Raw genomic sequence first — 57671 nt, 5'->3', positions numbered from 1 at the left:
CCGGCGTGATCCAGACCGCCCATGACGCCGGGGTCGTCGTGGTGTCCCTCGGCGACCCGCTGCCCGCGACCGGCACCGGCGGCGACGGGGTGTCCGCCGACTACCGCGTACCGTCGGAGGGCGACGACTCGGACGTCGCGGCGACGGCGGTCGAGGTCGTGCGGTCCCTGCAGCGCGGCGAGAAGCCGGAGACCGATCCCGCGGACGGCGACACGACCGACGCTGAGTAGGCTCACGCGGCGACGAGCACGCGCACAGCGACGAGCACGCGCACAGCGACGAACGGGAACAGGCGATCAGACCGGGCGGTCCGCTCAGCTCCACCACGCCGGGAACGACAGCGTGATCGTCTCCACCAGCGCCTTCCGCGACCGCCGTGGCCCGGCGAGCCAGGCCTCGATCGCCCCGACGAAGCCCTGCGCCACGAACCCCGCGGCGACGTCGTCGAGCAGGTCGGGTCGGTGCGCGGGGTCGAGCTCGCGGATGTGCAGGGCGCTGGACACGGTGAAGTGCTCGACGAGCAGCCGGTGCAGCGAGGCGTCGTTCGGGTCCGGCAGCGCCTTGCCGTAGATGTCGCGGTGCGTGGTCACGTGCTCGACGACGGCGTTGATGCCGCGCCGGGTGATGGCTGCGAGCTCGTCGTCTCCGGCGCCACGGTCGGCGGCGGCTCGGCGCTCGTCGGCGTCGTCCTGCCGGATGCGGTCGAGTTCCGGCGTCAGGACGTCGGCGAGCAGCGATCCGGGTGAGACGGCGTGCGAGTAGAACGTGGCCCGGTTGATGCCGGCGGCACGCGTGACGTCCGCGACGGTGATCTCCGAGACCGGTCGGTCCGCGGCGAGTCGCAGGATCGCCTCGCGCAGCGCTGCAGTGGTGTGCAGGATCCGGGCATCCACCATGACGCCCACCCCCTTCTGATCCGCTTCACCCGGAAGGCCCCCGAGCAGTCCGACGGTACCGCATGGTGCGCGAGCGGCGGGGGGACGGCACGAGCCGCTTCACGCGGGCGGCCGGCACCGGCGGCACCGGGCAGGCACCGGCGACCGTAAGATGGTTCCGCGGACGAATCGATTCGATCGACCCGCGATCACCTCCGCCCCCTCATCGTCGAAGGACTCCTGTCTCGTGACCGCGCCCGCCACCACCGGTTCGCTCCGGGTCGTCCTGCACCCGGGAGACTCGCTCTCCCGCGGGCAGCGACTCGTCTACGTCTTCGTCCTGGGCGCCCTCACGGCGCTCGGTCCGTTCACGATCGACCTCTACCTGCCGGCGTTCCCGGCGATCAAGGACCAGTTCGGTGTGACCGACGGTGCGGTCCAGCTGACGCTCACCGCGACGACGCTCGGCTTCGCCATCGGGCAGCTCCTGGTCGGCCCGTGGAGCGACAAGGTGGGCCGACGTCTGCCGCTGATCATCGCGACGACGGTGCACATCGCCGCGTCGATCGGCGCCGCGGCCGCGCCGGACATCGAGCTGCTCGCGGTGTTCCGCGTGCTCCAGGGCATGGGCGCCGCAGCCGGTGGTGTCGTCGCGATGGCGACGGTGCGTGACCTGTTCGGCGGCAAGCCGCTGGTGCGGATGCTGTCCCGGCTGGCGATGGTGAACGGTCTCGCGCCGATCCTCGCGCCGCTCATCGGTTCGCAGATGCTGCAGTTCACCAGCTGGCGCGGGATCTTCGTCTTCCTCGCCTGCTACGGCCTGGCCGTGGTCATCGCCTCGATCCTGCTGATCGTCGAGACCCTGCCGCCCGCCCGCCGGCACGAGGCCGGGCACTCCACCATCGGCCAGCGCTACAAGGCGCTGTTCTCCGACCGGATCTTCGTCGGTGTCGCGCTCATCGGCGCGATGGTGTTCAGCGGTCTGTTCTCGTACCTCAGTGCGTCGCCGTTCCTGTTCCAGCAGGTCTACGGTCTCGACGCGCAGCAGTACGGGCTGCTGTTCGCCGTCAACTCCGTCGGGGTCGTCCTCGGCGTGCAGATCTCGTCGCGGCTCGCCCAGCGGGTGGGGCCGCAGTGGATCCTGGCGTGCTCGACCGCGACCCTGCTGCTCGCGTCGCTCGCGATCATCGTCCTCGACCAGCTCGGGGCCGGTCTGGTCGGCGTGCTCGTGCCGCTCTGGTTCTTCATCGCCGCGTGCGGGTTCTCGTTCCCGCTCGTCCAGGTCATCGGTCTCGCCGCCCACGGGAAAGAGGCGGGGACCGCCGCCTCGGTGCTCGGCGCCCTGAACTTCGGCGTCGCGGGGCTCATCTCGCCGGTGGTCGGCTGGCTCGGCATCACGACGGCCACCCCGATGGCGATGGTGATGGCGTCCACCGCCGCCGTCGCGATCCTGATGCTCTGGTTCGTGGTCCGCCCCCGGACGGTCCCCGCGCTGTCGCACTGACGGCCCGGACCGGGCGTCGACGCCGGATCCCACGTCGGCGGGTCCCGCCATCCACCGGCCTGGAGGCGCGGCTCGCGCCCGACACGGAGGCAACCCCTCCGGCCGACCCGGGTGCGCCCACCCCTGCCGCGGCCGTCGGGGCGACCTCGCCGGGCCCGGCGGCGACGGCACCGACCGGCACCGCGCCTCCTGTCCGTGGCGACGCAGGTCCGCTGGGCCCGGTCGCCGATGCGTCAGCGCGCGGTGAGGCCGGCGAACTCGACGGCGAGCAGCCCGCCGACGACCAGCACGACGAGGCCGCCGACGAGCAGGAACGCCGAACGCTGCTCGTACCAGGCGCGGCTCGTCGGGTAGCGCCTGGCGAACGTGCGTGCCGAGACCGGGCGGGACTCCTCGACGACCTGCACACCGAGCGCGTCGACCACCCGGTCGAGTCCGTCGTCGCCCCACACGTCGGCACGGAGCCGGAAGAGGTGGGTGCCGGTCCGGTCGAACGCGACGAGTTCCCGAACGGTCCGGTCGACCGACGAACCGAACGTCGTGGCGAGCACCAGGCTGTGCACGCGGTCGCGGGGGACCCGCCGGTGCGCGGTGAGCACACCGCGGATCGTCAGGCCGTCGTCGTCGATCCCGACGAACGCGGTGTGCAGTCGGACGAACACGATGCCGACGGCCGCGGCCATCGCGACGACGACCCCGGCGAACACGGCCCACGTGCGGAACGGGAACGAGACCCAGACCAGGGCGACGGCGAGCGGCACGGCCGAGAAGGCGATGCTCAGCGCGGTGGAACGGACCAGGGACCGGCGCGGACGGAGGACCGTGTCGAAGACGGCGGGCCGCACGGGTACTGCCGCGGGCACGGTGGTGTCCCCCATGGCGCGTCTCCTCGTCCCCTCGGGTGTTCCGGGCACGCTGATCAGCACGCCCTCCGAGCGACGCCCCTGCCGCCCGATGCACCGCGTCGGCTCGTCCCGGAGCCGTTCGCTCGGCCAGCATAGGCGACCGACGGGTACCGGGGACAGCCCGTTCCACCCCCGACCGGCGTTTCACGGCCAACCGAGGGGGAACAGGGCACGCGCTCGTCCGCAGGGTGGGGGACCACTGCGCCCTGAAGAGCACTGCCCCGTGGAACGACGAAGGACCCGCACCGATCGGTGCGGGTCCTTCGTGGGTGGTCCTGTCCTGCTCGCTGCGGAGAATGGGGGATTCGAACCCCCGAGGGCTTGCACCCAACACGCTTTCCAAGCGTGCGCCATAGGCCACTAGGCGAATTCTCCTGACACCGTCTCGCGACGGCGACACCCAATGGTACAGGTTCTCGGCCGTGCTCACGACCGCGTGTCGTCGGCGCCGGTGCTCCCAGATGTCGTGACATGTGCGGCGACTACCCTGGGCGTCGTGTCGACCCGCATCTACATCACGTCAGCAGAAGGGCACACGGGCAAGAGCACCGTCGCCCTCGGTGTCCTCGAGACCCTCGCCCGGTCCGTCGGCCGCGTCGGCGTGTTCCGGCCCGTCGCCCGCTCGGTCGTCGAACCCGACTACGTGCTCGAGCTGCTGCTGCAGCACACGGCCGTCGGCATCTCGTACGACGACGCGGTCGGCGTCACCTACGACGACGTGCACGCCGACCCCGAGGCGGCGCTCGGCACCATCGTCACCCGGTTCGCGCAGGTCGAGCGGCAGTGCGACGCCGTCGTGGTGCTCGGGTCCGACTACACGGACGTGGGCAGCCCCACCGAGCTGTCCTTCAATGCGAAGGTCGCCGCCAACCTCGGCGCTCCGGTGCTCCTCGTGCTGGGCGGCCGAGACGCCGCCGAGCGTGCGGCCCGCACCCCTGAGGGGATGGCCCAGGTCGCGGACGTCACGACGAGCGAGCTGCGGGCGGCACACGCGCAGCTGTTCGGCGTCGTGGTGAACCGCGCCGACCCGGACGCCCTCGCCGCCATCGTGACGAGCGTCGAGCAGGCCGTGCACGACGACCACCCGGACGTCCCGGTGTGGGCGATCCCCGAGGACCGCGTGCTCGTCGCCCCGACCGTCCGCGCGCTGCTGCAGGCCACCGGCGCCACCCTGGTGCGCGGGGACGACGCACTGCTCGACCGCGAGGCCCTCGGCACCGTCGTCGCGGGCATGAGCATGGAGAACGTCCTGCCCCGCCTGATCGAGGGTGGCATCGTCGTGGTCCCCGGAGACCGCAGCGACGTCCTGATCGCCACCCTGCTCGCCAACCAGTCCGAGACCTTCCCGAGCCTGGCCGGGGTCATCCTGAACGGCGGGTTCGAGATCGCCCCGCAGGTGTCCCGGCTGCTCGAGGGCCTGTCGAGCTCGCTGCCGATCGCGCAGAACGACCTCGGCACCTACGACACCGCCCTCCGGATCACCCAGACCCGTGGCCGCCTCGCCGCGGACTCGCCCCGGAAGGCCGACCTCGCGCTCGCCCTGTTCGAGCAGCACGTCGACGCCGAGGCCCTGCGCGACCGCCTGCAGCTCGCCCCGTCCGGCGTCGTCACCCCGCTGATGTTCGAGCACGGCCTGCTCGACCGCGCCCGCAGCTACGGCAAGCGCATCGTCCTGCCCGAGGGCGAGGACGACCGCATCCTCCGCGCCGCCTCCACCCTGCTGCAGCGCCAGGTCTGCGAGCTCACGATCCTCGGTGACCCGGCTGCGATCCGCACGCGGGCGACCGAGCTCGGCCTCGACCTCGAGGCCGCGCAGCTCGTGTCCCCGTTCGACCCAGAGCTCCGGGAGCGCTTCGCCGAGGAGTACACCCGGCTCCGCGCCCACAAGGGGATGTCGATCGAGCTCGCCCGCGACACCGTCACCGACGTCTCGTACTTCGGCACGATGATGGTGCAGCTCGGGCTCGCCGACGGCATGGTGTCCGGCGCGAAGCACACCACGGCGCACACGATCCGGCCGTCGTTCGAGATCATCAAGACCCGTCCGGACACCTCGATCGTGTCGAGCGTGTTCCTGATGGCGCTCGCCGACCGCGTGCTCGTCTACGGGGACTGCGCGGTGATCCCGGACCCGACGAGCGAGCAGCTCGCCGACATCGCCATCTCGTCCGCCGAGACCGCGACCCAGTTCGGCATCGCCCCCCGCGTCGCGATGCTCAGCTACTCCACCGGCGACAGCGGCTCCGGCGCCGACGTCGACAAGGTGCGCGCCGGCACCGCGTTCGTGCGGGAACGCCGGCCCGACCTGCTCGTCGAGGGCCCGATTCAGTACGACGCCGCAGCCGACCCCACGGTCGCGTCGACCAAGATGCCGGACTCCCCGGTCGCCGGCCGCGCGACGGTGTTCATCTTCCCGGACCTCAACACCGGCAACAACACGTACAAGGCCGTGCAGCGCTCGGCCGGCGCCGTGGCGATCGGCCCGGTCCTGCAGGGCCTGCGCAAGCCGATCAACGACCTGTCGCGCGGCGCCCTGGTGGGCGACATCGTGAACACCGTCGCGATCACCGCGATCCAGGCCGGCACCGCGACCGACGCGGCCTGACCGCCCGACCCGCACCGCGCCTCCAGGCCCGACAGAAAGTGACCACCCCGTGACCGCAGCCCTCGTCGTCAACTCCGGCTCGAGTTCGTTCAAGTACCAGCTCATCGAACTCGAGGACGAGCGCACGCTCGCCTCCGGGCTCGTCGAGCGCATCGGCGAATCCGCCGGGGCCTGGAAGCACACCAACGCGCTGACGGGGGAGTCGTCGTCGAACGACGCCGCTTCGGTGCCCGACCACGCGGCCGGGTTCCAGGCGATGATCGACGCGTTCGCGAAGGTCGGCCCGTCCTTCGACGAGCACCCGCCAGCCGTCGTCGGCCACCGCGTCGTGCACGGCGGCACCACCTTCGACCACGCAACGGTCGTCACGGACCAGGTCGAGCAGCAGATCGAGGACCTCAACAGCCTCGCGCCACTGCACAACCCGGCGAACCTCGAGGGCATCCGCGCCGCGAAGCAGGTCTTCTCGGACGTCCCGCACGTCGCCGTGTTCGACACCGCGTTCCACCAGACCATGCCGCCGCACGCGTACACGTACGCGATCCCCGCCGACCTGGCCGCCGAGTACGGGATCCGCCGCTACGGCATGCACGGCACCAGCCACAAGTACGTCTCCGAGCAGGCCGCGGAGTTCCTCGACCGGCCGCTCGCCGAGCTCAAGACGATCGTGCTGCACCTGGGCAACGGGGCCTCGGTCGCGGCGATCGACGGCGGCAGGTCGATCGAGACCTCGATGGGGCTCACGCCGCTCGAGGGGCTCGTCATGGGCACCCGCTCCGGAGACCTCGACCCCGCGGTGCTCATCCACCTGCACCGCGAGGCCGGGATGACCTTCGACGAGCTCGACACCATGCTCAACAAGCGGTCCGGCCTGCTCGGCCTGACCGGCAACGGCGACATGCGCGACGTGCAGGACGCCGCCACCAAGGGCGACGAGCAGGCGGAGGCGGCGCTCGCCGTGTACCGCCACCGCATCCGTCGCTACGTGGGCGCCTACACGGCACAGCTCGGCGGGCTCGACGCGGTCGTGTTCACCGCGGGGGTCGGCGAGAACAACGCACTGCTGCGGCGGCGCGTGCTCGCGGGGCTCGAGCACCTGGGCATCGAGGTCGATCCGGACCGCAACGAGCTGGCGTCGCGGGATGCCCGCCGCATCTCCACGGACGGTTCACGGGTCGCGGTGCTCGTCATCCCGACGAACGAGGAGCTCGAGATCGCCCGGCAGTCGGCTGCGGTCGCGCTCTGACGCGTGCCGCCGCGTCGCGGCGGCACGGTGCGGTGTTCGTCGGCTGGTGAAGGGCTGGCTGCTGGGTGCGCGCTTGCAGCGGGGCACGGGGCGCGGAAGCCCGCACGGGGTGAGCAGGTGCGCACGGTGCGGCCGGGAGGCGCGGTGCGGGCTGGCACCGCGCCTCCCGGCCGCCCGTGGGCCGCGTCCACCGCACGGTGCGGGCCGCGCGGACCGGTCAGGTGAGCGCGTCCAGCGCCGCCGGGATCGGGGTGTCGCCGCTGGTGACCTCGAACTGCACGCCGACCGCGGCGTCGTCGAGCAGGGCGTGCAGGACGACGGTCGCGACGTCAGCGCGGGGGATCGAGCCGCGCGGCACCGTCCGGCCGACGTGGACGGTGCCCTGCGGCGGCGTGTCGAGCAGGCCGCCGGGACGCACGATCGTCCAACGGAGTCGTCGTGCCCGCAGGTTCGCGTCCGCCTCGGCCTTCGCCCGCAGGTAGACCTGGAACACCGCGGCGTCGTCCTGCGCGGGCACCACCGCGAGCTCGGGGTCGTAGGTGTCGGCCGCCATCGCGGAGATCATCACGTAGCGCTCGATGCCGGCACGCTCGGCGGCGTCGGCGAGCAGGATCGCGCCGTCACGGTCGACGGTGAGCTTCCCTTCGGCGCCGCTGTTCGGCCCGGCACCAGCGGCGAACACCACGGCGTCCACACCGCGAAGGCGGAGCGCCAGGTCGTCGTCGCCGAGCTGCTCCAGGTCGGCGACGATCGCACGCGCCCCCTGTTGCTCGACGTCGGCCACGTGCGCGGGGTTGCGGACGATCGCGACGGCGTCGTGGCCGGCGTCGGTGATCTGGCGGGCGAGGAGCAGGGCGATCTGGCCGTGTCCTCCGGCGATGGCGATCTTCATGTGTTCGAGTCTGCCCGTCGCGTCCGGTAGACTTCTCGGCGGCTCCTCACGTGACGCCATCCAGGCCAACTCCCCCAGGGCGGAAACGCAGCAAGGGTAACCGGGCTCTGGCGGGTGCGTGAGGAGTCTTCTTCGTTTCCGGAGGGTAACCGGGGCTGCGCTGATCTCGTGCGCGGGTGCGTGGGGAGTGTTCTTCGTTTCACGGCCCTGCTCGTCTCCGAGTGTGCTCCCCGGTGACGCCCCCCCGTTCGGGAGGGCCAGCGCACTTTTTCGGCGGCACGCGCGGACATGAACCTGATCGTGTGTAAAGATCTGCCTCAGGAATCCCCAACCAGGGTTCCGACCCTCCACCGCCTCACCAGCGGAGGAGCCTCCACCGCCTCACCAGCGGTGGATTCCGAGGATCAGGTGGCGGGCGCGCCCGCCAGGAAAAGAGACACGCATGCGCAGGCACGCGTCGCTGCCCGGTACCCCCGTACCCTCCGCAGCGGACGAACGGACACGACGGATCACCCGCGCCGACGGCCGAGCTCGAGGACGAGCGACGGACGGTCGGCGGCTCCTCCTGCGCGGCGGCGTCGTCGCCACGGTGACGGCGCTCATCGCCGCCACCGTGGCGATCCAACCCGCTGCGGCCGCCCAGACCGACGTCGCCGAGGCCGAGGGGCTGCTGCTCAGCGGCTCCGGCATCGTCAACGCCGACGCGGTCGCCCAGCTCGGGGGCGCGTACTCCGCGCGGGGCGCGAGCTCCGGCGGCGGCACCACGAACCAGCCGCTCAACCTGACGGCGCTCAACGCGGTCGGGGTGAACCTCGGCAACGACGTCAACCTGCTCGGCCCGAACGGCATCCTGACCCTCGGCGTCGACGGTCAGTACGCCACGACCTCGGCCACCGGAGCGACCGCGTCGTCGGGGCTCCTGACGAACGACGGCGGCATCGGGGTCGGCACGGGGTCCGGCACCGGTGCGGCGACGGTCAACCTCAACCCGCTGTTCTCGCGTGTCGGCGCCGACACCACGCTGCTGTCGAACGCGCAGCTGCGGGTCGGGGCCCTGGCCTCCCGGATCCAGGCGACGCGGGGCACCACGGTCGGGACGGCGACCGATTACCGGATCGCCGGTGCGGACCTGAACCTGACGAGCCCGGCGGTCGCCGGCCTCAGTACGGCGCTCCGGAACGACCTGCGCACCTTCTCGGGGACGGTGAACTCCGCGGTCGGTGCCGACGGCGCGCTGTCCGGTACCACCACGGCGCTGACGAGCGAGCTCCAGCGGCTCCTCCGCACGACGAGCCTCGGACTCGTGAACCTCAACGGCACGACGGTCACCGCGACCGTCGACCTGAACCTCGACGACACCCTGACCCGTGTGCTGCAGCAGCCGCTCACGGACGGTGCGGTGACGATCACGCCGTCGACCGGCGCGATCACGGTCGACCTCGACCGGCTCACCACGCTGAACGGTCAACCCGCGAACACGTCGGTGCTGACCGAGGCGGCCGTGAGCTCGATCAACCGGAGCATCACGACGATCCTCGGCACGCAGCTGCCGACGGCACTGCAGACCGCGGTCGTGAACACGATCAACTCGACCGCCGTGCGGGTGAACGTCACCGCGAACGTCAACCTCGCGGGCATCCCGCTCACCGCACTGGCCCTCCGGGCGGACACCACGCTCGGCGCCCTCGCCGGCACGTCGCCCGCCACCGCCACGGTGACGGCGACGGGCGGGCCCCTCGGCCTGAACGTGCTCGGCACCCTGCTCGCCCCGGCGGTCAACACCGTCGTCATCCCGGCGCTGCAGACCGTCGTGCGTCCCCTCGTGACGGGCACGGCCCTGACGAACCTCGGCTCGACGCTGACGGCGACGACCTCGGCCGTCTCCACCCTGCTGAGCCCCGTCGTGCTGCTGCTCCGTCAGGTCGTCGACCTCACCGTGAACGCGCAGGACACCACCGGCTTCCGCGACCCCCGCGGGTACGACACCGGATCGCGGAGCGTGCACGCCCTGCGGCTCTCCGTGCTCCCCGGGGTGAACGTCGCCACCGTGGACCTCGCCACCTCGACCGTGCGCGCCACGGCCTTCGCGGCTCCGACCATCACGGCGCCCACGGCCGGACAGCAGTTCACCGTGCCGTCGGCGACCTCGACCCGCAGCGTCGTCGTGAGCGGGGCCGGGGAGCCCGGCGCCACCGTGGCCGTGAGCCTCGGCGGGGACCGGACCGGCACCGCGACCGTCGCTGCCGACGGGACCTGGACGACGACCATCGCCGACGTCCCCACCGGTGCGTACACCGCGACCGCGACCCAGACGGTCGGCGGCACCGCGGCCGGCTCCGCGACGCAGGACTTCTCCGTCGTCGCCCAGCGCGCACTGACGATCACCACCCCCACAGCCGGTCAGACCTTCACCACCACGGGGGAGACCGCTCCGGTCACCCTGACGGGCACCGCGACGGCGAACGCGCGCATCAGCGTCGACCTGGGCGGCGGCGTGACCGCGACGGGCACGGCCGATGACGCCGGCGCCTGGAGCGTCACCGTCCCCGAGGTCCCGGTCGGCGAGCAGACGGCGAGCGTCACGCAGACCGTCGGCGACACGACCTCGGCACCCGTGACCCGGTCCTTCCGGGTCGTGGCCGCCGCCGGCCTGACCGTCGACACCCCCACGGCGGACCAGGACTTCCCGCTCGCCGGCGACACCCGGTCCGTCCCGTTCGCAGGCAGCGCACAGGCTGGCGCCCGCGTGGACGTCGACCTCGGTGACGGCCTGACCGCCACCACCCGCGCGAACGCCGACGGCACCTGGTCGACCAGCGTCACGGACGTCCCGGCCGGGGAGTACTCGGCCGAGGTCACCCAGACCGTCGGCGGCATCACGAGCGCCCCGGTCACCCGCGACTTCACCGTGACGGCGGCCCCCGCGCTCACCATCGACGAGCCGGCCGACGGCAGCACCATCACCGTCGCGGACGCGGACTCGACCACCCCGGTGACGGTGTCCGGCTCGGCCGCCCCGAACGCCCGGGTCACGGTCGGCATCGGTGGTTCCTTCACCGCCGCGGTCACCGCGGACGAGGACGGCGCCTGGACGACCACGTTCGTGGGGGTCCCGGTCGGCGGCCGCACCGCGACGGCGCGTCAGAGCGTCGACGGCACCACGTCCGGCCCGGTCGAGACCACCTTCACCGTCGAGGCGGGCGACCCGCTCGCGATCACCTCGCCCGACGACGGCGACGTGGTCACCGTCCTCGACGCAGGGACCACCACCGACCTCGACCTGGCCGGCACGGCCGAGGCCGGCGCCGAGGTGTGGGTCTCGCTCGGCGACGGGCTGACCGCCACCACGACGGCCGACGACGACGGCACCTGGACGGTGACCGTCACCGACGTCCCGGTCGGTCGGTACACGATCTCGGCGACGCAGACCGTCGGCGGGACCACCTCGCCGGCCGTCCGCCAGGTCGTCACGGTGCAGTCGGGCGCCCCGCTCGCCGTCACCGCTCCGGCGCAGGACGCCACCGTCACGGTCGCGACCGACGACTCCGTCGTCGACGTCACCGTGCGGGGCACCGCGCAGCCCGGCGCACGCGTCGAGGTCGTCCTGGACGACGGCGACGCGGTGTCCACGACGGCGAACCCGCAGGGCGCCTGGTCGGTGATCCTGTCGGACGTCGGCACCGGCGACCACACCGCGACGGTCACCCAAACCGTCGACGGTGCGACCTCGGCACCGGTCGACCGTGACTTCGCGGTCGAGGCCGGCGACGAGCTCGTCATCGTGGCACCGGGTGATGCCCAGCAGGTGCCCGCCGGCACCGGCGGCGAGGCCAACGTGGTGGTCCGCGGCACCGCGGAGCCCGGCGCGACCGTCGCCGTCACGATCGATGAGGGCGACCCCGTCGAGGTCGTCACGGACACGGCCGGCAACTGGGAGCTCCCGACCACGCAGCTCGGCATCGGTGAGCACACCGTCGAGGCCGTGCAGACCGTGAACGGCACCGACGGCCCGGTGGTCACGCGTGACTTCACCGTGGTCCCCGGCAACGCCATCGTCATCGACACCCCGGCGAGCGGCGCACGCTTCGTCGTGGTCGACGCCGACGCCACCGCGACCGTCCGGATCACCGGCACGGCCGAGCCCGGCGCCGCGGTGACCGTGTCGGTCGGACCCGGCACCCGGTTCACCACCACGGCCGGCGACGACGGTCGGTGGGCGGTCGACGCCACCGGTCTCGCCCCGACCGGCCTGTACACGGCGTCGGCCAGCCAGGAGGTCGAGGACGTCGTGACGAGCGCCGTCCCGATCACCTTCGAGGTCGTCACGGCCAACGCGCTGACGATCACCGGTCCGGACACGGACCCGATCACGGTCGCCGGCCCCGATGTCGAGCGCGACGTCACGGTCACCGGCACCGGCCAGCCCGGCGCCACGGTCACGGCGACCCTCGCCGGCTCCGAGGACCAGGAGACGACGGTCGGTGCCGACGGCACGTGGTCGATCACGTTCCCCGACCTCGGCGTCGACGAGCACCAGGTCACGGTCACCCAGACCCTGGCCGGGACCGTCTCCGACCCGCGCACCTCCGAGCCGGTCGAGCGCACGGTCACGATCGAGGCCGCCGACGCCGTCACGATCACCGCACCGGGGACCGACGTGGTCCTCCTCGTGCCGGATGCCGACGCGACGCGCGACGTCGTCGTCACGGGCTCGGCCGAGCCGGGCGCACCGGTGACGGTGCGACTCGGCGACGACGAGGCGACCACCACCGCGGACGCGGACGGCGACTGGACGGTCACGTTCGGTGGGGTCGGTGTCGGCACCCCGACGCTCGCCGCCAGCCAGACGGTCGGCGGGACCACCGCCTCCAGTCCGGACCAGACCGTCACGGTGCGGGCCGGAACCGCGCTCGCCATCGTGACCCCGGAGGACGGCGACGTCCTGACGGTCGCCGACACGTCCGGCACCGCCGACGTCGAGGTGACCGGTCGCGCCCAGCCCGACGCCGAGGTGACGGTCCGGCTGTCGACCGGTGAGACCGAGACGGTGACCGCGGACGAGGACGGCCGGTGGGAGACCACCTTGCAGGACGTCCCGGTCGGTGACCACCGCGTCACCGCGACGCAGGTCGTCGGCGGGCAGACCTCGACGCCGGTGACGGCGGCGGTGTCGGTCCGTGCCGGAGCCCCGCTCGTCGTTTCCACCCCGCGGGGTGCCACCACCGTGACGGTGGCGGACGACGACGCCACCACCGGGGTCGACTTCGCGGGCAGCGGTGAGCCGGGCGCGACCGTCACGGTCGACCTCGGCGACGGCGGGAGCGCCACGGCGACCGTGGACGAGGACGGCCGCTGGACGACCACGGTCGAGGACGTGCCGACCGGCTCGTTCACGGCCTCGGTCACGCAGGCCGTGAACGGCACCACGAGTGCGGCGGTCGAACGACCGGTGTCCGTGGTCGCCGCTGCGGCCCTGGTCATCCGTGAGCCCGGCGACGACGCCATCACGGTGGCCGACGGTGACGCGACGACGACCGTGACGGTCGCCGGTGACGCCCAGCCCGGCGCCACGGTGACGGTCACCGTCGACGACCGCGACCCCGTCGAGGTCACCGCCGGAGACGACGGCTCGTGGAGCGTCGACGTGCCGGACCTCGGTGTCGGCGAGCACACCGTCGAGGTGACGCAGACCGTGGACGGCTCGACCTCCACCACCCCGGTCGAGACGACGTTCGAGATCGAGGCGGGCGCACCCGTCGTCATCACCGAGCCGACGGCCGACCAGGAGTACACGGTCGCCGACGGGGACGGCACGACGACGGTCGACGTCGCCGGCACCGCCGAGCCGGGCGCGACCATCGTGGTCGACCTGGGCGACGGTCGCACCGAGTCGACCACCGCGGACGACGAGGGCGCGTGGAGCGTCTCGGTCCCCGGTGTGCCGGCCGGCACCACGACCGTCAGCGTCACGCAGCGCATCGACGACACCGAGTCCGCGCCGGTGACGGTGGACGTCCGCGTCCTCGTCGCCGACCCGATCACGATCGCCACCCCGGCGGACGGGACCACGATCCGGGTCGCCCAGCGCGACTCGCTCGCGACCCTCACCGCCGCGGGGGCGGCCGAGCCCGGTGCCGAGGTCCGCGTCACGATCGACGGTGGCGACGCCCGGACCGTGACCGCGACCGACGCCGGCACCTGGAGCGTCGAACTGTCGGACACCGCCGTCGGCGAGCACACGATCCGTGCGACCCAGACGGTCGACGGCTCGACGTCCGCAGCGGTGCGCAGCACCTTCACGGTGGCACCAGGTGCCGCGCTGACGGTCACCGCCCCGGCGGACGACACCACGTTCACCGTGCCGAGCACCGACCCCACCGCGACCGTCCCGGTCGGCGGCGAGGGCCAGCCTGGTGCGACGGTCCGCGTCGTCCTCGACGACGCCGACCCGGTCGTGGTCCGTGTCGGCACCGACGGACGGTGGGAGACCGCCCTCGTCGACGTGTCGGCGGGCGAGCACACGCTCGTCGTCACCCAGGTCGTGAACGGCACGACGTCCGACCCGATCGAGCGCGACGTCACCGTCGTGGTGGCCGCTGCGGACGCGATCGTCGTGACCGCCCCGGCCGACGGCGCCGACATCCGCGTGCTCGGCGGTTCGACCGACGTCCGCGTGACCGGCACCTCGGCACCGAACGCCGCCGTCTCGGTCCGCATCGACGACGGCCCCGCGGTCACCACGACCGCGGACGACGACGGTGCGTGGTCCGTGACGGTGCCGGACGTCGACGAGGGGACCCACACCATCGCCGCCAGCCAGACGGTCGACGGTGCCACCACGGACGCCCCGCAGGTCGGCTTCACCGTGACGGCCGCGACGCCGGTCGTCATCTCGAGCCCGAGCGACGGCCAGGCGTTCCCGACCACGGGGTCGACGACGTCGGTCCCGGTGAGCGGCACCGCCGAGCCCGGCGCGACCGTCACGGTCGACGTCGACGGCCGGACCGCCACGACGACCGCCGGCGACGACGGTTCGTGGACGGTCACGATCGGTGGCGTCCCCCTCGGGGACCACACGGTGTCGGCGACGCAGACGATCGGCGGTCGGACCTCCGACCCGGTGACCGCCGGCGTCACGGTCGTGGCCGCGCAGGAGACGGGCATCGTCATCACGAGCCCCGACCCCGGGCAGCTGATCCGGGCGGACGGCTTCGGTGACACCGGCTCGTTCACGGTGACCGGTCAGGCCACCCCCGGCGCCGCGGTGACGGCGACCCTGTCCACCGGGCAGGTCCGCGCCACCACCGCCGACGACGAGGGTGCGTGGAGCGTCGTGTTCGAGCGCGTCCCCGAGGGGGAGTGGACGATCAGCGCCACGCAGTCAGTGAACGGCACGACCTCGGCGGCGCCGCAGGTGCCGATCGTGGTCGACACCCTGGAGCCGCTTGCGGTCACCTCGCCGACACCGGGTTCGCAGTACATGGCGGACGAGGACGGTGACCACGACCTGATGGTCACGGGCACCGCCGAGCCCGGCGCGACCGTCACCGTGCAGCCGATGGGCCGTGACGCGGTCGCCACGACGGCCGACGAGGACGGCGAGTGGTGGGTCATGGTTGCGCTGCCGGTCGGTGGGCACATGCTGCGCGTCACCCAGTCCGTCGGCGGGTTCACCTCGCAGGCGCAGATGGTCCGCGTCATGGTGATGGACGACGCCGTCGACCCGGAGGAGCCGGGCACGCCCGGTACCCCCGGAACGCCCGGTACTCCCGGAACGCCCGGGACGCCCGGTACCCCCGGTACCCCCGGAGCGCCGGGTGCTCCCGGTCTGCCCGGCACGCCGGGGACCGGCGGCGGCAGCGGGACCGGCATCGGCACCGGCGGTGGCTCCGGGAACGGCTCGGGCACCGGGATCGGTGGCTCCGGCAACGGCACCGGTGACCTCGCCTGGACCGGCGCGGACGTCGTCCCGATCGCCGGCACCGCGGCGGGCCTGGTAGCCCTCGGGTTCCTGCTGCTGGGGCTCTCCCGCCTCGCCGGCGGGTTCCGTCGCCGCACCCGCGGCTGAGTCCGCACCGGCGTCACACACCGCGCCTCCCGCCCGTCGACCAGACGGACGGGAGGCGCGGTGCCGTCCGGGCGCTCGGCCCACCGCCGACGGGTGGTCTGGCCCGGCGGGACGACCTGTGGACGGGCACGCGGGTTGTCGGTCGTGACGGCTACCCTTGTCGCGTGGTCACCGCCCTGTATCGCCGTTACCGGCCCGAGAACTTCGCCGAGCTGATCGGGCAGTCGCAGGTCACCGACCCGCTCCGCACGGCGCTCCGCACGAACCGCGTCAACCACGCCTACCTGTTCAGCGGGCCCCGTGGCTGCGGCAAGACGACCTCGGCCCGCATCCTCGCGCGCTGCCTCAACTGCGCCGAGGGCCCGACCGACACCCCGTGCGGCGTCTGCCCGAGCTGCGTGGAACTCGCCCGCGACGGCAGCGGCTCCCTCGACGTCATCGAGATCGACGCCGCGAGCCACAACGGTGTCGACGACGCGCGTGACCTGCGCGACCGTGCCGTGTTCGCCCCGGCTCGCGACCGCTACAAGATCTTCATCCTCGACGAAGCGCACATGGTGACGCCGCAGGGCTTCAACGCGCTGCTCAAGCTGGTCGAAGAACCGCCGGAGCACGTCAAGTTCATCTTCGCGACGACCGAGCCCGAGAAGGTCATCGGCACCATCCGGTCGCGCACCCACCACTACCCGTTCCGGCTCGTCCCGCCCGCGGTGATGCTCGAGTACATCGAGCAGCTCTGCACGCAGGAGTCCGTGTCGGTGGCTCCCGGTGTCCTGCCCCTGGTGGTGCGTGCCGGCGGCGGATCCGTCCGTGACACCCTGTCGCTGCTCGACCAGCTGATGGCCGGCAGCGAAGACGGTGCGATCGCCTACGAGCGTGCCGTGGCCCTGCTCGGCTACACCGACGCCGCCCTGCTCGACGACGTCGTCGACGCCCTGGCGGTCGCCGACCCGGCGTCCGCGTTCGCCGCGATCGACCGGGTCGTGCAGACCGGACAGGACCCCCGCCGCTTCGTCGAGGACCTGCTCGAGCGCCTGCGCGACCTGATCGTCGTCGCGGCGACGAACGAGAGCGCCGCCGCGGTCCTGCGCGGGGTCTCGCCGGAAGAGCTCGACACCATGAGCCGCCAGGCCGGGGTCTTCGGCGCGACTGGGCTCTCCCGTTCCGCCGACATCGCGAACCGGGCCCTCACCGAGATGACCGGCGCGACCTCGCCCCGGTTGCACCTCGAACTCATGACGGCCCGGATGCTCGTGCCCGAGGCCGACGACACCCAGCGCGGAGCCCTCGCCCGGGTGGAGCGGCTGGAACGTCGTGTCGGTGTGGGCGACGTCGGTGGACACCAGGCCGGCGCCAGCGAGCAGTCCGCTCCCGCCGTCGCGGCCCCCCGTCGTGAGCAGCCGGCGGCCGCGGCTCCCGCAGCTCCTGCTCCCTCCCTCGCCCCGACGCCCGCTCCGGCAGCGGCTCGCACGACGCCCGAGCGTCCCGTCGAGCAGCTCGCCGCGCCGCAGGCCGACTCCGGAACCGTGGCCCGCGACGCCGCAGCGTCGTGGGCAGCGGTCGCTCCGAGCGCTCCCGCAGCGCCCGCGCAGACCTCGACCGGGCCCGCGAAGCCAGAGCCCTCGAAGCCCGCTGCCGAGCCGGTCAGCCCGTCGTCCACCGGTCAGGGCACGACGATCGGTGACGAGCCCGCCGTCCGGACCGTCGGTGCCGTCGGCTTCCAGCAGATGCGCGACTCCTGGCCGCAGATCGTCGAGCACGTGCAGCACGCCAAGCGTTCGGCGTGGTCGGTGGTCGTCACGGCGCAGGTCACCGCGCTGCGCGACGACGTGCTGACGCTGACGTTCCCGAGCCAGCAGGACGTCGCCTCGTTCAAGGAGATGTCCGACCCGTCGGCCAGCGTCAGCGAACTGCTGCGCGCCGCCATCGTGGACGTCCTCGGGCTCCGCGTGAAGTTCGTCGCCCGTGGGCCGGGGCAGCAGCGTCCCCAGCAGCAGCAGCAGTCGGCTCCGGCACAGCAGCCCGCACCGGTCCAGCGTCCGGTGCCCGCTGCCCAGGCGCCCGCCGCCGCCGCGACCCCGGCCCCGGCGCCCGAGCCCGCAGCACCGGAGTCCCCGGCACCGGCATCCGCTGGTGAGCCCGCGCCGACGGCTGCACCTGCCGCGGAGCCGAAGGCCGCGTCGGCAGCACCCGAGCCGAAGGCAGCGCCGGCGCCGACGGCAGCGCCCGCGCCGAAGTCCGCGCCGGAGCCGAAGGCAGCGCCGGCGCCGACGGCAGCGCCGACCGCGTCCGCCCCGCAGCGCGAGCAGGCACCGGCCGAACCGACCCCCGCTCCCTCCGGCGCACCGGTCACGGACTGGGCGGTCGCGACGATCCCCGCCAGCGACCCCACCGCCGACGCCGTCCCGGAATCCGTCGAGCCCAGCTGGGCAGCACCCTTCGGCACCGTGCCGGCGTCCGCGCCGGTCGCCCCTGCCGAGACGAGCACGCCCCAGCCGGCCGAGTCGACACCGTCGGCCGCACCTGCGCGACCGGGCGCTGCCACGGCCGGGCAGCCCGCCCAGCCGACCACTCCGGGGCCGCAGGCGGCGTCCGGAGCGGGAGCCGTGCCTCCCGGCGGTCCGGTCGTGCCGGTCGTGCCGGTCGACGACTACCCGCTCGACGACGAACCGTACGACGACGGCGCCCCGTTCCCCGACCCGGGGATCGGTCGCGGATCCGCGCCCGCAAGCGCAGCAGCCGCGCCGCCGGCAGCCCCGGCGCAGCAGGCCGCACCGCAGCGCGCGGCCCAGCCCGCCGCCGCTCCCGCGCACACCGCACCGCCCGCGCGCCGCGCCCCGGTCGCCGGCCGGTACGGCGAGGCCGTCGTGCGTGAGATCCTCAACGCCCAGTTCATCGAGGAGACCGCTCTCCACCAGGACGGTGCCTGATGTACGACGGGATCGTCCAGGACCTCATCGACGAGTTCGGCCGCCTGCCCGGCATCGGCCCGAAGTCGGCGCAACGCATCGCCTTCCACATCCTGCAGACCGAGTCGTTCGACCCGAGCCGGCTGTCGGAGCTGCTCGCCGACGTCAAGGAGCGTGTGCGCTTCTGCGAGATCTGCGGAAACGTCACCGAGAACGTCCAGTGCAGCATCTGCCGTGACCCGCGACGCTCGCCGGCGACAATCTGCGTGGTGGAAGAAGCGAAGGACGTCGCGGCGATCGAGCGCACGCGCGAGTTCCGTGGCCTGTACCACGTGCTCGGCGGCGCGATCAGCCCGATCGACGGCATCGGTCCGGACGACCTCCGCATCCAGCAGCTCATGACCCGCCTGGCCGACGGCACCGTGGCCGAGGTCATCATCGCGACCGACCCCAACCTCGAGGGAGAGGCGACCGCGACGTACCTCAGCCGGCTGCTCGTCCCGATGGGCATCCGCACCACGCGGCTCGCGTCGGGGCTGCCGGTCGGCGGCGACCTGGAGTACGCCGACGAGGTCACGCTCGGTCGTGCCTTCGAGGGCCGCCGCGTCGTCGGCGGCTGACCACCGCGCAGGATCCTTGCGTGCGGGCCGGCTCGCACGCAACATCCCCGAAACACCGACTACCATTGTGAGACCGCGTGACCTCGCGGTGTCGCCGTCTCCGGGAGTACCAGCCAGTGGCCTTGATCGTGCAGAAGTTCGGTGGTTCATCCGTCGCGGACGCCGAGAGCATCAAGCGCGTGGCGAAGCGGATCGTCGAGACGAAGAAGGCCGGCAACGACGTCGTCGTGGCGGTGTCGGCGATGGGCGACACCACCGACGAACTCGTCGACCTGGCGCACTCCGTCACGCCGATCCCGGCCGGCCGTGAGCTCGACATGCTCCTCACCGCGGGGGAGCGCATCTCGATGGCGCTGCTCGCGATGGCGATCAAGAGCCTCGGCGTCGAAGCGTCGTCCTACACCGGCAGCCAGGCCGGCATGCTCACCGATGCCCAGCACGGCAAGGCCCGCATCGTCGACGTGACCCCGAAGCGCGTGCGCGAAGCGCTCGACTCCGGGCACGTCGCGATCGTCGCCGGGTTCCAGGGCTTCAACCGCACCACCGGCGAGATCACGACGCTCGGCCGCGGCGGTTCGGACACCACCGCCGTCGCCCTCGCCGCAGCACTCGACGCCGACGTCTGTGAGATCTACACCGATGTCGACGGTATCTTCACCGCCGACCCCCGTGTCGTGCCGAAGGCCCGCAAGGTCGACCGCGTCACCAGTGAAGAGATGCTCGAGCTCGCAGCCTCGGGTGCCAAGGTCCTGTACATCCGCGCCGTCGAGTACGCCCGGCGGCACGGCGTCACCCTGCACGTCCGGTCCTCGTTCAACAACAACGAGGGCACCATCGTCTACAACCCTGCCGAGGGGGAAACCGTGGAAGAACCGATCATCACCGGGATCGCCGGAGACCTCTCCGAGGGCAAGATCACCGTCGTGGGGGTCCCGGACCAGCCGGGCAAGGCCGCCGAGATCTTCACCAACGTCGCGCGTGCCGGGGCGAACATCGACATGATCGTCCAGAACGTGTCGGCAGCGTCGACCGGGCGGACAGACATCTCGTTCACCCTGCCGAAGGACCAGGGCCAGACCGTGTTGACGGCGCTCGAGGTCGCGAAGGCCGACATCGGCTACGAGAGCATCCAGTACGACGACCAGATCGGCAAGCTCGCCCTGGTCGGCGCCGGGATGCGCACGAACGCCGGCGTCTCGGCGCAGCTCTTCCGCGCCCTGCACGACGCGTCGATCAACATCGAGATGATCTCCACGTCCGAGATCCGCATCTCGGTCGTGACCCGCGCCGACACCCTGAACGAGGCGATGCGCGTCGTGCACAGCGCGTTCGGCCTCGATGCCGACGCCGAGGCAGTCGTCTACGCCGGCACCGGCCGCTGACGCCCCGCCGACCCGTTGATCCGCTGAACCACCAGGAGCACCGCATGAGCACCCTCACCGTCGCCGTCGTCGGCGCCACCGGCCAGGTCGGCGCCGTGATGCGTCGCCTGCTCGAGGAGCGCGCGTTCCCGGCCGACCGGGTCCGCTTCTTCGCGAGCGCCCGTTCCGCCGGCACGACGCTGCCGTTCCGCGGCGAGCAGATCGTGGTCGAGGACTCAGAGCTCGCCGACCCGTCCGGCATCGACATCGCGCTGTTCTCCGCCGGGGCCACCGCCTCGCGGGCCCTCGCGCCGAAGTTCGCCGCCGCCGGGGCACTCGTCGTCGACAACTCGAGCGCCTGGCGCATGGACCCCGACGTCCCGCTCGTCGTGAGCGAGGTGAACCCGCACGCCATCGACCAGGCGCCGAAGGGCATCATCGCGAACCCGAACTGCACGACGATGGCGATCATGCCGGTGCTCAAGGTGCTCGACACCGAGTCGGGGCTCCGCCGCCTGGTCGCCACGACCTACCAGGCGGTCTCGGGTTCCGGGCTCGCCGGCGTGGAAGAACTGCTGAGCCAGGCGAAGGCCGCGCTCGAGCAGGACACCGCTGCGCTGACGCACGACGGATCAGCCGTGACGCTCCCCGAGCCGGTCAAGTACGTCCGACCGATCGCCTTCGACGTGATCCCGCTCGCCGGCAGCATCGTCGAGGACGGCCTGGGCGAGACCGATGAAGAGAAGAAGCTCCGGAACGAGAGCCGGAAGATCCTCGAGCTCCCCGACCTGCTCGTCGCCGGCACGTGCGTGCGCGTGCCCGTGTTCACCGGGCACTCCATCTCGGTGCACGCCGAGTTCGAGCGCCCCCTGTCGCCCGAGCGTGCGACCGAGATCCTGTCGAACGCCCCCGGTGTCGAGCTCTCCGACGTCCCGACCCCGCTGCAGGCCGCTGGCCAGGACCCCGCGTTCGTCGGCCGGATCCGCGCCGATCAGTCCGCACCCGAGGGTCGTGGCCTGGTGCTGTTCGTCAGCAACGACAACCTCCGCAAGGGCGCCGCGCTCAACGCGGTGCAGATCGCCGAGACGATCGTCGCGCGCCGCTCCGTCGACGCGTAGCGCGCCGAGCGCGACCGACAGACGGACGGGAGGCCCGTGGCGACACCGCCACGGGCCTCCTGTCCGTCTGTCGGGGGACGCCGGTAGGATCGACAGGTGGCAGAGAAGCAGGTGGACCCCATCGACGTCGTCCTCATCGGCGGAGGCATCATGAGTGCCACGCTCGGGGCCATCATCCACAGGCTCGAGCCGACCTGGAAGATCCGCGTGTACGAACGGCTCGGTACCGTGGCGCAGGAGTCCTCGAACCCCTGGAACAACGCCGGCACCGGGCACTCCGCACTGTGCGAGCTGAACTACACGCCGGAACTGCCGGACGGCCGCGTCGACATCGCGAAGGCCGTCACGGTCAACGAGCAGTTCCAGGTCTCCCGGCAGTTCTGGGCGCACCTGGTCGAGACCGGTGTGCTGCCGGAGCCGTCGAACTTCATCAACCCGACCCCGCACATCTCCTTCGTGTGGGGCGAGGCGAACGTCGCCTACATGCGCGCCCGGTACGAGGCCATGCACGACCACCCGCTCTTCGCGGGCATCGAGTTCTCCGACGACCCGACGCAGATCCGACAGTGGGCGCCGGCGCTGATCCCCGGCCGCAAGAAGGACCAGCCGATCGCAGCGACGTACTCGGCCGCCGGCTCGGACGTCGACTTCGGGTCGCTCACCCGGCAGCTCTTCGACCAGCTCGAGATCGACGGCGTCGAGTTCGAGCCCTCGCACCAGGTCACCAACCTGACCCGCTCGAAGGTCTCCGAGGGCTGGGTGCTCAACGTCCGCAACGAGATCGGACGGTCGACCCAGCGGATCGCCGCGAAGTTCGTCTTCGTCGGTGCCGGCGGCGGCGCACTGCACCTGCTGCAGAAGTCCGGTATCCCCGAGATCCGCGGGTACGGCGGCTTCCCGGTGTCGGGGGAGTTCCTGCGCACCGACGACCCCGAGGTGGTGCAGAAGCACTCGGCCAAGGTCTACGGCAAGGCCAGCGTCGGGGCCCCGCCGATGTCGGTGCCGCACCTGGACACCCGCATCGTCGACGGCGGTTCGTCGCTGATGTTCGGCCCGTACGCCGGGTTCAGCCCGAAGTTCCTGAAGCAGGGCTCGGCCCTCGACCTGTTCCGCTCCATCCGGCCGCATAACCTCCGTCCGATGCTGAGCGTCGCGTTCTCGAACTTCGACCTGGTCCGGTACCTGGTCGGCCAGCTCCTCGCGTCGAAGCGCACCAAGTTCGAGGCGCTCCGTGACTTCATGCCGAGCGCCGAGCCGGAGAACTGGCACCGCATCACCGCCGGGCAGCGTGTCCAGGTGATCAAGCCCGACAAGGACAAGGGCGGCGTGCTGCAGTTCGGCACCGAGGTCATCACCGCCGCCGACGGCTCGATCGCCGGCCTGCTCGGGGCGTCGCCGGGCGCCTCGACCGCCGTGCCGATCATGCTCGCGATGCTGCGCCGGTGCTTCCCGGATCGGTGGGACGGCTGGCAGGACGACGTCCGTGCGATGGTACCCACCTACGGGCAGGACCTCGGGGACGACCCGGCTCTGGCCGATGCCACCCTCGAGCGCACGGCGAAGGTGCTCGGCCTGCACCACTGAGACCGCGACGATCCGCTCCGGCTTGCGGTCTGTTCGAACGTGTGTTCGAATGACGGCATGCGGTGGAGTGGACAGGCGATCGATGCCGAGCAGAGCGATGCGCTGCCCGGCATGGAATCGAACAGCGGGTTCGTCCGGAGCGTGACGACGCCCGAGTTCGCCGGGGTGACCTTCCACGAGGTCCTGGCGAAGAGCGCCCTGAACCGGGTGCCGAGCGCGGACGGCTCCGGCACCTACGGCTGGACGATCAACCCCTACCGCGGGTGCAGCCACGCCTGCGTGTACTGCTTCGCCCGCCCCACCCACACCTACCTGGAGTTCGACGGCGGTGCCGACTTCGACCAGCAGATCGTGGTGAAGACGAACGTCGCCGGCGTGCTGGGTCGTGAGCTCGGCAAGCCCTCGTGGGACCGCCACCCGGTGGCGCTCGGCACGAACACCGACCCGTACCAGCGGGCCGAGGGGCGCTACCGGTTAATGCCCGGTGTGATCGAGGCGCTGGCGGAGTCGCGCACCCCGTTCAGCATCCTGACGAAGGGCACCTTGCTGCGGCGTGACCTGCCCCTGCTGGTCGAAGCGGCGAAGGTCGTGTCGGTCGACCTCGCGATGTCGATCGCCGTGTACGACGACCCGCTGCAGCAGTCCGTCGAATCCGGCACACCGACGACGTCCGCGCGGCTCGCGACCGTGCGGGCCATCCGCGACGCGGGGCTCGACTGCTCGGTGTTCCTGATGCCCGTGCTGCCGTACATCACCGACACCCGGGCGCACCTCGACGACGCCGTCGGTCGGGCGACCGCGGCCGGCGCGACGAGCATCACCTACTCGGCGCTGCACCTGCGGCCGGGCGTGAAGCCGTGGTGGTTCGAGTGGCTGGGCCGTGAGCGACCCGATCTGGTGCAGCGGTACCGCGCGATGTACCTCGACAACACGTACGCTCCGAAGGACTACCGACGGTGGCTGTCTGAGCGCATCCGGCCGATCCTGGCGGCGCACGGCGTCGGTCTGGGGCGCGTGGACCCGGCCACGGGGTCGATGGGCTTCTCAGGACCGCGAGCGCTGCCGCCGGGCGTGACAGACGGCCCACCGCAGGAGCAGTCGGTGCCGACGGTCTCGCCGCTGAAGCGCGCGGACCCCGGGTTCGACCGGCGCCTGCTCCGGCCCGCGGTGTCGCAGACGCTCTTCTGAGTGACGCCCGCAGCGGACACCGGGCACCGCACGTTCGGGGGACAGCGAGTGTCCGGGTCGGGCCGCTATCATCGTGCGGGTCGCCGCACGCCTCCGGTTTCGGGGTACACGGCCGCTGCTCCAGTGGTTGGATCGTGGACGGCGCCCCCGCCACCCGGAAAGGTCCACCTCGTGCTCGGCATCCCCACGCACCTCGCACCGCGAGTGAACGCGTGGTCGACCGTGCGAGCCTTCCACGCCGGTGCCATCGGGTCCCTGTTGGCCGCGGCCATCACGCTCGTGCTGTACGGCCTGTCCGAGCCCCGGGTGCAGGTCGTCGGCACCGTGCTGGCGGTCGTCCCGATGCTCGCGATGATCGGCGTGCACGTGCAGTTCGGCACCCGGATCTCGGCGATCGCGTTCCTGGTGGTCGGCGGCGTCTGCGCCTGGTGGTTCGCCGTCGGGGTCCAGCAGCAGGTACCGACCGGCTGGGTGACCTCGTACCTGATGTCCCTCGTCGTGATCCCGCTCATCCTGGTCGGGGGAGCCGGTGCGGTGCCCAGCCGGGTCGTGCTGTGGTCCTTCGTGGGCTTCCTGGCCGGACGACTCGCGACGTGGATCGCCATCGTGCAGGCCGACGACACGCCTCGTCCGCTCATCCTGGCCTGGGTCACCCTGGGCTTCGTGGTCGCGCTCGTGCTCTTCACGACCCGCAGCACGGGGCGCAGCGAACGGGTGCAACCCGAACTCCTGCGCTCCGCGCGCGAAGAACACGTGTCCGCCTACCGCGCCGGGGTCGAGGCCGAGGCGTCCGCGATCCTGCATGACACCGTGCTCAACCACCTCGGCGCGATCACCCTCGCGCCGGACGGCCCGATGGACCCCCACCTGGCCGAGACGGTCGACGCCGACGTCGCGGTGCTCACCGGCAAGGGGTGGCTCGCCCCGGCCACCCGTCCGCGCCCCGGAGCCGCGGCCGAGGCGTTCGGGGTCATGGTCGACGAGCACCGGACGCTCGGGCTGGACGTCACCGTCTCCGGGGACACCTCCGCGCTCGAGCGCCTGGACCAGCGTGCACTGTCGGCGGTCGTCCGGGCCGTCGGCCAGTGCCTGGCCAACGTGCGGAAGCACGCGGGCACCGACGCCGCCGAGGTGAGCGTGTTCGACGACAGCGCGTCCTGCACCGTCATGGTCGTCGACGACGGTCGTGGGTTCGACGAGGACGCCACCGGAGCCGACCGGATGGGCCTCCGCGGTTCGGTGCGTGAGCGGATCGGCCGGGTCGGCGGTGACGTCCAGATCTGGTCGTCACCCGGTTCCGGCACGAGCGTCATGATGACCGTGCCGTACGGACCGGTCACCGGCGCGGTCACCGTGCCGGTGGTCGGCGACGACCGGGGGACCGAGCGATGACGGCGGCCCGGCAGCGCGTCGGGTCCGGATCGGGGTCCCGCCGCACCGCGCAGCAGTACGACCCGCTCGGCGCGATGGGGTCGCGGCCCCTGGCCCTCGTGCTCGGGGCCGGCAGCGTCGTCTGGGCCCTGCTCGTGTCGATCTTCGACCGCGACGTCGTGGGCAGCCCCACGCTCAGCGCCCTCACGGTGCTGCTCGTCGCCGCCTCGGCGGTGGTGGTGCTCGCTGCCTCGAGCCCGTTCCGTGCGCCGTTCCCGCGTTCGGCCTTCGTCGCGCACGTCGGGTTGCTCGGCCTGGCGTCGGTCACGAGCGTCGCGGCGCAGTGGGGGCCGGACCGCACTGCCCTGAACGACTTCATGTCCCTGATCACCGCGACCGGCATCGTCATGGTCGCGCCGTACCGCCCGTGGACCGACCTGACGATCGGCGGGGTCGTCCTGGCCGCGGTGAACGCCGTGACCTGGGGTGCGGGGGCAGCGGAGTTCCCGCACGAGGTGCCGGTCGCCGTCGCGGCGTTCCTGGCCGCGGCCCCGACGCTCGTGCTGACCGCCGCGTCCGCGGTGTTCGCCTGGACCTTCGCGGGGCTCGCCGAACGGGTGCAGATCCGTGCCGGGTCGTACTCGGTCGCACGCGCCGAGCGGGACGGCATCGCGGCGAGCGTGCAGCAGGACCGCTCGACGATCCTGTCCCGCGACGTCGCCCCGTTCTTCGCCGAGCTCCGCACGCGCGACGTCATCACCGACACCGACCGAGCGCGCGCTCGCGCGATCGCCGACGGCATCCGGGCGTCCATGGTCGCCGACGCCGACCGTACCTGGTTCGAGCACGCCGTTCGCGTCGACGGCGGCCAGGCGCCGGTGGTCGACGACCCGGACGGTCTCATCGCGACGCTCGACACCGACCAGCGGGCGGTCGTCCGCACCTTCGTCCGTGCGGCCCTCCGCGCCTCGACCGTCGACCCGGCCGGGTTCCGCGCGACGGTGCGACGAGTCGACGCGATGACGGGCCCGGCGGATCAGGCGGCCCAGGCAGCCCCGCCGTCCCCGGCGGCCCGGCCCGCGCAGGCACCCGCACGCGTGTCCGTCGACATGGAGCTGGCCGTCGCAGACTCCGACATCGGCATCCACCGCACGTTCGACCCCTACTTCGCCGTCCTCCGCGTGACGTTCCCCGACCTCGACGTCGCGGTCCGCCCTTCCGCCCTCGCACTAAGGTTCTCCTATGACCAGCACTGACCCGAACAGGCTCTCGGAGGGGTCGCCGTCCCTCCCGAACCCGGGAGCACGACGTGTGCGGCTGGCCATCCTCGACGACCACGAGGTGCTGCTGGACAGCCTGTCGAGCTGGATCGCGGTGAACGCGTTCGACTTCGACCTGGCCCTGACCGCGCACACCTGGCTCGAGATGGTCCACAGTGACAGCTTCCCGACCGACCTGGTGTTCCTCGACTTCCAGCTCAAGGAGCCGGTCTCCATCGAAGCCCGCGTCCGCACCTGCCGCGCGGCCGGCGCGAAGGTCATCGTGCTCTCGAGCGTCGACAGCCGCGAATCCCGCGACCGTGCCCTGGCCGCCGGTGCCGCGGCGTTCCTGTCGAAGTCGCTCCCGATGCGCGAGGTCATGGACGTCGCCCGCGAGATCATGGGCGTCGCCCGCGAGACCCCGCAGCCCCGCGAATGGCGTCCGCTGCCGACGGGTGCCGCCGCGCACCAGCGGCCGAAGCTCAGCGCCGGTGAAGAAGAGGCGCTGCGGCTCTACGTGTCCGGCTACTCGACCAACGAGGTCGCCGCGCAGATGAACGTGCAGTACGAGACCGCCAAGACCTACCTGCGTCGGGTGCGCGAGAAGTACAGCAAGGTGGGCCGCCCCGCCTCGAAGAAGTCCGACCTCATCCGTCGGGCCGCCGAGGACGGGTTCCTCGCGTAGTGGCGAAGCTCTACTTCCGCTACGGCGCGATGAACAGCGGCAAGAGCACGGGGCTGCTGCAGGCCGCGTACAACTACGAGGAGCGCGGGCACCGGGTGCTGCTCGCCAAGCCCGCGGTGGACACCAAGGGTGACCGGGAGATCGTCTCCCGCCTCGGCGTCACCCGGACCGTCGACATCGTGTTCTCGCCGGACGCCGACGTGCGCCAGGCGGTCACCGCCGCCGGTGCCGTCGACCCCGAGTCGGATCGCCTGGACGGCATGGTGCGGCCGGTCAGCTGCGTGCTCGTCGACGAGGCGCAGTTCCTCACCCCGCGGCAGGTCGACGACCTGCTGCGCATCGCGGTGCTCGACGAGATCCCGGTCATCACCTACGGCATCCGCACGGACTTCCGCACCGAGGCGTTCCCCGGCAGCGCACGCCTGCTCGAGGTCGCACACTCCCTCGAAGAGCTGAAGACCATCTGCCGCTGCGGCCGCAAGGCGGTCTTCAATGCCCGCACGGTCGACGGTCGGTTCGTCTTCGACGGCTCCCAGGTCGCGATCGACGGCGTCGACGTCGCCTACGAGTCGCTCTGCGCCAACTGCTACCTGACGGAGTCCGGCGGTCGCCTCGACGGCGCCTGACCCGTCTACCGGGCGGACACGACAGTCGCTCGGTTCGTCGAGCGGTCACGACACCCCGCTCGGGTTCGCCGTGCGGTCACGTCGCGTCGTCGGTGCGCCTGTCGGGCGACCGGACGCGACCGGTCCGCGAGGTGCGCGCGGCACGTCGTGACCGCTCGGCGTCCGAGACGCGACCGAAGGGCGGCCGGGAGGCGCGGTGCGGCCCCGCCACGGGCCTCCAGTCCGCAGCGCAGTGCGTCCAGGGCGGGCCCCATGCGTCCGCCGAGTGGTCGCGAACTGTCGCTGCCGCGACTTCCGGGCGACGCCCGGTGACCGGGCGGCGGCGGGACGACGGCATGTCCTGACCGGTCGACGTCCCGGTTCCAGGTGGAATGCGGATGCACCAGCGCGCGTTGGTGACCACATGACCGACGACACCCTGCACCTGTCCGTCCTCGACCTGGCCACCCGCGAGTACGGCCAGTCCAACACCGAGGCCCTGCAGGGGTCCATCGACATGGCGGTGCGCGCCGAGCAGCTCGGGTACGAGCGCTTCTGGGTCGCCGAGCACCACGGGATGCCGGGCATCACCTCCTCGGCCCCGGCGGTGCTGCTGAGCGCCGTGGGCGCGGCCACCTCGACCATCCGCATCGGGTCCGGTGGCGTCATGCTGCCCAACCACGCGCCCCTCGTCGTCGCCGAGCAGTTCGGCACCCTCCGCGCCCTGTACGGCGACCGAGTCGACCTCGGGCTCGGGCGCGCTCCCGGCACCGACGGTGCGACGGCGATGGCCCTCCGCCGCACGGACCGACTCGACGTCGACGACTTCCCCGACCGCCTGGCGGACCTGATCGGGTTCTTCACCGGGATGGCGGCGGAGAACCCGCTTGCGAGCATCCGCGCCGTACCGGGCTACGGCGACGTGCCGGAGTTCTGGCTGCTCGGGTCATCCGGCTACAGCGCCCAGGTCGCCGGTGCGCTCGGTATCTCGTTCGCATTCGCGCACCACTTCGCCTCGGACAACACCGAGGCCGCACTCGCGCTGTACCGCGACTCGTTCCGTCCGTCGCGCTTCCGGCAGACACCGAACGCGCTGATCGGCGTGCAGGTCGTCGCCGACGAGGACCCCGCCGTCATCGACGAGCAGAGCGCCCCTGGGATGATCTCCTTCATCCGCATGCGCTCCGGCCGGAAGCCCGAGCCGGTCTCGATGGACGAGGCGCGTGCGTACGAGTTCAACGACCTCGAGCGTCGGTTCATCGCGGCCCGCACCGAGCGTCAGGCCTACGGCAACGCCGAGCAGGTGGCGGACAAGATCAACGCGCTCGTGGCGTCCACCGGGGCGAACGGCGTGATCGTCGCTCCGGGTGCTGCGCAGGCGCGGTACCGGCACCAGGCGCTCGACGTCGTGGCCGGGCTGCACGCCGCCGGCAAGCTCGTACCCGCGGGTGCTGCAGCCTCCGTCTAGTTCGCTTGGTGAGCAGGAATGGTCGGGTGTCCGCTGGGCACTCGACCATTGCTGCTCACGAAGTTCCGCGGCGCCTCAGGTGAGCAGGCCCAGGCGCGTGGCGGCGGCGACCGCCCCGACGCGGGAGCCGACGTCGAGCTTCCGGAACACGTTGTAGACGTGGCGCTTCACCGTGCCGATCGCGAGCTGCAGGTCGGCGGCGATCTCGGCGTTGGTGCGTGCGGCGGCGATGAGTCGCAGGACCTCGAGCTCGCGGTCGCTCAACGGTGAGCCGGCACGGGCCTCGGTCACCAGGTCGACGGGGAACGTGACCGGTGCTGCATCGGCGTGGGCGGCCCGGGCGATCCGGTCGACGAGTTCGCGGCTCGGGGTGTCCTTCGTGACGAAGTCGACCGCGCCGGCGTCGAGCAGGGTCCGGCGCAGCACGGCGTCCCGGTGCATCGTGAGCACCACGACCGCGATGTCCGGCCGGGTGCGGCGGACCGTGGCGATCGTCGTCCGCGCCGGCGGGCCGTCCAGTTCGACGTCGAGCAGCAGGACGTCGATGGCGGCGGCCTCGGGGGAGTCGAGCACCTCCGACGGTCGCTCGCCGTGCGCGATCACGCGGATCGTGGGGACCGCGGCCAGGATGGTGGCGAGCCCTTCGCGGAAGAGCCGGTGGTCGTCGACGATGGCGACGTGGGTGACGGTCACAGGGTGCCCCTCGGGATGGTCAGGCGGACGGTGGTGCCGTGGTCTCGGCTGCCGCGGACGCTCTCGACCTCGAGCCGGGCGCCGATCACCGCGGCACGTTCGCGCATGGTCTGCTGCCCGAGGCGGCCGTCGGCGTCGCTCTCCACGTCGAAGCCCGGTCCGTCATCGGCGACCGTCACCACCAGTGCTGCGCGTGACCAGAGGAAGCGCACCGACGTCGTCGATCCGGGAGCGTGCTTGCTGCGGTTCGTGAGCGCCTCGAGCAGGATCGTCAACGCTTCCTCGGCCTGCCAGTTCGGCAGGGAACCGGAGACACCGGTCGACTCGATGGACAGGAGATCATCGTCGGGGAACAGGTCACGCACGTGCCGTCGGAGCGCGTCGTCGAGCAGGGCATCCCCGACCCGGGCGTGCAGGCTCACTGCGAGGTCCTGCACGTCGCCGAGCGCGCTCCGGAGCAACCGCGCTGCGTCATCGAGCTGATCGGCTCGCTCGTCCGCCGGTGGGTCCGTGAGCAGCACCAGGTCGAGTCGCTGCAACCCGGCCAGGATGCCGTGGGCGACGCGGTCGTGCAGGTCCCGCGCGATCTGCGCGCGGGAGTCCAGGTGGGCCGTGGTGAGGCGCTGGCGCAGCGCCTCCGTGTACGCGACCGCCCCGGCCGGGAACCGGCTCCAGATACCGGCGTGCAGGGCCCTGGTGGCCCGCAGGACCTCGGCGGTGGACGCCGCACCGACCTCGTCGACGAAGACCGGCAGGTAGGCGTCGAACAGCATCTCCGCCGCGAGCATGGCGCCGGCCGGGTGCTGGGCGTGCTCGGCGTGCAGACTGCCGGTCGCCAGGTGATCGGGGTCGAGGAACGAGTGACTCACGACGCTGCCGTCGGTCCCCGCGGCGTAGCGCTCGCGGGCCTCGGCGATCATCGACGAGACGTTCTCGGTCAGGCTCTGCGCCAGCGCCGGGTCGTCCGCGATGTCGGGGAACTCGGCGGCGATCGCGGCGAGCACGGTGGCGAGGGGATGGTCGTTCTGCATGGCGCTTGCGAGCGTAGCGGGAGGGGCTGCTCGCGATGGGGCAGGACCGGCTGACTGGGTCGTGCGACCCATCGGGCGGCCGAGATGCACCCGGGGAAAGCAGAAGGCCCTGGTTCCGGAGAACCAGGGCCTTCTTCGTACTGTCTCAACACAGTGTCGGGGTGACAGGATTTGAACCTGCGACCTCCTCGTCCCGAACGAGGCGCGCTACCAAGCTGCGCCACACCCCGCGGTGTGATCGCTCCGTACCGGAGCAACCAGACAATACTATCCGATGATCGGGGATGCTCACGACCATCCGGCGAACTCCCGGGCGCGTCGGCTCAGGAAGCCCGTGCAGTGAGGGTGACCACGACGGCCTCGGGTCGGCAGGCGAACCGGACGGGCGCATAGATCGAGGTGCCGAGGCCCGCGGAGACCTCGAGCCACGACCAGTGGTTGCGGTGCTCCCACTTGTGCAACCCGCTCGCGTACCGGCGAGGGAGGTCGCTGTTCGTGACGAGCGCGCCGACCCCCGGAACCGCCACCTGACCACCGTGGGTGTGTCCGGCGAAGATGATGTCGGCACCCTGCGTCACGAAGGCATCGAGCACGCGACGGTAGGGCGCGTGCGTGACACCGATCGCGACGGGAGCGGGGCCGTCCTCGTCCTCGGACCACGGCACGTCGCTGCGCATCTCGTCGACGTTGGTGGGGAGCAGGTCGAGGCGGTCCCAGTCGCGGTGCGCGTCCGAGGTGCCGAACAGCTCGAACCGGGAGCCGCGGAGTTCGATCGCGTGCGCCTGGTCGTTCAGGTCGAGCCAGCCGAGCGACTCGAAGAACGCCGTCTGTCGGTCGATGTCGAGACCGACGGGCTCCGCGGCCTTGTGCATCCGGCTCGGCCCGGAGAAGTACTTGAGCGGGTTGCGCGGGGAGGGCCCGAAGAAGTCGTTCGACCCGTAGGCGAACACACCGGGCACCCCGCGGAACGGCTCGAGCGCGTACTCCACGGCAGCGTTCGCGGTCGCGTGGCCGAGGTTGTCCCCGGTGTTCACGATGAAGTCCGGTTCGACCAGGCTCAGGTCGCGCAACCACTGCTGCTTGTCGGCCTGCCACGGGGCCATGTGGATGTCGGAGAGGTGCAGGACGGTGACGTCACGGGAGCCCGGCGGGAGCACCGGGACGGTCTCCCACCGGATCCCGAAGCGACGCCGCTCGACGAGCGAGCCCCACGCTGCCGAAGCAGCCCCGACGGCCGCGCCGGCAGCGAGGACACCGAGTGCGGTGCGACCGCGGGTCACTTGCAGTCCTTGGGCGCCTTGCCGTTCTTGTCGCCGTAGAGCTGGATCGTCACGTTGTCGTTCTTGTTCGCCGTCGCGTTGATCGCCGGCTCGACCGCGGCGACCTTGCAGGTCTTGCCGCCGCCGCCCTTGGCGTAGCTGTCGGCGAGGTTGACGTTCGTGAACCCGGCGTCGTTCAGTGCCGAGCGGGCGTCTCCGAGGGAATCGCCGCCGATCTCCGGGACGGTCGCCTGGGTACCGTCGGAGGTGTAGACGGTGACGCTCGAACCCGAGGACAGGAGCGCGCCCGCTGCCGGGGACGTCGAGGTCACGGAACCGGGGTTCCCCGGGCCTGGGCGTGCTCCGCCGTCGACGTACGTGAACCCAGCGCCGGAGATGGCCGCGCGGGCCTCGTCCGCCGTCTTGCCCTGCAGGTTCGGCAGTGCCTTGGCGTTGCCGCGGAGCGCCGAGCTGTTCGGGTCGGTGAACGGGCCCGCCGGGTAGGTCGCGTTGATCGGGGTCATCGCCTGCTTCCAGACATCCGCACGGACACCGGCGTACGTGCCGTTCACCCCGTTGCTGTAGTGACGGAGGTTGTTCAGCTTGCCGTCCGTGTTGCCCTGCCAGTAGGCAGTCGCGACGCGCGAACTCGCGCCCACGAGCCAGATCTGGTTCGCGGTGTCCGTCGTGCCGGTCTTCGCGAAGAGCTGCGTGCCGTCCGGGGTCTGGGCTCCGCGCGCAGTCCCGCTCGTGATCGTGCCCTTCATCGCGTAGACGGCTGCGTGCGCGACCTCGGGGTCGATCGCCTGCTTGCAGTCCTTCGTCTGGCCGCCGAGCTTCTTGCCGGACGGCGAGGTGATCTCGTCGATGGCGATCGGCTTGCAGTAGATGCCGTTGTTGGACACTGCTGCGTACGCGGCGGCCATCGTCATGGGTGCGATGTCGTTCGTCCCGAGGACTGCCGACGGGTTGTACTGCAGCTCGCCCCCGTCCGCGCGGTGCACACCGAGTGATTCGGCGGTGTCCCGGATGTCACAGAGGTCGAGCTTCTGCGCCATGTTGAGGAATGCCAGGTTGATCGATCCGGCAGTCGCTGCTGCGACCGTGTAGTTGCCGCTCTCACCCGGGCTGTCGTTCTTCGGGTTGTAGTCGCCCGCGTAGACGGGCTGCCCACACGCGGTCCAGCCGGTCGACATGTTCCGCGGCGCGCCACTCACCACCTCGTTGAGACCATGACCGGCCTGCAGCCACGCGAGCAGTGTGAAGAGCTTGTACGTCGAGCCCGTCTGGAATCCGCCGGAGTTGCCGTACTTGTAGTCGACGCTGTAGTTGATGCTCGTCGACGTCGGCGCGGACTTGAGTGACTGGTCGTAGTCCTTGTTCTGCGCCATCGTGATGATGCGTCCCGAACCGGCCTCGATGGAGTTGAGCGTCGCGCCGAGGGCGAGGTTCGTCTCGGCCTTGTTGTCGTACGTGTTGACGAGGCGCTTCTGCTCGGCGTTCAGGTCGATGTTCAGCGACGTCTGGATCTTGTAGCCGCCGTTCCGCCACGCGGTGTCACGTGCCTTCTGCGACGACCCGAGCTGCGACATCTCCTTGACGATCTTGACCGCGTAGTCGCAGAAGAACTGCGAGCCGTCGCCGACCGAGGCGCGGCAGCCCTGCGAGGGCTGCGTCAGGTGCACGTAGTCCGCCGGCTTCGACTGGCGGGCGGAGCGGTACTCGGCCTCGGTGAGGTTCTTCTGGGCGTACATCGAACGGAGCACGACGTTGCGTCGGGCGACGTTGGCGTCGTACTTCTTCGGGCTCGACAGGTTGCGCGCCTCGGGGTACTGCACGATCGCGATGAGCGACGCGGCCTCGGCCGGGGTCAGGTCGGTCGCGCTCTTGTTGTAGTAGTGCTGCGCCGCGGCCTGGACGCCGTAGGTCTGGTCGCCGAAGTAGGCGATGTTCAGGTAGGCGGTGAGGATCTCCTTCTTGGAGTACTTCTTCGCCAGCCCGATCGCGAGCTTCATCTCCTCGAGCTTGCGGGGGATGGTCTGCTCGACGGCCTCGTTGTAGGCCTTGACCTGCTCCTTCTTGGTGGGGAGCTCGAGGGCCTGCTGCATCTTGATGTTGCGAACGAGCTGCATGGTCAGCGTCGACCCACCGCCGGACTCACCGAGGCCGCCCGCGATGCTGCCCACACCGGCACGGATGAGCGAGGTCATGTCGACCCCGCCGTGGTCGTAGAAGCGCTTGTCCTCGCCGTCGATCGCGGCGTTCTTCAGCTGGTCACTGATCTGGTCGAACTTCAGCTCTTCGCGGTTCTGGTCGTAGACCGTCGCGAAGTGCACGGACTTGCCGCCCGAGTACGCGTACAGCTCGTTGCGCTGCGGCAGGTCACCGATCTCGATGTACTCCGGCAGGGACTCGAACACGCCGATCGTGGACGTCGTCGTGACACCGGCGACGGCGATGGCCGGCGTGACGCCGATCGTGACGAGCAGGCCGGCGAGGGCACTGAACCCGACGAATCCGATGAAGGCGCCGACTGCTGAGACGGGCTTGGTCCGCGATGCAGACGTCTTCTGGGCAGACATAGGATGCAGCCTAAACGACACCCCCGACTGAAAGGCTGGCAAGGAACCGCATGACTCGCTGGGAGTACTTCACCACGCCGCTGATGATCCACAACACCACCGCGATCCTCAACAACTACGGGGACGAGGGCTGGGAGCTGGTCCAGATCGTCACCGGGCCTGAGGGCGGTCTCGTCGCCTACCTGAAGCGCCCCAAGGCCGACGCATGAGCGTCTCCGACCGGCTCGCCGAACTCGGCCTGACGATCCCCGCCGTCGCCGCGCCCGTCGCTGCCTACGTGCCCGCCGTCGTGACGGGCCAGTACGTCTACACGGCGGGCCAGCTGCCGTTCGTCGATGGCGCTCTGCCCGTGACCGGCAAGGTCGGCACCGACGTCGACGCCGAGACCGCCGCCGCCCAGGCTCGCGTGGCCGCGCTGAACGCCCTGGCCGCCGTGCAGTCGGTCGCCGGTTCGCTCGACCGCGTGGCCCGTGTCGTCAAGGTCACGGTCTTCGTCGCGTCGGACACGTCGTTCACCGGCCAGCCCGGTGTCGCGAACGGCGCGTCGACCCTGGTCGGCGAGGTCTTCGGCGACGCCGGCGTCCACGCGCGGAGCGCGGTGGGCGTCGCGGTGCTCCCGCTGGACGCGCCGGTCGAGGTCGAGCTGGTGGTGGAGCTCACCGCCTGACGGCAGCGACCGACGGAACGAACGTGAGCAGGGCCTCCAGTCCGAGACGGACAGGAGGCCCTGCTGTTGTTGCCGGGACTACATGAGTTCCGCGATGGTCGCCATGATCGTCGGGTCGGCCAGCGTGGTCGTGTCACCGATGCGGCGGCCCTCGGCCGCGTCGCGGAGCAGCCGCCGCATGATCTTGCCGGAGCGCGTCTTCGGCAGCTCGGGCACGATGACGACCTGGCGCGGCTTCGCGATCGCGCCGATCCGCTTGCCGACCCAGTTGCGGAGCTCCGCGGAGGCGGTCTCGCGGTCGACGTCTGCGGCGGCCTCGGCCGTCAGGATGACGAAGGCGACGACTGCCTGCCCGGTGGTCTCGTCGGCGGCACCGACCACGGCGGCCTCGGCGACGCCCTCGTGGCCGACCAGGGCGGACTCGATCTCGGCGGTCGACAGGCGGTGCCCGGAGACGTTCATGACGTCGTCGACGCGCCCCTGCACCCAGATGTCGCCCTCGCCGTCGAGCCGCGCGCCGTCGCCCGCGAAGTAGCGGCCGGGGAACCGCGACCAGTAGGTCTCGACGAACCGGTCGGGGTCGTTCCAGATCCCGCGGGCCATCGACGGCCACGGCTCGGTGATGGTGAGGTAGCCGCTCTCGCCGGGATCGGCGCGGTTGCCGTCGTCGTCGACGATCTCGGCGACGATGCCCGGCAGTGGGGTCTGCGCGGCGCCGGGCTTCAGCTTCGTGACGCCGGGCAGCGCGGAGATCATGATCGCGCCGGTCTCGGTCTGCCACCACGTGTCGACGATGGGCGTGCGGTCGTGGCCGATGACCTGGCGGTACCACTGCCACGCCTCGGGGTTGATCGGTTCGCCGACGCTGCCGAGCAGGCGGAGGGTCTCGAGGCTGCGGGCCTCGGGGATCTCGCGGCCGGCCTTCATCGCCGCGCGGACCGCCGTGGGCGCGGTGTAGAGGACGGTGACGCCGTACGCGTCGACGAGGTCCCACCAGCGGCCGGGCTTCGGCTCGTCGGGGGTGCCCTCGTAGAGCACCTGGGTGACGCCGTTGGCGAGCGGGCCGTAGACGACGTAGGAGTGGCCGGTGATCCAGCCGATGTCGGCGGTGCACCAGTAGACGTCCTTCTCCGGGTGCATGTCGAAGACGTTCTTGTGCGTGTAGGCCGCCTGGGTCAGGTATCCGCCGGACGTGTGCACGATGCCCTTCGGCTTCCCGGTCGTGCCCGACGTGTACAGGATGAACAGCGGCGTCTCGGCGGGGAACGCCTGCGCCTCGTGGGTCGGCGCGGCCTTCGTGAGCTCGTCGTGCCACCAGAGGTCGCGGTCGTTCCACGCGACGTCGTTGCCACCGCGCTTGACGACCAGGACGTGCTCGACCGTGTCGGTGCCCTCGCCGGTCAGCGCCTCGTCGACGGCGGGCTTGAGCGGTGAGACGGCACCCCGCCGCCACCCGCCGTCCGCGGTGACGACGAGCTTCGCACCGGCGTCCTCGATGCGGGCGCGGAGGCTCTCCGCGCTGAAACCTCCGAAGACGACCGAGTGGACGGCACCGATGCGGGCGACGGCGAGCATCGTGACGACGGCCTCGGGGATGAGCGGCAGGTACACGACCACCCGGTCGCCCTGGCCCACGCCGAGGTCGGTGAGCATGTTCGCGGCGCGCTGCACCTCGGCGGTCAGCTCGGCGTAGGTGATCCGGCGCGTGTCGCCGGGAGCGCCCTCGAAGTGGATCGCGACCCGGTCGCCGTTGCCGGCGCGGACGTGCCGGTCGAGGCAGTTCTCGGCGACGTTGAGGGTGCCGTCAGCGAACCACTTCGCGAACGGGGCGCCCGACCAGTCCAGGGTCTGCGTGAACGGGGTGCGCCAGTCGAGCAGTGAGCGGGACTGCTCGGCCCAGAACGCCTCGCGGTCGGCTGCTGCCGCGTGGTGGAGGTCCTCGCCGGCGACGGCGTCGGCCACGAACTCGGGCGGCGGCGCGAAGGTCGCTCCGTCGTCGCCTCGGGGGTCGGTCTGGGTCGGAGTGGACATCGATGTCCTTTCGCGTCGTTGCGGCCTCTGGTGGCATCCGTCGTGGATTCCTGCGTGCATCCGTCGCCGGTGCCTGCGTGCATCCGGAGACTACCCCTCGGCAGGGTCGGGGCGCGGCACGCCCGGAGGTCGTGTCCGGGGTTGCCCCGGACGGCCGATCATGGGGTACAGTAGTTCTCGCTGGACTCGTTTCCGGCGGCATCGAATCGGATTCCCCCCAATCCCTCGATGTCAAGGCGGCACCTGTTCCCCCCAACCGGTGCCGCCTCTTCTGTTTCCCGGGGTCCGGCTCGAGTGATGGCGGCTCGTCGGGCTCGGCCATGTGCCCCGATCCCCGCAGGGACGCCGGTTGCGTGGACAGACCGGTCCATGCTCGTGCATGCATTCTGCATGTACCTGCGTAGCACTTGCTACGCCCAGTCCTGCTGTGGGGAGCGGGGGCGGCGGGTGGCGCGAGCGGCTTCGGTGTCGCATCATCGACCGGGGTACGGCTTTCCGTATCGGGGTACAAACCGGTCCGTTGGTCCGGTACTCCGACGTTGTCCACAGATGTGGGGACCGTCCGATCGGTGCGGTTGCCGACTGCCTACCGTCGGCGGCATGCCCCTGCACCGTGCTCCTCCCTCGCTCTCGTCCCGCCCGTCGTCACGGTCGTCCGTGCCGTCGCGACCCCGTGCACCGTCTGCACCGTTCCTGCCCGGGTCCGCGCCGCCGGCTCGTCGCCGGGCCGCCGTGGTCGTCGAGTTCGAGGAACTGGCCGCCCTGGTGGCGGACGCTGCCGTGACGGACGTCCTGGTGCTCGGTGGCGTGGGGACGTGGGTCGACCGCGGGACCGGCCTCGAAGCCGTCCAGCCCCGGCTGACCGAGGCACGTGCCCGCGAGCTCGCGACCCGGCTCGTCGCGCTCGGCGGCCGCCACGTCGACGAGACCACCCCGTGCGCGGACGTCCGGCACGGCGACGGCGTCCGGGTCCACGTCGTCCTGGCCCCGGTGTCCGTCGGCGGAACCGCCGTGTCGATCCGACTGCCGCAGGTCCAGTGGCCCTCCCTCGCCGCCCTCGAGCACGGCGGGACCTTCGCGTTCGTCCCACGTTCGATCGTCGAGGACGCCGTCGCCACCCGCCGGAACGTCCTGGTCACCGGGTCGACCGGCAGCGGCAAGACCACCCTGCTCGCGGCGATGCTCGGGAACGTCCCCGTCGACGAGCGCATCGTGACCGTCGAGGACGTCGCCGAGCTCCGGATCGCCCACCCGCACGTCGTCGCGCTCGAAGCACGGCAGGCGAACGCCGAGGGGGTCGGCGCGCTCGGTCTCGACCGCCTCGTGCGAGAGGCGCTGCGGATGCGGCCCGACCGCATCGTGGTCGGGGAGTGCCGCGGCGCCGAGGTCCGCGAACTCCTCTCCGCCCTGAACACCGGGCACGACGGGGGAGCCGGCACGGTGCACGCCAACGGCATCGCCGACGTGGCCGCTCGCCTCGAAGCACTCGGCGCACTCGCCGGCCTCGGTGCCGAGGCGCTCGCCCGGCAGGCCGTGAGCGCCTTCGACCTGGTCCTGCACGTGGAGCGACGAGCCGGACAGCGGCGGCTCGGTGGCGTGGGCACCGTGCGCATCGGCCCGGACGGGAGGCTCGAGGTGCGCCCGGTGGACGGGCTGCGGTGAGACGACCCACACCCGACGGCCCGGCGCGGGTGGCCGGGGTGCTCGACCGGGTGGCGACGCTGGTCGCGGCGGGGGTCCCGCCGCGGCGAGCCTGGCGGCTCGTCGGCGGGCTGCCCGGGGCCGGGGGACCCGCCCAGCAGGACATCGCCGTCGTCCTCCGCGTGGCGGACCGGACGGGAGCGCCCGTCGCGGAGACCCTCCGCGGGCTCGCCGGCGCGCTCCGGCGCGCCGCAGCATCGGATCGGGCGATCCGGGTCGCCCTGGCGGGCCCGCGGACGAGCGCCCGGGTCGTGCTCGCGCTGCCGCTCTTCGGGTTGGGGCTCGGTGCGGCCTGGGGTGCTGGCGCCGTCGAGGTCCTGGTCGGTTCACCGGCCGGTTGGGCGTGCTCGTGCGCCGCGGCGGTCCTCGTCCTCGCCGGACGGCGGTGGACGGCACGTCTGGTCCGTTCCGCGACGCCCGACGGCCGCGTCCCCGGGGTGCTCCTCGACGCCTGGGCCGTGGCGGTCGCCGGAGGCGGGTCGTGGACCACCGCCGGGCGGGCGGTCGCCGCAGCGTCCGCGGGAGCCGTCCCGCCTGCCGGCGACCTGGACCGACTGCGGGAGGTCCTCGACCTCGCCCGGCGGGCCGGGGTCCCCGCGGCGGGGCTGCTCCGCCGCGCCGCCGAGGACGTCCGCGACGAGGCCGCTGCCGACGGGCTCGTGGCGGCGGAACGACTGGCCGTCCGACTGGTGCTGCCGCTCGGGGTCTGCGTCCTGCCGGCGTTCGTGCTCGTCGGGGTGGTGCCCGTGGTGGTGGGGGTCCTCTCCTCCACGGTGGGCGGGCCAGGGTGACCTCTCCACAGATGCCACCGGGACGTCTTCGTCGCCACCGGAACCCGGACAGGCTGATCCCACCGAACAGAAAGGACGGACTCCATGAACACCACGTCGTTCCCCGCCCGCCGCACCCGTCGCGCCATCCGCCGTCGTCGCCCGCGTTCCTTCGTCACCCGGTGGCGGTCCCGACTGCGGGACGACCGGGGATCGGCGACCGCCGAGTACGCGGTCGTCATCCTCGCCGCCGTGGCCTTCGCCGGTGTGCTCGTCGCGGTCATGCGGTCCGGCGAGGTCCAGACCATCCTCACCGACCTCGTCCGTGGCGCGCTCTCGCTGTGAGCGCGGCTCGGTGACGGTCGAGTTCGCGGTGGCGCTCCCCGTGGTGGCGCTCGTGCTGTCCGCCCTCGTCGCGGCGGTGCTCGTCGTCGACGCGCAGGGCCGGCTGCAACTCGCCGCCGCGACCGCCGCTCGGGCGATCGGGCGCGACGACGAGGGCCGGGGTCGGTCCGCCGCCGAGCGGATCGTCCCGGGGGTCTCGGTCGTCGTCCGAGCCGACGGTGACCTGGTGTGCGTCGACGCCACGCGCGGCGGGACCGGTCCCTTCGCGGCGCTGCCACTGACCGCGACGGGGTGCGCCGTGACCCGTGGGGGCTGACGTGTCGCGCCACAGCGACCAACGGGGCTCGGTGACCGTGCTGCTCGTGGCGGTCCTCGGCGTGGGGTTCCTCGTCGGGTCGGCGGCGCTCGCCGCAGCCGGCCACCGCACGCAGGCCCTCCGCGCCCAGGGCGCCGCCGACGCGGCCGCCGTGGGCACCGCGGCGGCCGCCACCGGGCTGGTACCGGGGGAGCCCTGCGCGGTCGCCACCCGGATCGCCACGGCGAACGGGGCCACCCTCGACGCCTGCGAGCTCGTCGCCACCACGGCCCGCGTCCGCGTGGTCGTGGGCACCGGTCCGTTCGTCGTCGACGCACTCGCGGTGGCCGGTCCGGCAGGCGACCCGCCCGAACACTATGTGTATGGTGTGCCTGTCGGCCCGCGGTCACCGATGTCCCGGTCGACCCGGACACGCTCGTGGACAGGGCCGATCAGCACCATCGATCAAGGAGACACGTGCCAGGCACGAAGAAGCTCGTGATCGTCGAGAGCCCTGCGAAGGCGAAGACGATCGCGCAATACCTCGGTGACGGATACGAAGTCCAGGCCTCGGTCGGACACATCCGCGACCTCGTCGAGCCGAAGAACCTGCCGGCCGAGCTCAAGAAGGGCTCCCTCGGCAAGTTCTCGGTGGACGTCGACAACGGCTTCGAGCCGTACTACGTCGTGTCCGACGCCAAGAAGAAGACCGTCTCCGAGCTGAAGCGCGCCCTGAAGGACGCCGACGAGCTCTACCTCGCAACAGATGAAGACCGCGAGGGTGAAGCGATCGCGTGGCACCTGCTGCAGGTCCTGAAGCCGAAGGTCCCCGTCAAGCGGATGGTCTTCCACGAGATCACGAAGGAGGCCATCCAGCGCGCGCAGGAAGCTACCCGTGAGCTCGACACCGCCCTCGTCGACGCGCAGGAGACCCGCCGCATCCTCGACCGTCTGTACGGGTACGAGGTCTCCCCGGTCCTGTGGCGCAAGGTCGCCCCGGGGCTGTCCGCCGGCCGCGTGCAGTCCGCCGCCACCCGGCTCGTCGTCGACCGCGAGCGCGAGCGCCTGGCCTTCGTGTCCGCCAACTACTGGGACCTCTCCGCCCGGTTCGAGAAGGCCGGCGAGTCCTCCTTCTCGGCGCGACTCGCCCGGATCCACGGCACCCGCGTCGCCTCCGGCCGTGACTTCGACGACCGCGGCACGCTCAGCGGTGACGTCGTCCGGCTCGACCAGGCCGCTGCCGCGTCGCTGACGACGGTCCTCGAGCGCGCCGGTGACGCCACCGTCCGCAGCGTCGACTCGAAGCCGTACACGCGACGTCCGGCCGCGCCGTTCACCACGTCGACGCTCCAGCAGGAAGCCGCGCGCAAGCTCCGTCTGTCCCCGCGACAGACCGCTCGCGCTGCGCAGACCCTGTACGAGAACGGCTACATCACCTACATCCGTACCGACTCGGTCTCGCTCTCGAAGCAGGCCATCGACGCGGCCCGCAAGCAGGCAGCGGACCTGTACGGCTCGGCCACCGTGCCCGACAAGCCCCGCGTGTACGCGAGCAAGAGCAAGAACGCGCAAGAGGCGCACGAGGCGATCCGGCCCGCTGGCGACTCCTTCCGCACCCCGCAGGACCTGCAGGGCACCCTCACCGGTGTCGAGTGGCGCCTCTACGACCTCATCTGGAAGCGCACCATCGCGTCCCAGATGGCGGACGCGAAGGGTTCGACCGCGTCGATCGTGCTCGGCATCTCCTCCACCGAGCCGGTCGAGGGCATCGCCTCGACCGCGAACGGCACCGACGCCGAGTTCACCGCGTCCGGCACCGTCATCACGTTCCGCGGCTTCCTCAGCGCGTACGAAGAAGGCCGCGACGAGGACCGCCACGAGTCCTCCGAGCGTGCGGGCCAGGACGTCGCCCTGCCCAACGTCGCCCAGGGCGAGCACCTCGCGGTCACCGACGTCGAGGCGAAGGGGCACGACACCACCCCGCCGCCGCGTTTCACCGAGGCGAGCCTCATCAAGACGCTGGAAGAGCTGGGGATCGGGCGTCCGTCGACCTACCCCACGATCAGCCCGACGATCATCGACCGCGGCTACGTCTCGCTCCGCGGCACGCAGCTGGTGCCGAACTGGATCGCGTTCAGCGTGGTTCGCCTGCTCGAGGAGTACTTCGGCGAGCTCGTGGAGTACGACTTCACCGCCGAGATGGAAGAAGACCTCGACCGCATCGCCCGCGGCGACGCTGACCGGGTGGACTGGCTCAAGGGCTTCTACTTCGGTGGCGGTGACGACGACCAGCGCGGCCTGCGGACGGTCATCGACAACCTCGGTGAGATCGACGCCCGCGAGATCAACTCGGTCGAGCTGGCTCCGGGCCTCACGCTCCGGATCGGTCGGTACGGCCCCTACATCGAGGTGCCGAGCGACGACCCCGAGAAGCCGCGCCGCGTCAACGTGCCCGAGGACCTCGCTCCCGACGAACTGACCGTCGAGAAGGCGAAGGAGCTCGTCGACGCTCCGGTGATCGGCGACCGCGTCGTCGGGGTCAACCCGGAGACCGGGAAGGAAGTCCTGGCGAAGGACGGCCGCTTCGGCCCCTACGTCACCGAGCGCACCCCGGAGCCCGAACCCACCGTGGACCCGAAGACCGGCGAGGTCGTCGAAGCGCCCGCAGCGGCAGAGGCCCCCGCGGCCGACGCGGCTGCTGCGACCGCGACGAGCGAGACGTCGTCGGCGACCGCGAAGAAGGCCTCCCCGAAGAAGGCGCCCGCGAAGAAGACGACGAAGAAGGCCGCGGCGCCGAAGGAACGCACCGCCTCGCTCTTCAAGTCGATGGACCCGCAGACCGTCGACCTCGAGACCGCGCTGAAGCTCCTCGACCTGCCCCGTGTCGTCGGCCAGGACCCGGAGACGGGCAACGACATCACGGCGCAGAACGGGCGGTACGGGCCGTACCTGAAGAAGGGGACCGACACCCGGACCCTGCCCGGTGAGGACGCGATCTTCGACATCGACCTGCCCGGCGCACTCGAGCTGTTCGCGCAGCCGAAGTACGGCGGCAACCGCACCGCGAGCGCCGCGCTCAAGGAGTTCGACGCCGATCCGGTGTCCGGCAAGCCGATCAAGATGAAGGACGGCCGGTTCGGCCCGTACGTCACCGACGGCGAGACGAACGCGACCATCCCGAAGGGCGAGGACGTCGAGGCGGTCGACCACGCGCGCGCCGTCCAGCTCATCGCCGACAAGCGCGCCAAGGGGCCGGTCAAGAAGAAGACCCCGGCTCGTCGGACGGCGGCCAAGAAGAAGTGACCGGTCGCTTCATCACGCTCGAGGGCGGCGACGGCGCGGGCAAGACGACCCAGGCTGAGCTGCTCTCGGCGTGGCTCGGTGCGCACGGTCGGACGGTCGTGCGGACCCGCGAACCCGGCGGCACCGACCTCGGCGTCCGGATCCGCGAGATGGTCCTGCACGAGCGGGGCCACGTCGCGCCGCGGGCCGAGGCGCTGCTGTACGCGGCCGACCGTGCCCAGCACGTCGAGACGGTCGTCCGTCCGGCGATCGCACGTGGCGAGGTCGTCCTGCAGGACCGCTACATCGACTCGTCCGTCGCCTACCAGGGCGTCGCGCGCGGGCTCGGCGCTGAGCAGGTCCGCTCCGTCTCGGAGTGGGCAGCGGACGGTCTGGCACCGGACCTCACGATCCTGCTCGACCTCGACGTCACCATCGGACGCGCCCGGGTGGCCGCGGCGCGGGGGGACACCTTCGACCGCCTCGAGTCCGAGGCTGCGGCGTTCCACGAGTCCGTCCGGCAGGCCTTCCGCGAGATGGCCGAGGCCGAGCCGGCGCGCTTCCTGGTGGTCGACGCCTCGGCCCCGACCGACGCCGTGCAACGCGCCGTCCGTGCGGCGGTCGCCCCGCTCGTCGCGATCGACGCGGCATGACGGTGGTCACTGACAGGATGATCCCGTGAGCGTGTGGGACGGGCTGACCGGGCAGGAAGAAGCGGTCGCGTCGCTGCGCAACGCGGCCGAGTCGACCGACGGCACCGGCGGCATGACCCACTCGTGGCTCATCACGGGCCCGCCCGGGTCGGGGCGGTCGAACGTGGCGACGGCCTTCGCCGCGGCGCTCGTGGGCAACGGCCCCGACGACGACCACACCCTGCGGCAGATCACCGCGAAGACCCACCCCGACGTGTCGGTGCTCACGACCCAGCGTGTCATCATCACGATCGACGAGATCCGGCAGCTCGTCACCTCGTCGTACTACTCGCCGTCGGTGGGGCGCTACCGCGTCGTCATCATCGAGGACGCCGACCGCATGACCGAGCGCACCTCGAACCTGCTGCTCAAGGCGCTCGAGGAACCACCGGAGCGCACGGTCTGGATCCTCTGCGCCCCGAGTGAAGCCGACCTGTTGCCGACGATCCGGTCGCGCGTCCGCTCGGTCCGCCTGCGCGTGCCCGGCATCGAGTCCGTCGCCGACCTGCTCGTCGCCCGGACCGGTGTCGACCGCGCCATCGCGATGGACGCCGCCCGGCAGGCACAGAGCCACATCGGCATGGCGCAACGCCTCGCCACCAGCGAACCGGCCCGTGATCGTCGCCGCCGCACCCTGATGACCGTGCTCGGTGTGCGGAGCGTGGGTGATGCCGTCATGGCGGCGGCCGAACTCCTCGCGGTCGCCGACGAAGACGCCAAGTCCATCACCGAGCAGCGCGACTCCGAAGAACGCGACGCCGCCCTGCGCTCGCTCGGGGTCGAACCCGGTGGGACGATCCCGCCGGCGCTCCGTTCGCAGCTCCGTGCCCTGGAGGACGACCAGAAACGCCGGGCGACCCGTAGCCTGCGCGACGGACTCGACCGGATCCTGGTGGACGTCTCGTCGCTGTACCGCGACCTGCTCCTGCTCGGTCTCGGCGCCCCGGCCGGACCGGTCAACCTGGCCATGCGAGACCAGCTCGAGCAGGCGCTGCCGACGACCCCGCCCGCTGCCGCGCTCGAGGTGCTGGACGCCGTGGCCCTGGCACGCCAGCGCATCGCCGCGAACGTAGCGGCGCTCCTGGCGCTCGAAGCGCTGCTCGTCACCATCGCCCGCGCTCGCCGCTGACGCCAGGCGTGCGACAATCACGGCATGCCCGACGCTGAACCCGGCCTGCGCGAACGGAAGCGCCGCGCCACCCGGCGCGCCATCCAGCAGGCTGCGCTCCGGATCGCCATCGAGGACGGGCTCGGCGCGGTCACGGTGGACGAGATCTCCCGCCGCGCCGACGTCTCGCCCCGGACGTTCTTCAACTACTTCCCGAGCAAGGAGCAGGCGATCCTCGGGGACGACCCGCAGCTGCCGGACGACGCCGCGTTGCAGGCGTTCGTCGACGGCGGTCCGAGCGGCGACCTGCTCGCGGACATCGGCGCGCTGCTCGTGCACTCCACGCGCGAACTCATCGAGGAGCGTGGGCTCATCGAGGAGCGGCAGCAGGTCCTCCGCGCGAACCCGGAGCTGTTCAGCCGTCGGATGGCGTCGATGAAGGAGTTCCAGGCGGAGTTGCAGACGGCGGTCACCCGCCGGCTCGAACAGGCCGACCCGGAGCTCGCCGCGGACGCCGAGGCGCTCCGTCGTCGGGCGGGTCTCGCGGCCATCGTCGCCCTCGCCGCCCTGCGTCACGCATGGTGGGAGTGGTCGGGTTCCGAAGCAGGGACACACCTCGTCGACGAGCTCGAACGGTCGTTCTCCGAGCTCGGCGCGCTGGTTTCGCGTTCACTCGTCTGACCCTGTATAGTCATTGCTCGTGCCACTCCGGACATGGAGTGTGCGCCGCCTTAGCTCAGTCGGTAGAGCGATTCACTCGTAATGAATAGGTCGTCGGTTCGATTCCGACAGGCGGCTCCGTGAGCGCCCCGGTCAGGCCCACTCGAAGTGGCTCTGACCGGGGTTTTCGTATTCCGGACGAAAGCCGTGTCCCTCGGCCGAGGGACAGACGCCGGGCCTCTGCGCGGGCTAGCCTTGTCCGCGATACGGGGGACACCATGACCGACCACCAGCCCAGCGCTCCACCGGCGGCGACGCCGTGCTGAAGCGTGTCCTGGTCGTCGTCCTGGTCGCCGCCACCGCCGGTGCGCTCGCGGTGACCGCGGCAGCCGTGCCCGAGTCCCGCGCGACCTCCGCGTCGACCTCGTCGCCGGGCGCGCGCTCGTCCGCGACCCCGACGGCGTCCCCGACCGGCCCGGCGTACCTGGCGGACCGTGAGCCGACCTTCTCCGAGGACTTCGACACCCCTGCCGCGGCCGGTGGTCCCTTCGCCCAGACGTACCGGAACTCGTGGCAGCCCTACCCCGACGGCACCGGCGGCAAGTACTACTCGGACAAGCTCATCAGCGCCCACGACGGCTACCTGGACGTCGCGATGGACGGTGAGCACGGCGCTGCCGGCACGTTCGGCACGCCCACCGGTGCCTGGTCACACGTCGGCGGCACCTTCAGCATCCGTGCCCGGGCCACCGGCGGGGACGGCAACGGGATCGCCGTGATGCTCTGGCCGACGTCGAACGCCTGGGCCGATGGCGAGCTGAACTACCCGGAGGGGCAGTTCGAAGGCTCACCGCGGGTCTTCCACCACTCGATGCTCGAAGGACTCGAACGCCGCACCGAGCACTACAACACGCGGGTGTCCTGGAACGACTGGCACACCTACACGACGGAGTGGGTGCCGGGGAAGATCATCCGGTACTACCTCGACGGCGAGCTCGTGTTCACGGTGCCGCGCAACGTGCCCACCACCCCGCACCGTTACATGTTCCAGATCGGCAACTGGGGAGACCCGGGGCACGTCCAGATCGACTGGGTCCGCACCTACGACACGAAGTGAACCAAACCCCCCGGACGGGGGCTCCGAATCAGTCCGGTCGTACGACCCGACACCCGTGTGCTCGCGTCGATGACCCGAACCTCGATGCGGGTGCGCGGGTGGGACCGTTCCCCGTTCTGGGGCTGCCCGGCGTCGTCGGCTCGGGCCACGATGGAAGAGAACCCGTTCCGTCGTCTCCGAGAGGTCGTCATGCTGCTGTCCCTGGTCTACATGAGCGCAGCGAACGAGGTGTTCGACCAGGATCGGCTCGATGCACTGCTCGAGCACGCACGGGTCCGCAACGCGGAGTCCGGCCTGTCCGGTCTGCTCGTCTACAAGGACGGCCGGTTCATGCAGCTGCTCGAGGGCCCCGAGGTGGCAGTGCTCCAGACGTACCAGCGCATCATCGACGATCCGCGGCACACCGACGTCGGCCTGCTGGTCGAGGAGCGCATCCACACCCCGCGCTTCGGCGAGTGGAAGATGGCGTTCCACCGCGAGCCCGATGCCGACCTGCCCGACGGGTTCGACTCGTTCCTCGCCGAGGGGGACACCAGCGCGGACACGAGTCGCGCCCGTGAGCTCCTGCGCTGGTTCCGGAACCACCCCATGGCATCCCCCGACGCTGCGCTGGGCAAGCACCGTCGCTGACGGCCCGAGGCAGTCCCCGCCACGGCCCACCCCGCGCTGGTAGACAGGAGCCATGACGGTTCGCTGGGGAGTCATCGGTACAGGCGGCATCGCACGGTCCTTCGTGGCTGACTGCGCTGCGGCCGGCATCGCGTTCACGGCCGTGGGCAGTCGGAGCCGAGAACACGCCGACGCCTTCGCGGCTGAGTTCGGGATCGAGCGGGCGCACGGTTCCTACGAGGACCTCGTCGCGGACGACGGGGTCGACGCGGTCTACGTCGCGACCCCGCACGTCCGGCACGCCGAGGACGCCCTCCTCGCGATCCGGGCGGGCAAGCACGTCCTGGTCGAGAAGGCCTTCACGATGACCGCCACCGAGGCCCGCACGGTCGTCGACGCCGCCCGACAGGCGGGCGTCGCGGTGATGGAGGCGATGTGGACCCGCTTCCTGCCGCAGACGGCGATGATCCGCCAGGTGGTCGCCGAGGGACGGATCGGTCGCCCGATGGTCGTCGAGGCGACCCACCACCAGGCCCTCCCGACGGATCCCGGCCACCGGTTGCGCGACCCGGCACTCGGTGGGGGAGCGATGCTCGACCTCGGGATCTACCCGGTGTCCTTCGCGGTGGACGTGCTCGGGGTGCCGACCGCGCTCGTCGCGGCGGGCACGTTGAGCGAGCAGGGCGTCGACGAGCAGATGGGCCTGGTCATGACCCACGCGGGCGGCGCGCAGTCGATGATCCACTTCGGGATGGACCTGCGCAGCCCGAACACGGCATCGATCATCGGCGAGACCGGCCGCATCGACCTCGACTCCACCTGGTACACGCCGACCACCTGGCGGATCCGCGATCGCGACGGAGCCGTCGTCGAGGAGTTCGACGGTCGCGAGGAACTCGCCGGCTACGAGCACGAGGCCCGCGCCTTCGAGACGATGATCACGTCGGGCCGCCACGACGGCGGCCCGATGGACCCGGACGAGACCGTCGCGATCATGGCGGTGCTCGACGAGGCGCGACGCCAGGTCGGGGTCCGGTACCCGGCCGACGGTCCGGTCACGGCTCCCTGATCCGGCTCCCGTCCGCCACGGATCCCGGATCCGGCCTGGAGGCTCCTGCCGCAGTTCCGTAGGATCGGTCGCGATGTCCGAGCAGCAGCCCACCCCGCGTTCCGTCCCGGAGCGGTTCCGCACCGCCGTCACTGCGGTGCGCGCCTCCGCCGCGCGACGCCCGGTCCCCTGGATCGCCGGTGGTCTCGCGGCGCTGCTCGTGGTCGGCTCCGGTGGGGCCGTCGCCGTCGCGGCGGCCACGACTGCGGACTCCTGGACCGCTGCGGCGCCGAGCCCGACCCGGACCGCGTCCTCGGCTCCGGACCGGACGACCACCACGAAGCGCCCGACCACGAAGCCGTCCCCCGCCCCGACCCCCGACGCCCGCGCGGTGCCGGACGACCTCGCCGGTCCGTCCGCGCTCCGGACCTGCTCGATCGCGACGGCTGCGTCGGCGAGCGGCCTCGGCGACTTCGAGGGGTACGTGATGGACGCGAAGACGGGCAAGGTCCTGTTCTCCAAGCACGGCGAGCGGGCCGCCCAGACCGGCAGCGTCATGAAGACCCTGACCTCGGCGACCGCGCTGTCGGTGCTCGGGGGCGACCACCGCATCCCGACGACCGTCGCACGGGAGTCCGCGAACACCGTCGCCCTTGTCGGACACGGCGACGCGACGCTGTCCGCCGGCGGTGGCACGGTGTACCCGGGCGCCCCGACCCTCGCCCAGCTCGCGCAGCAGGTGAAGGCGAAGGTCGGCGACACCCCGGTCACCACGATCGTCACCGACGACTCGTACTGGAGCGACGCCGACGCCTGGGACCCCACGTGGCCGGTGTCCGAGCGCACCATCGGGTACCAGCCGAAGGTCACGGCGCTGATGGTCGACGGTGACCGGGCGAACCCCGCCGCGGCGACCTCGCCGCGGTCGGAGGACCCGGTCGGACGAGCCGGCATCGCCTTCCGGACGGCGCTGGCGAACGCCGGCGTCGCCGGCGCCGCGTCCGCGCAGATCGTCAAGCGGGCGACCACGGGCACCGAGACGATCGCCACGGTGTCCTCGCAGCCGGTGTCGACGCTCATCGGGCAGATGATCCCGAACTCGGACAACACCCTGGCGGAGATGCTCGCCCGGGTGTCCTCCAAGGAGTCCGGATCGAACGGCTCGGCGGCGTCGCTGTCGTCCGTGTACCAGTCGGCGCTGCGGTCCTACGGCCTCGACCCGGCCGGCATCGTGATCAAGGACGGCTCGGGCGAGAGCGCCTCGAACGCCGTGTCGCCGGAGTTCGTCGCGCACCTGATGGTGCAGGTCGCCTCCGGCGCGAAGGGCCTCGGCACGCTCGCGAACGCCCTGCCGGTGTCCGGCCAGTCCGGCACCCTCGCCAGCCGGTTCACCGGCGCGAACGCGGTCGCCCGTGGCAAGGTGCACGCGAAGACGGGCTGGATCGACAGCGCGAACACCCTCGGCGGCTACATCGACGCCGCCGACGGGTCCCGGTTGACCTTCGCCTTCTACGCCATCGGTTCGCCGCGTGCGGCGGCACTGCCGGCACTCGACGCGGTGACCGCCGCGACCTACTCGTGCGGGAGCAAGCTCACCGGCTCCTGAGCCGACGGGTGTTGGTTGGGCCCATGGCAAGAGCACTGCTCGTCGTGGACGTCCAGAACGACTTCACCGAAGGCGGTGCGCTCGCGGTCACCGGGGGAGCGGCGCTCGCGAAGCGCATCACCGCGTTCCTCGGTCGGCACGGTGACGAGTACGACCTCATCGTGGCGTCCCGCGACTGGCACCACGGGGACGACGACAACGGTGGACACTTCGCCGGACCCGGCGGACCCGACTTCGTCGACACGTGGCCGGTGCACTGCGTCGCCGGGACGCCCGGCGCCGACTACCACCCCGATCTCGACACCGCCCTGATCGACGTCGACGTCCTCAAGGGCCAGGGCACGCCGGACTACTCGGCGTTCCAGGCCGTGACCGACGCGGGCGTCCCGCTGGCCGACGTGCTCGCCGAGCGCCGCGTGCACACGATCGACGTCGTCGGCATCGCGACCGACCACTGCGTCCGAGCCTCGGCACTCGACGCGCGTGCCGCTGGACTCGACGTCGCCGTGTACGAGGACCTGGTGGCCGGGGTCGACGCCGAGCGCAGCGCCCGGGCGCTCGACGAGATCCGGGTGGCCGGCGGGCACGTCGACCGCAGCGACATGGACGAGGGCCTCGCGAACCCAGGAGGAGCACGACTGTGACCGACACCACCACGAACGAAACCACCACCACAACCACCGTCGCCGACGAGCACGTCCGCGTCGAGGGCGTCCCCACCGGACTCTTCATCGGCGGCACGTGGCGCGCCTCGTCGAGCGGGTCCACGTTCGCCGTGCACGACCCGTCGACCGGCGCCGTCCTGGCCGAGGTCGCCGACGCCACCCCCGAGGACGGCATCGCCGCCCTCGACGCCGCGGCCGCCGCGCAGGAGTCCTGGGCCGCCACCGCCCCGCGCACGCGCTCCGACATCCTGCGTCGGGCCTTCGACCTGGTGCACGAGCACGCCGAGGACCTGGCGGCCCTGATGTCGCTCGAGATGGGCAAGCCCCTGGCCGAGGCCCGCGGCGAGGTCACGTACGGCGGCGAGTTCCTGCGCTGGTTCTCGGAAGAAGCGGTCCGCATCACCGGCGACTACCGCACGAACCCCGAGGGCACCGGCCGGGCGATCGTGCTGAAGCGTCCGGTCGGCCCCGTGTACGCGATCACGCCGTGGAACTTCCCGCTCGCGATGGCGACCCGGAAGATCGGTCCGGCCCTCGCTGCCGGGTGCACGGTCGTCGCGAAGCCGGCGGACCTCACCCCGCTGACGACCCTGTTCCTGGTCGAGCTGTTCCGCCGTGCCGGGCTGCCGGACGGCGTGCTCAACGTGATCCCCTCGACCGACGCCAAGGGGCTGTCCGAGCCGATCATCGCCGACCCGCGCCTGCGCAAGCTGACGTTCACGGGCTCGACTCCGGTCGGCTCGGCACTGCTCAAGCAGGCGGCGGACAACGTGCTGAAGACGAGCATGGAACTCGGCGGCAACGCCCCGCTGCTCGTGTTCGACGACGCCGACCTCGACAAGGCCGTGGATGCCGCGATGCTCGCCAAGTTCCGGAACACGGGCGAGGCCTGCACCGCCGCGAACCGGTTCTTCGTGCAGGACGGCATCGCCGACGCGTTCGTCGCAGCCCTCACTGCGAAGGTGGACGCCCTGCGCGTCGGCCGGGGCACCGAGGACGGCACGACGCTCGGACCGCTCATCGACGACCGCGCCGTGGACAAGGCGGCCGGACTCGTCGACGACGCCCTCGGCCGGGGCGCGCGGCTCGTCACCGGTGGCCACCGGATCGACCGCCCGGGCACGTTCTACGAGGCGACGGTCATCGACGACGTGCAGCCCGGGTCGGAGATCATGACGACGGAGATCTTCGGGCCGGTCGCCTCGGTCACGCGCTTCGCCACCGAGGACGAGGGCATCCGGCTCGCGAACGACACCGAGTACGGTCTCGTCGCCTACGCCTTCACGACCGACTTCCGGCGCGGCCAGCGGCTCGCCGAGCGCCTGGAGACGGGCATGCTCGGTCTGAACACAGGGGTGGTGTCGAACGCGGCGTTCCCGTTCGGCGGTGTGAAGTCCTCCGGCCTCGGCCGCGAGGGCTCGCACGAGGGCATCGAGGAGTACCTCGAGACCGTCTACGTGCTGACGCCGGACCCGTTCGCCGCCTGATCCGACGGGGACGGCCGCGGTGCCCGCGGCCGTCCCCGAACTCACACGAGCAGCTGGTGCTTCGCCAGGTCGCGGTAGAGCGGAGTCGACTCGACGAGCTCGGAGTGCGTGCCGCTGCCGACCACTCGACCGTGCTCGAGCACGACGATCACGTCGGAGTCGACCACGGTCGACAGTCGGTGTGCGATCACGAGCAGGGTGCGGTCCTCGGCGACGGCGTCGATCGCGAGCCGCATCTTCTGCTCGTTGACGCCGTCGAGGGACGACGTCGACTCGTCGAGCAGCAGGATCGGGGGAGCGGCGAGCAGCGCGCGCGCGATGGCCAGGCGCTGCCGCTCCCCACCGGAGAGCATCACGCCGTCCTCACCGACCTGCGCGTCGAGACCGCGGGGGTCGCGGTGCAGGACCTCGCCGAGGTTGACCGCCTCGAGCACCCGGACGCAGTCGTCCTCGGTGGCGTCCGGTGACCCGAGCAGCAGGTTGGCGCGGATCGTGCCAGCGAGCACGGGCGCGTCCTGCTCGACGTAGCCGATCTGGGCACGCAGCTCGTCGCGGTCCATGCCGCGGACGTCGATGCCGCCCAGGCGGATGACCCCGTCGGTGGGGTCGTAGAACCGCTCGATCAGGGCCAGGGTCGTCGACTTGCCGGCACCGGACGGGCCCACGAGTGCGACGCGCGAGCCGCGGGGAACGCGGAACGAGACGTCGTGAAGCACCACGTCGTCAGCCGGGCGCTCGTCGTCGAAGTGATCCGGGCCTCCTGGGCGGTCTGCGGTGACGGATCCGACGGCGCCGTCGGCACCGGACGCATCCGCCGGAGCCTGGTAGCGGAACGAAACGTGTTCGAAGGCGATGGCATCGTCGGTGGCGACCGCCGGGGCGGGGTGCACGGAGTCGTCGGCCTGGGACTCGGTCGGCAGGTGCAGGATCTCCTCGATGCGACCGAGGGCACCGAGTGCCTGCGCGACGGCCACCACCGCGCCCATGGCCTGGCCGAGGGGCATGATCATCATGAACAACAGCAGGATGAACGTGATCAGCGTCGCGATGGTGATGGTGCCCGCTGCGACCTGTGCGCCGCCGACACCGAGGACGACGATGAACGCGACCTGCATGACGATGCTCGCGACGGGGACGACGAACGCGGACATCTTCGCGATGTCGAGGCCGCGCTCGTAGGCCTCTGTCGCGTGGCCGTCGACCTCGTGCACCTCTCGCTCGGTGGCGCCGGCCGCTCGGATGGTGCGGACCGCGCCGATCCCGCGTTCGACGGCCGCGGTGAGGTCGCCGACCTTCTCCTGCGCACGCTTCGACGCGACCCGGATGCGACGGCTCAGCCCACCGACGACGACGATGGCGACCAGGACGATGACGACCACGATGCCGAGCAGCAGCGGGTCGATGACCGCCATCGCGACGATGGCGCCGATGAACGTGAGGGCGCCTCCGATCGACTCGATCAGTCCCTGGGTCAGGACGGCACGCAGGAGCGTGGTGTCGCTGCCGACGCGGGACACCAGGTCACCGGTCCGGCGGGTGTCGAACTCCGAGATCGGCAGGTTGAGGATCCGGCCGATGAGCTTGCGGCGGGTGGAGAGCACGACGCCCTCGCCCGCACGCTGCAGCAGGAAGTGCTGCACACCGTTCAGCACACCGGCGACGATGACGAGCCCGACCAGCAGCCACACGAGCGTGCTGAGGGTGTCGCCCTGCTGCACCGCGGTGATGACCTGGTTGACCAGGAGCGGCTGCGCGAGCGAGGCTCCCGCCCCGAGGATGCTCAGCACGATGATCACGACCATCGCGGGCTTGTTCTCGAACAGGTAGGACAGCAGGCGACCGAACGTGGCGCGGGGGCCGTCGGAGGTCTTCGGGCGTGCGAAGGGGAAGCTCATCGTGTTCCTAGTTTCTGCCGTACTTCTTGTGCACTGCCTGTCGGCTGACACCGAGCAGCGTCGCGATCTCCTGCCACGAGGCGCCGGCGGTGCGGGCACGTCGCGCGGCGAGCTCTTCGGTCCGGTCGAGCTCACGGCGCAGTTCCCGCACGTTGGCGAGGGCGGAGAACGGGTCGTCCCCCGATGCTCCGGCCGCGAGGCTCGTGATGGTCGGTCGGTCCATGGGTGTCAACCTACATTGACGCACCGACATCCGTCAACCTGTGTTGACGCGTCTCGCCGCGCTGCATCGGGTGCGCCGACGCCGGCGTCTTCGTTCGACGCCGCCACGCGCGCGAGACGCCGCCGAATTCGGCGGCGTCTCGGCGGCCAGGCGGCGTCTTGCTGACACGACGGCGTGTTGCGCGGGGCGCGAGGCGCGAACACGGCGGACGGGAGGCCCGGTGCCAGCTGGCACCGGGCCTCCCGTCCCGCGGATGCGTCGCAGATCAGGCGTCGGCGATGTCCTTCGACTTCGTCTCGCGCACGAAGAGCAGCGCGACCAGCGTCACGACGGCGGCGATCGTCAGGTACAGGCCGACCAGGAAGATGTTGCCGTCCGGCTTCCAGAGTGCCAACGCGATCGTCGGGGCGAGCGACGCACCGAGGATCGACGCGACGTTGTACGCGATGGCCGAGCCGGTGTAGCGGACGTTCGTCGGGAAGAGCTCCGGCAGGAGCGCACCCATCGGCCCGAAGGTGAGCCCCATCAGCGAGAGCCCGACGATGAGGAACGTCACCACGGTGATCGGCCCGGTCGACGCGGCGAACCAGAACTGGAACGTCAGGCCGAACAGGGCGATGCCGATGGTGGTCGGGATGAGGGTCTTCCGGCGGCCGAACCTGTCGGCGAGCAGGCCCGCGATCGGCGTGAAGATCCCGAAGAACACGACGCCGATCATGAGCAGGGTCAGGAACTCGCCACGGGTGTAGCCGAGGCCGATCTTCGGGACGAGCGGGCTCGCCTCGGCACCGGTGGTGCCGTACGACAGGGTGAACGTCGTCATGAAGTAGAAGAGCACGTACGTGGCGACCATGCCGAAGGTGCCGACGATGACGGCCCTCCACGAGGTGCGGAACACCCGGCCGAGCGGCACCTTGGCGACCGTGCCGGACTCCTGCACGCCGCGGAACACCGGCGACTCGACGAGCTTGAAGCGCACGTAGAGGCCGATGATGACGAGCACGGCGGAGAGCAGGAACGGGATGCGCCAGCCCCAGGCCTGGAAGTCGGCGTTCGGGGTGCCGTCGGCACCGGCGGGCATCGCCGCGTTGATCGCGATGAACAGGCCGTTGGCGAGCAGGAAGCCGATCGGGGCACCGAGCTGCGGCATCGAGCCGAACACGCCGCGCTTGCCTGCCGGTGCGTTCTCGGTCGCGAGCAGGGCTGCACCGGACCACTCGCCGCCGAGCCCGACGCCCTGGGCGAAGCGCATCACGGCGAGCAGGATCGGGGCCCAGACGCCGATGGTGCCGAACGTCGGCAGGCAGCCGATCAGGAACGTGGCGGTGCCCATCACGAGCAGCGACGCGACGAGGGTGGTCTTGCGGCCGATCCGGTCACCGAAGTGGCCGAAGATGATCGACCCGACCGGCCGGGCGAAGAACGCCAGGGCGAAGGTGACGAACGACGAGAGCTGCGAGGCCGTCGGGTCCTCGTTCGGGAAGAACAGCGTCGGGAAGACGAGCACCGCGGCGGTCGCGTAGACGTAGAAGTCGTAGAACTCGATCGACGTGCCGACGAGGCTGGCGATGACGACGCGGGAGCGCGGGTTGCCGGCGGGTGCCGGAGCGGAGGTGGGGGTTGCGGGTGCCGGGGCGGCGGT

44 protein-coding genes, 3 tRNA genes and 1 other RNA gene (1 of these 48 running past the window's edge) are annotated in these 57671 nt (G+C 71.7%); 35 read left to right on the top strand and 13 right to left on the bottom strand.

Annotated elements, in window-relative coordinates; translation table 11 throughout:
- Positions 1 to 230, top strand: the end of a protein-coding gene (locus DEJ17_RS08565) for a substrate-binding domain-containing protein (protein WP_181421111.1). 373 nt of this gene lie to the left of the window's left edge; 230 of the gene's 603 nt are visible here — the last part of the coding sequence; its start codon lies off the left edge, out of view; it ends in the stop codon at positions 228 to 230.
- A gap of 84 nt (positions 231 to 314) precedes the next feature.
- Here DEJ17_RS08565 and DEJ17_RS08560 read toward each other — a convergent pair whose 3' ends face one another.
- Positions 315 to 896: a TetR/AcrR family transcriptional regulator gene (locus tag DEJ17_RS08560; RefSeq protein ID WP_146239667.1), complete on the bottom strand. Its 582-nt coding sequence runs from the start codon at positions 894 to 896 to the stop codon at positions 315 to 317.
- 226 nt (positions 897 to 1122) lie between these two features.
- On the opposite strand from DEJ17_RS08560, the gene DEJ17_RS08555 reads away from it, so the two are divergent.
- A complete protein-coding gene (locus DEJ17_RS08555; RefSeq protein ID WP_110893017.1) occupies positions 1123 to 2379 on the top strand; it encodes a multidrug effflux MFS transporter in 1257 nt (418 codons plus the stop codon).
- Between the two features lie 233 nt (positions 2380 to 2612).
- Here DEJ17_RS08555 and DEJ17_RS08550 read toward each other — a convergent pair whose 3' ends face one another.
- Positions 2613 to 3257 (bottom strand): hypothetical protein, encoded by a 645-nt coding sequence (locus DEJ17_RS08550; RefSeq protein WP_110893015.1) that lies wholly within the window; start codon positions 3255 to 3257, stop codon positions 2613 to 2615.
- A 317-nt stretch (positions 3258 to 3574) separates the two neighbouring features.
- Positions 3575 to 3659 (bottom strand) — tRNA-Ser (locus tag DEJ17_RS08545).
- A 121-nt stretch (positions 3660 to 3780) separates the two neighbouring features.
- Here DEJ17_RS08545 and pta point away from each other — a divergent pair.
- On the top strand, positions 3781 to 5889 hold the full coding sequence (gene pta, locus DEJ17_RS08540) for a phosphate acetyltransferase (protein WP_110893013.1): 2109 nt from the start codon (positions 3781 to 3783) through the stop codon (positions 5887 to 5889).
- Positions 5890 to 5938: 49 nt separating this feature from the next.
- Positions 5939 to 7135, top strand: a complete 1197-nt coding sequence (locus DEJ17_RS08535; RefSeq protein ID WP_110893011.1) for an acetate/propionate family kinase — start codon at positions 5939 to 5941, stop codon at positions 7133 to 7135.
- Positions 7136 to 7352: 217 nt separating this feature from the next.
- Here the strand turns inward: DEJ17_RS08535 and DEJ17_RS08530 are convergent, their stop codons facing one another.
- A complete protein-coding gene (locus tag DEJ17_RS08530; protein WP_110893009.1) occupies positions 7353 to 8027 on the bottom strand; it encodes an SDR family oxidoreductase in 675 nt (224 codons plus the stop codon).
- Between the two features lie 37 nt (positions 8028 to 8064).
- Between DEJ17_RS08530 and ffs the strand changes: the two genes are divergently transcribed.
- From ffs to DEJ17_RS08465, 13 genes are all read left to right on the top strand, one after another.
- Positions 8065 to 8161: signal recognition particle sRNA small type (gene ffs / locus DEJ17_RS08525), an RNA gene on the top strand.
- A gap of 308 nt (positions 8162 to 8469) precedes the next feature.
- On the top strand, positions 8470 to 16095 hold the full coding sequence (locus DEJ17_RS08520) for a choice-of-anchor G family protein (RefSeq protein ID WP_110893007.1): 7626 nt from the start codon (positions 8470 to 8472) through the stop codon (positions 16093 to 16095).
- A 164-nt stretch (positions 16096 to 16259) separates the two neighbouring features.
- Positions 16260 to 19025 (top strand): DNA polymerase III subunit gamma and tau, encoded by a 2766-nt coding sequence (locus DEJ17_RS08515; RefSeq protein WP_110893005.1) that lies wholly within the window; start codon positions 16260 to 16262, stop codon positions 19023 to 19025.
- Positions 19025 to 19624, top strand: a complete 600-nt coding sequence (gene recR, locus DEJ17_RS08510) for a recombination mediator RecR (RefSeq protein ID WP_017888680.1) — start codon at positions 19025 to 19027, stop codon at positions 19622 to 19624. Before DEJ17_RS08515 ends, recR begins: the two co-directional genes overlap by 1 nt.
- A 116-nt stretch (positions 19625 to 19740) precedes the next feature.
- Positions 19741 to 21006 (top strand): aspartate kinase, encoded by a 1266-nt coding sequence (locus DEJ17_RS08505; RefSeq protein ID WP_017888681.1) that lies wholly within the window; start codon positions 19741 to 19743, stop codon positions 21004 to 21006.
- Positions 21007 to 21050: 44 nt separating this feature from the next.
- Positions 21051 to 22103 carry an aspartate-semialdehyde dehydrogenase gene (locus tag DEJ17_RS08500; RefSeq protein WP_110893003.1) on the top strand — a complete coding sequence of 351 codons (1053 nt, stop codon included), beginning with the start codon at positions 21051 to 21053 and terminating at the stop codon, positions 22101 to 22103.
- A 96-nt stretch (positions 22104 to 22199) separates the two neighbouring features.
- Positions 22200 to 23687 (top strand): malate:quinone oxidoreductase, encoded by a 1488-nt coding sequence (locus DEJ17_RS08495; protein ID WP_110893001.1) that lies wholly within the window; start codon positions 22200 to 22202, stop codon positions 23685 to 23687.
- A gap of 57 nt (positions 23688 to 23744) precedes the next feature.
- Entirely contained in the window at positions 23745 to 24875 is a 1131-nt protein-coding gene (locus tag DEJ17_RS08490) for an Rv2578c family radical SAM protein (protein WP_110892999.1), read from the top strand.
- A gap of 171 nt (positions 24876 to 25046) precedes the next feature.
- The gene (locus DEJ17_RS08485; protein WP_110892997.1) at positions 25047 to 26267 is read left to right on the top strand and encodes a sensor histidine kinase; all 1221 of its coding nucleotides are present in this window, start codon (positions 25047 to 25049) and stop codon (positions 26265 to 26267) included.
- Complete coding sequence (locus tag DEJ17_RS08480; protein WP_110892995.1) at positions 26264 to 27502, top strand: hypothetical protein; 1239 nt, start codon at positions 26264 to 26266, stop codon at positions 27500 to 27502. The genes DEJ17_RS08485 and DEJ17_RS08480 overlap by 4 nt, the downstream gene beginning before the upstream one ends.
- Positions 27489 to 28190 (top strand): response regulator transcription factor, encoded by a 702-nt coding sequence (locus tag DEJ17_RS08475; RefSeq protein WP_035808846.1) that lies wholly within the window; start codon positions 27489 to 27491, stop codon positions 28188 to 28190. Before DEJ17_RS08480 ends, DEJ17_RS08475 begins: the two co-directional genes overlap by 14 nt.
- Positions 28190 to 28816, top strand: a complete 627-nt coding sequence (locus DEJ17_RS08470) for a thymidine kinase (RefSeq protein WP_071247330.1) — start codon at positions 28190 to 28192, stop codon at positions 28814 to 28816. Before DEJ17_RS08475 ends, DEJ17_RS08470 begins: the two co-directional genes overlap by 1 nt.
- Positions 28817 to 29219: 403 nt before the next feature.
- On the top strand, positions 29220 to 30263 hold the full coding sequence (locus tag DEJ17_RS08465; RefSeq protein ID WP_110892993.1) for an LLM class flavin-dependent oxidoreductase: 1044 nt from the start codon (positions 29220 to 29222) through the stop codon (positions 30261 to 30263).
- A gap of 75 nt (positions 30264 to 30338) precedes the next feature.
- Here DEJ17_RS08465 and DEJ17_RS08460 read toward each other — a convergent pair whose 3' ends face one another.
- The 5 genes from DEJ17_RS08460 to DEJ17_RS08440 form a co-directional block, all read right to left on the bottom strand.
- Positions 30339 to 30956, bottom strand: a complete 618-nt coding sequence (locus DEJ17_RS08460; RefSeq protein ID WP_110892991.1) for a response regulator — start codon at positions 30954 to 30956, stop codon at positions 30339 to 30341.
- Entirely contained in the window at positions 30953 to 31987 is a 1035-nt protein-coding gene (locus DEJ17_RS08455; RefSeq protein ID WP_181421110.1) for a sensor histidine kinase, read from the bottom strand. Before DEJ17_RS08455 ends, DEJ17_RS08460 begins: the two co-directional genes overlap by 4 nt.
- 156 nt (positions 31988 to 32143) lie before the next feature.
- Positions 32144 to 32217, bottom strand: a tRNA-Pro gene (locus DEJ17_RS08450).
- A 93-nt stretch (positions 32218 to 32310) separates the two neighbouring features.
- On the bottom strand, positions 32311 to 33267 hold the full coding sequence (locus DEJ17_RS08445) for a metallophosphoesterase (protein WP_071405008.1): 957 nt from the start codon (positions 33265 to 33267) through the stop codon (positions 32311 to 32313).
- Entirely contained in the window at positions 33264 to 35828 is a 2565-nt protein-coding gene (locus tag DEJ17_RS08440) for a transglycosylase domain-containing protein (protein WP_110892987.1), read from the bottom strand. Before DEJ17_RS08440 ends, DEJ17_RS08445 begins: the two co-directional genes overlap by 4 nt.
- Before the next feature lie 50 nt (positions 35829 to 35878).
- On the opposite strand from DEJ17_RS08440, the gene DEJ17_RS08435 reads away from it, so the two are divergent.
- Positions 35879 to 36037 (top strand): DUF4177 domain-containing protein, encoded by a 159-nt coding sequence (locus DEJ17_RS08435; protein WP_017888699.1) that lies wholly within the window; start codon positions 35879 to 35881, stop codon positions 36035 to 36037.
- On the top strand, positions 36034 to 36495 hold the full coding sequence (locus tag DEJ17_RS08430) for a RidA family protein (RefSeq protein ID WP_110892985.1): 462 nt from the start codon (positions 36034 to 36036) through the stop codon (positions 36493 to 36495). The genes DEJ17_RS08435 and DEJ17_RS08430 overlap by 4 nt, the downstream gene beginning before the upstream one ends.
- A 78-nt stretch (positions 36496 to 36573) precedes the next feature.
- On the opposite strand, the gene acs is transcribed toward DEJ17_RS08430, so the two are convergent.
- Positions 36574 to 38526, bottom strand: a complete 1953-nt coding sequence (acs, locus tag DEJ17_RS08425; protein WP_110892983.1) for an acetate--CoA ligase — start codon at positions 38524 to 38526, stop codon at positions 36574 to 36576.
- 600 nt (positions 38527 to 39126) lie between these two features.
- Between acs and DEJ17_RS08420 the strand changes: the two genes are divergently transcribed.
- From DEJ17_RS08420 to DEJ17_RS08345, 16 genes are all read left to right on the top strand, one after another.
- On the top strand, positions 39127 to 40188 hold the full coding sequence (locus DEJ17_RS08420) for a CpaF family protein (protein WP_375342566.1): 1062 nt from the start codon (positions 39127 to 39129) through the stop codon (positions 40186 to 40188).
- Entirely contained in the window at positions 40185 to 41018 is an 834-nt protein-coding gene (locus DEJ17_RS08415) for a type II secretion system F family protein (RefSeq protein WP_110892979.1), read from the top strand. The genes DEJ17_RS08420 and DEJ17_RS08415 overlap by 4 nt, the downstream gene beginning before the upstream one ends.
- A gap of 84 nt (positions 41019 to 41102) precedes the next feature.
- The gene (locus DEJ17_RS08410) at positions 41103 to 41342 is read left to right on the top strand and encodes a DUF4244 domain-containing protein (RefSeq protein WP_110892977.1); all 240 of its coding nucleotides are present in this window, start codon (positions 41103 to 41105) and stop codon (positions 41340 to 41342) included.
- Between the two features lie 10 nt (positions 41343 to 41352).
- On the top strand, positions 41353 to 41658 hold the full coding sequence (locus DEJ17_RS08405) for a TadE family type IV pilus minor pilin (RefSeq protein ID WP_181421109.1): 306 nt from the start codon (positions 41353 to 41355) through the stop codon (positions 41656 to 41658).
- 31 nt (positions 41659 to 41689) lie between these two features.
- Entirely contained in the window at positions 41690 to 42139 is a 450-nt protein-coding gene (locus tag DEJ17_RS08400; RefSeq protein ID WP_181421108.1) for a hypothetical protein, read from the top strand.
- A complete protein-coding gene (gene topA / locus DEJ17_RS08395) occupies positions 42115 to 44940 on the top strand; it encodes a type I DNA topoisomerase (protein ID WP_110892973.1) in 2826 nt (941 codons plus the stop codon). Before DEJ17_RS08400 ends, topA begins: the two co-directional genes overlap by 25 nt.
- Entirely contained in the window at positions 44937 to 45572 is a 636-nt protein-coding gene (tmk, locus tag DEJ17_RS08390) for a dTMP kinase (RefSeq protein ID WP_110892971.1), read from the top strand. The genes topA and tmk overlap by 4 nt, the downstream gene beginning before the upstream one ends.
- A gap of 25 nt (positions 45573 to 45597) precedes the next feature.
- Complete coding sequence (locus DEJ17_RS08385; RefSeq protein WP_110892969.1) at positions 45598 to 46740, top strand: DNA polymerase III subunit delta'; 1143 nt, start codon at positions 45598 to 45600, stop codon at positions 46738 to 46740.
- A gap of 24 nt (positions 46741 to 46764) precedes the next feature.
- Positions 46765 to 47400: a TetR/AcrR family transcriptional regulator gene (locus DEJ17_RS08380; RefSeq protein WP_110892967.1), complete on the top strand. Its 636-nt coding sequence runs from the start codon at positions 46765 to 46767 to the stop codon at positions 47398 to 47400.
- Positions 47401 to 47444: 44 nt separating this feature from the next.
- Positions 47445 to 47517, top strand: a tRNA-Thr gene (locus tag DEJ17_RS08375).
- 181 nt (positions 47518 to 47698) lie between these two features.
- A complete protein-coding gene (locus DEJ17_RS08370) occupies positions 47699 to 48496 on the top strand; it encodes a glycoside hydrolase family 16 protein (protein WP_110892965.1) in 798 nt (265 codons plus the stop codon).
- Positions 48497 to 48565: 69 nt separating this feature from the next.
- Positions 48566 to 49126 (top strand): BLUF domain-containing protein, encoded by a 561-nt coding sequence (locus DEJ17_RS08365; protein ID WP_258366728.1) that lies wholly within the window; start codon positions 48566 to 48568, stop codon positions 49124 to 49126.
- Between the two features lie 52 nt (positions 49127 to 49178).
- Entirely contained in the window at positions 49179 to 50174 is a 996-nt protein-coding gene (locus tag DEJ17_RS08360; RefSeq protein WP_110892963.1) for a Gfo/Idh/MocA family protein, read from the top strand.
- Between the two features lie 73 nt (positions 50175 to 50247).
- The gene (gene dacB / locus DEJ17_RS08355; RefSeq protein WP_110892961.1) at positions 50248 to 51759 is read left to right on the top strand and encodes a D-alanyl-D-alanine carboxypeptidase/D-alanyl-D-alanine-endopeptidase; all 1512 of its coding nucleotides are present in this window, start codon (positions 50248 to 50250) and stop codon (positions 51757 to 51759) included.
- 23 nt (positions 51760 to 51782) lie between these two features.
- The gene (locus tag DEJ17_RS08350; RefSeq protein WP_181421107.1) at positions 51783 to 52403 is read left to right on the top strand and encodes an isochorismatase family protein; all 621 of its coding nucleotides are present in this window, start codon (positions 51783 to 51785) and stop codon (positions 52401 to 52403) included.
- Positions 52400 to 53911, top strand: coding sequence for an NAD-dependent succinate-semialdehyde dehydrogenase (locus tag DEJ17_RS08345; RefSeq protein ID WP_375342565.1), 1512 nt, complete (start codon positions 52400 to 52402; stop codon positions 53909 to 53911). Before DEJ17_RS08350 ends, DEJ17_RS08345 begins: the two co-directional genes overlap by 4 nt.
- A gap of 41 nt (positions 53912 to 53952) precedes the next feature.
- Here DEJ17_RS08345 and DEJ17_RS08340 read toward each other — a convergent pair whose 3' ends face one another.
- From DEJ17_RS08340 to DEJ17_RS08330, 3 genes are all read right to left on the bottom strand, one after another.
- Positions 53953 to 55806: an ABC transporter ATP-binding protein gene (locus tag DEJ17_RS08340; RefSeq protein ID WP_110892959.1), complete on the bottom strand. Its 1854-nt coding sequence runs from the start codon at positions 55804 to 55806 to the stop codon at positions 53953 to 53955.
- A gap of 7 nt (positions 55807 to 55813) precedes the next feature.
- Positions 55814 to 56029: a hypothetical protein gene (locus DEJ17_RS08335; protein WP_027466417.1), complete on the bottom strand. Its 216-nt coding sequence runs from the start codon at positions 56027 to 56029 to the stop codon at positions 55814 to 55816.
- 265 nt (positions 56030 to 56294) lie between these two features.
- On the bottom strand, positions 56295 to 57671 hold a 1377-nt coding region (locus tag DEJ17_RS08330), incomplete at its 5' end, for an MFS transporter (RefSeq protein ID WP_258366727.1).

The organism is Curtobacterium sp. MCSS17_011 (genome assembly GCF_003224275.1).
In the GTDB taxonomy this organism is placed as follows: Bacteria; Actinomycetota; Actinomycetes; order Actinomycetales; family Microbacteriaceae; genus Curtobacterium.
This window is presented reverse-complemented; position numbering and strand designations above follow the sequence as displayed.

Excerpts from the sequence above, each read along its gene's own strand:
- DEJ17_RS08560 (WP_146239667.1), bottom strand. The coding sequence starts at position 896 with ATGGTGGATGCCCGGATCCTGCACACCACTGCAGCGCTGCGCGAGGCG.
- DEJ17_RS08550 (WP_110893015.1), bottom strand. The coding sequence starts at position 3,257 with ATGGGGGACACCACCGTGCCCGCGGCAGTACCCGTGCGGCCCGCCGTC.
- DEJ17_RS08530 (WP_110893009.1), bottom strand. The coding sequence starts at position 8,027 with ATGAAGATCGCCATCGCCGGAGGACACGGCCAGATCGCCCTGCTCCTC.
- DEJ17_RS08520 (WP_110893007.1), top strand. The coding sequence starts at position 8,470 with ATGCGCAGGCACGCGTCGCTGCCCGGTACCCCCGTACCCTCCGCAGCG.
- recR (WP_017888680.1), top strand. The coding sequence starts at position 19,025 with ATGTACGACGGGATCGTCCAGGACCTCATCGACGAGTTCGGCCGCCTG.
- DEJ17_RS08500 (WP_110893003.1), top strand. The coding sequence starts at position 21,051 with ATGAGCACCCTCACCGTCGCCGTCGTCGGCGCCACCGGCCAGGTCGGC.
- DEJ17_RS08490 (WP_110892999.1), top strand. The coding sequence starts at position 23,745 with ATGCGGTGGAGTGGACAGGCGATCGATGCCGAGCAGAGCGATGCGCTG.
- DEJ17_RS08480 (WP_110892995.1), top strand. The coding sequence starts at position 26,264 with ATGACGGCGGCCCGGCAGCGCGTCGGGTCCGGATCGGGGTCCCGCCGC.
- DEJ17_RS08475 (WP_035808846.1), top strand. The coding sequence starts at position 27,489 with ATGACCAGCACTGACCCGAACAGGCTCTCGGAGGGGTCGCCGTCCCTC.
- DEJ17_RS08465 (WP_110892993.1), top strand. The coding sequence starts at position 29,220 with ATGACCGACGACACCCTGCACCTGTCCGTCCTCGACCTGGCCACCCGC.
- DEJ17_RS08455 (WP_181421110.1), bottom strand. The coding sequence starts at position 31,987 with ATGCAGAACGACCATCCCCTCGCCACCGTGCTCGCCGCGATCGCCGCC.
- DEJ17_RS08440 (WP_110892987.1), bottom strand. The coding sequence starts at position 35,828 with ATGTCTGCCCAGAAGACGTCTGCATCGCGGACCAAGCCCGTCTCAGCA.
- DEJ17_RS08435 (WP_017888699.1), top strand. The coding sequence starts at position 35,879 with ATGACTCGCTGGGAGTACTTCACCACGCCGCTGATGATCCACAACACC.
- DEJ17_RS08430 (WP_110892985.1), top strand. The coding sequence starts at position 36,034 with ATGAGCGTCTCCGACCGGCTCGCCGAACTCGGCCTGACGATCCCCGCC.
- acs (WP_110892983.1), bottom strand. The coding sequence starts at position 38,526 with ATGTCCACTCCGACCCAGACCGACCCCCGAGGCGACGACGGAGCGACC.
- DEJ17_RS08420 (WP_375342566.1), top strand. The coding sequence starts at position 39,127 with ATGCCCCTGCACCGTGCTCCTCCCTCGCTCTCGTCCCGCCCGTCGTCA.
- DEJ17_RS08410 (WP_110892977.1), top strand. The coding sequence starts at position 41,103 with ATGAACACCACGTCGTTCCCCGCCCGCCGCACCCGTCGCGCCATCCGC.
- DEJ17_RS08380 (WP_110892967.1), top strand. The coding sequence starts at position 46,765 with ATGCCCGACGCTGAACCCGGCCTGCGCGAACGGAAGCGCCGCGCCACC.
- DEJ17_RS08365 (WP_258366728.1), top strand. The coding sequence starts at position 48,566 with ATGACCCGAACCTCGATGCGGGTGCGCGGGTGGGACCGTTCCCCGTTC.
- DEJ17_RS08360 (WP_110892963.1), top strand. The coding sequence starts at position 49,179 with ATGACGGTTCGCTGGGGAGTCATCGGTACAGGCGGCATCGCACGGTCC.
- dacB (WP_110892961.1), top strand. The coding sequence starts at position 50,248 with ATGTCCGAGCAGCAGCCCACCCCGCGTTCCGTCCCGGAGCGGTTCCGC.
- DEJ17_RS08350 (WP_181421107.1), top strand. The coding sequence starts at position 51,783 with ATGGCAAGAGCACTGCTCGTCGTGGACGTCCAGAACGACTTCACCGAA.
- DEJ17_RS08340 (WP_110892959.1), bottom strand. The coding sequence starts at position 55,806 with ATGAGCTTCCCCTTCGCACGCCCGAAGACCTCCGACGGCCCCCGCGCC.
- DEJ17_RS08335 (WP_027466417.1), bottom strand. The coding sequence starts at position 56,029 with ATGGACCGACCGACCATCACGAGCCTCGCGGCCGGAGCATCGGGGGAC.